This is a genomic window from Nocardioides insulae DSM 17944 (assembly GCF_000422825.1).
Taxonomy (GTDB): Bacteria; Actinomycetota; Actinomycetes; order Propionibacteriales; family Nocardioidaceae; genus Nocardioides; species Nocardioides insulae.
Window position 1 is genome coordinate 1 of record NZ_AUGU01000014.1, and the last position, 56440, is coordinate 56440.

55 protein-coding genes (1 of these 55 cut by a window edge) are annotated in these 56440 nt (G+C 70.2%); 33 read left to right on the forward strand and 22 right to left on the reverse strand.

Translation table 11 applies throughout. The features are described from left to right. Positions 1-31: 31 nt before the first annotated feature. From G515_RS0104335 to G515_RS23730, 6 genes are all read right to left on the reverse strand, one after another. The gene (locus G515_RS0104335; RefSeq protein ID WP_028659164.1) at positions 32-1381 is read right to left on the reverse strand and encodes an MFS transporter; all 1350 of its coding nucleotides are present in this window, start codon (positions 1379-1381) and stop codon (positions 32-34) included. A gap of 91 nt (positions 1382-1472) precedes the next feature. After that, on the reverse strand, positions 1473-2339 hold the full coding sequence (locus G515_RS0104340) for a shikimate dehydrogenase (protein ID WP_028659165.1): 867 nt from the start codon (positions 2337-2339) through the stop codon (positions 1473-1475). Between the two features lie 114 nt (positions 2340-2453). Further along, positions 2454-3095, reverse strand: a complete 642-nt coding sequence (locus G515_RS0104345) for a TetR/AcrR family transcriptional regulator (RefSeq protein ID WP_028659166.1) — start codon at positions 3093-3095, stop codon at positions 2454-2456. Between the two features lie 61 nt (positions 3096-3156). Then, on the reverse strand, positions 3157-4515 hold the full coding sequence (locus G515_RS22480) for a hypothetical protein (protein WP_051217872.1): 1359 nt from the start codon (positions 4513-4515) through the stop codon (positions 3157-3159). Then, positions 4512-5426: an ABC transporter ATP-binding protein gene (locus G515_RS0104355; RefSeq protein ID WP_028659168.1), complete on the reverse strand. Its 915-nt coding sequence runs from the start codon at positions 5424-5426 to the stop codon at positions 4512-4514. Before G515_RS0104355 ends, G515_RS22480 begins: the two co-directional genes overlap by 4 nt. Positions 5427-5467: 41 nt before the next feature. After that, the gene (locus G515_RS23730) at positions 5468-6118 is read right to left on the reverse strand and encodes a TetR/AcrR family transcriptional regulator (protein WP_051217873.1); all 651 of its coding nucleotides are present in this window, start codon (positions 6116-6118) and stop codon (positions 5468-5470) included. Positions 6119-6292: 174 nt separating this feature from the next. On the opposite strand from G515_RS23730, the gene G515_RS0104365 reads away from it, so the two are divergent. The 4 genes from G515_RS0104365 to G515_RS0104380 all read left to right on the forward strand — a co-directional run bounded on the left by G515_RS0104365 (position 6293) and on the right by G515_RS0104380 (position 8755). Beyond that, positions 6293-7033 (forward strand): hypothetical protein, encoded by a 741-nt coding sequence (locus G515_RS0104365; RefSeq protein WP_028659170.1) that lies wholly within the window; start codon positions 6293-6295, stop codon positions 7031-7033. Then, positions 7030-7344: a hypothetical protein gene (locus G515_RS0104370; RefSeq protein WP_028659171.1), complete on the forward strand. Its 315-nt coding sequence runs from the start codon at positions 7030-7032 to the stop codon at positions 7342-7344. The genes G515_RS0104365 and G515_RS0104370 overlap by 4 nt, the downstream gene beginning before the upstream one ends. 14 nt (positions 7345-7358) lie before the next feature. Beyond that, the gene (locus tag G515_RS0104375) at positions 7359-8069 is read left to right on the forward strand and encodes a hypothetical protein (protein WP_028659172.1); all 711 of its coding nucleotides are present in this window, start codon (positions 7359-7361) and stop codon (positions 8067-8069) included. 194 nt (positions 8070-8263) lie between these two features. Then, complete coding sequence (locus tag G515_RS0104380) at positions 8264-8755, forward strand: hypothetical protein (protein ID WP_157571000.1); 492 nt, start codon at positions 8264-8266, stop codon at positions 8753-8755. Here the strand turns inward: G515_RS0104380 and G515_RS0104385 are convergent. The 5 genes from G515_RS0104385 to G515_RS0104405 all read right to left on the reverse strand — a co-directional run bounded on the left by G515_RS0104385 (position 8727) and on the right by G515_RS0104405 (position 12578). Next, positions 8727-9065, reverse strand: a complete 339-nt coding sequence (locus tag G515_RS0104385) for a cupin domain-containing protein (protein WP_028659174.1) — start codon at positions 9063-9065, stop codon at positions 8727-8729. The two genes, G515_RS0104380 and G515_RS0104385, sit on opposite strands and share 29 nt — an antisense overlap. Positions 9066-9186: 121 nt before the next feature. Beyond that, the gene (locus G515_RS0104390) at positions 9187-10062 is read right to left on the reverse strand and encodes an HpcH/HpaI aldolase/citrate lyase family protein (protein ID WP_028659175.1); all 876 of its coding nucleotides are present in this window, start codon (positions 10060-10062) and stop codon (positions 9187-9189) included. Beyond that, entirely contained in the window at positions 10059-11150 is a 1092-nt protein-coding gene (locus tag G515_RS0104395; protein ID WP_028659176.1) for an HpcH/HpaI aldolase/citrate lyase family protein, read from the reverse strand. Before G515_RS0104395 ends, G515_RS0104390 begins: the two co-directional genes overlap by 4 nt. Positions 11151-11261: 111 nt before the next feature. Beyond that, positions 11262-11825: a DnaJ family domain-containing protein gene (locus G515_RS0104400; protein WP_028659177.1), complete on the reverse strand. Its 564-nt coding sequence runs from the start codon at positions 11823-11825 to the stop codon at positions 11262-11264. A 153-nt stretch (positions 11826-11978) separates the two neighbouring features. Next, positions 11979-12578: a nitroreductase family protein gene (locus tag G515_RS0104405; RefSeq protein WP_028659178.1), complete on the reverse strand. Its 600-nt coding sequence runs from the start codon at positions 12576-12578 to the stop codon at positions 11979-11981. A gap of 45 nt (positions 12579-12623) precedes the next feature. On the opposite strand from G515_RS0104405, the gene G515_RS19480 reads away from it, so the two are divergent. From G515_RS19480 to G515_RS0104420, 3 genes are all read left to right on the forward strand, one after another. Then, positions 12624-13013, forward strand: coding sequence for a hypothetical protein (locus G515_RS19480; protein ID WP_157571001.1), 390 nt, complete (start codon positions 12624-12626; stop codon positions 13011-13013). A gap of 320 nt (positions 13014-13333) precedes the next feature. Next, a complete protein-coding gene (locus tag G515_RS19485; RefSeq protein WP_084653098.1) occupies positions 13334-14809 on the forward strand; it encodes a dicarboxylate/amino acid:cation symporter in 1476 nt (491 codons plus the stop codon). 162 nt (positions 14810-14971) lie between these two features. Then, positions 14972-15547, forward strand: a complete 576-nt coding sequence (locus G515_RS0104420) for a hypothetical protein (protein WP_028659179.1) — start codon at positions 14972-14974, stop codon at positions 15545-15547. A gap of 312 nt (positions 15548-15859) precedes the next feature. Here the strand turns inward: G515_RS0104420 and G515_RS0104425 are convergent, their stop codons facing one another. Further along, a complete protein-coding gene (locus G515_RS0104425; protein ID WP_028659180.1) occupies positions 15860-16702 on the reverse strand; it encodes an aldo/keto reductase in 843 nt (280 codons plus the stop codon). A gap of 104 nt (positions 16703-16806) precedes the next feature. Between G515_RS0104425 and G515_RS0104430 the strand changes: the two genes are divergently transcribed. The 14 genes from G515_RS0104430 (at position 16807) to G515_RS0104495 (ending at position 33008) form a co-directional block, all read left to right on the forward strand. Further along, a complete protein-coding gene (locus tag G515_RS0104430; protein WP_028659181.1) occupies positions 16807-17271 on the forward strand; it encodes an NUDIX hydrolase in 465 nt (154 codons plus the stop codon). Positions 17272-17614: 343 nt separating this feature from the next. Continuing rightward, positions 17615-19471, forward strand: a complete 1857-nt coding sequence (gene dnaK, locus G515_RS0104435) for a molecular chaperone DnaK (protein WP_028659182.1) — start codon at positions 17615-17617, stop codon at positions 19469-19471. Beyond that, positions 19468-20046 carry a nucleotide exchange factor GrpE gene (gene grpE / locus G515_RS0104440; protein WP_028659183.1) on the forward strand — a complete coding sequence of 193 codons (579 nt, stop codon included), beginning with the start codon at positions 19468-19470 and terminating at the stop codon, positions 20044-20046. The genes dnaK and grpE overlap by 4 nt, the downstream gene beginning before the upstream one ends. A gap of 155 nt (positions 20047-20201) precedes the next feature. Next, a complete protein-coding gene (gene dnaJ, locus G515_RS0104445) occupies positions 20202-21377 on the forward strand; it encodes a molecular chaperone DnaJ (RefSeq protein WP_028659184.1) in 1176 nt (391 codons plus the stop codon). 2 nt (positions 21378-21379) lie between these two features. Continuing rightward, positions 21380-21805, forward strand: coding sequence for a heat shock protein transcriptional repressor HspR (locus G515_RS0104450; protein ID WP_036554292.1), 426 nt, complete (start codon positions 21380-21382; stop codon positions 21803-21805). 125 nt (positions 21806-21930) lie between these two features. After that, a complete protein-coding gene (gene clpB / locus G515_RS0104455) occupies positions 21931-24528 on the forward strand; it encodes an ATP-dependent chaperone ClpB (RefSeq protein ID WP_028659186.1) in 2598 nt (865 codons plus the stop codon). A gap of 272 nt (positions 24529-24800) precedes the next feature. Further along, positions 24801-26009, forward strand: coding sequence for a hypothetical protein (locus G515_RS0104460; protein ID WP_028659187.1), 1209 nt, complete (start codon positions 24801-24803; stop codon positions 26007-26009). After that, a complete protein-coding gene (locus G515_RS0104465; RefSeq protein ID WP_028659188.1) occupies positions 26006-26512 on the forward strand; it encodes a TRAP transporter small permease in 507 nt (168 codons plus the stop codon). The genes G515_RS0104460 and G515_RS0104465 overlap by 4 nt, the downstream gene beginning before the upstream one ends. Positions 26513-26519: 7 nt before the next feature. After that, positions 26520-27815: a TRAP transporter large permease gene (locus tag G515_RS0104470; RefSeq protein ID WP_028659189.1), complete on the forward strand. Its 1296-nt coding sequence runs from the start codon at positions 26520-26522 to the stop codon at positions 27813-27815. Between the two features lie 53 nt (positions 27816-27868). Beyond that, positions 27869-28891 carry a TRAP transporter substrate-binding protein gene (locus tag G515_RS0104475; protein ID WP_051217874.1) on the forward strand — a complete coding sequence of 341 codons (1023 nt, stop codon included), beginning with the start codon at positions 27869-27871 and terminating at the stop codon, positions 28889-28891. Between the two features lie 57 nt (positions 28892-28948). Further along, on the forward strand, positions 28949-29773 hold the full coding sequence (locus G515_RS0104480) for an NAD-dependent epimerase/dehydratase family protein (RefSeq protein ID WP_028659191.1): 825 nt from the start codon (positions 28949-28951) through the stop codon (positions 29771-29773). Positions 29774-29876: 103 nt separating this feature from the next. Then, on the forward strand, positions 29877-30821 hold the full coding sequence (locus G515_RS19490; protein WP_036554296.1) for a LysR family transcriptional regulator: 945 nt from the start codon (positions 29877-29879) through the stop codon (positions 30819-30821). Between the two features lie 98 nt (positions 30822-30919). After that, positions 30920-31849, forward strand: a complete 930-nt coding sequence (gene kdgD / locus G515_RS0104490) for a 5-dehydro-4-deoxyglucarate dehydratase (RefSeq protein WP_028659192.1) — start codon at positions 30920-30922, stop codon at positions 31847-31849. A gap of 100 nt (positions 31850-31949) precedes the next feature. Beyond that, on the forward strand, positions 31950-33008 hold the full coding sequence (locus G515_RS0104495; protein WP_157571002.1) for a hypothetical protein: 1059 nt from the start codon (positions 31950-31952) through the stop codon (positions 33006-33008). 113 nt (positions 33009-33121) lie between these two features. Here the strand turns inward: G515_RS0104495 and G515_RS0104500 are convergent, their stop codons facing one another. Continuing rightward, on the reverse strand, positions 33122-34279 hold the full coding sequence (locus G515_RS0104500) for a pyridoxal phosphate-dependent aminotransferase (RefSeq protein ID WP_028659194.1): 1158 nt from the start codon (positions 34277-34279) through the stop codon (positions 33122-33124). Positions 34280-34315: 36 nt separating this feature from the next. Here G515_RS0104500 and pyrE point away from each other — a divergent pair, with 36 nt between their 5' ends. Next, entirely contained in the window at positions 34316-34858 is a 543-nt protein-coding gene (gene pyrE, locus G515_RS0104505) for an orotate phosphoribosyltransferase (protein WP_028659195.1), read from the forward strand. After that, positions 34855-35835, forward strand: coding sequence for a DUF368 domain-containing protein (locus tag G515_RS0104510; protein WP_028659196.1), 981 nt, complete (start codon positions 34855-34857; stop codon positions 35833-35835). The genes pyrE and G515_RS0104510 overlap by 4 nt, the downstream gene beginning before the upstream one ends. A gap of 39 nt (positions 35836-35874) precedes the next feature. On the opposite strand, the gene G515_RS0104515 is transcribed toward G515_RS0104510, so the two are convergent. Then, on the reverse strand, positions 35875-36621 hold the full coding sequence (locus tag G515_RS0104515) for a DedA family protein (RefSeq protein WP_245565210.1): 747 nt from the start codon (positions 36619-36621) through the stop codon (positions 35875-35877). Between the two features lie 171 nt (positions 36622-36792). Between G515_RS0104515 and G515_RS0104520 the strand changes: the two genes are divergently transcribed. Further along, a complete protein-coding gene (locus tag G515_RS0104520; RefSeq protein ID WP_036554447.1) occupies positions 36793-37431 on the forward strand; it encodes a TrmH family RNA methyltransferase in 639 nt (212 codons plus the stop codon). Positions 37432-37593: 162 nt separating this feature from the next. Continuing rightward, the gene (gene fbaA / locus G515_RS0104525) at positions 37594-38616 is read left to right on the forward strand and encodes a class II fructose-bisphosphate aldolase (protein WP_028659199.1); all 1023 of its coding nucleotides are present in this window, start codon (positions 37594-37596) and stop codon (positions 38614-38616) included. Between the two features lie 100 nt (positions 38617-38716). Here fbaA and G515_RS0104530 read toward each other — a convergent pair whose 3' ends face one another. Genes G515_RS0104530 through G515_RS19495 form a run of 3 tightly spaced genes read right to left on the reverse strand, consistent with a single transcriptional unit; the run spans position 38717 to position 40889 of the window. Continuing rightward, positions 38717-39988 carry a cytochrome P450 gene (locus G515_RS0104530; protein ID WP_028659200.1) on the reverse strand — a complete coding sequence of 424 codons (1272 nt, stop codon included), beginning with the start codon at positions 39986-39988 and terminating at the stop codon, positions 38717-38719. Next, on the reverse strand, positions 39988-40194 hold the full coding sequence (locus G515_RS0104535; RefSeq protein ID WP_028659201.1) for a ferredoxin: 207 nt from the start codon (positions 40192-40194) through the stop codon (positions 39988-39990). Before G515_RS0104535 ends, G515_RS0104530 begins: the two co-directional genes overlap by 1 nt. Then, positions 40191-40889 (reverse strand): TetR/AcrR family transcriptional regulator, encoded by a 699-nt coding sequence (locus G515_RS19495; protein ID WP_211220947.1) that lies wholly within the window; start codon positions 40887-40889, stop codon positions 40191-40193. The genes G515_RS0104535 and G515_RS19495 overlap by 4 nt, the downstream gene beginning before the upstream one ends. A gap of 156 nt (positions 40890-41045) precedes the next feature. On the opposite strand from G515_RS19495, the gene G515_RS19500 reads away from it, so the two are divergent. After that, the gene (locus G515_RS19500; RefSeq protein WP_051217875.1) at positions 41046-42440 is read left to right on the forward strand and encodes an MFS transporter; all 1395 of its coding nucleotides are present in this window, start codon (positions 41046-41048) and stop codon (positions 42438-42440) included. Here G515_RS19500 and G515_RS19505 read toward each other — a convergent pair. After that, the gene (locus G515_RS19505; RefSeq protein WP_281168279.1) at positions 42376-43920 is read right to left on the reverse strand and encodes a DHA2 family efflux MFS transporter permease subunit; all 1545 of its coding nucleotides are present in this window, start codon (positions 43918-43920) and stop codon (positions 42376-42378) included. The two genes, G515_RS19500 and G515_RS19505, sit on opposite strands and share 65 nt — an antisense overlap. 56 nt (positions 43921-43976) lie before the next feature. On the opposite strand from G515_RS19505, the gene G515_RS0104555 reads away from it, so the two are divergent. Next, positions 43977-44390, forward strand: coding sequence for a DUF3151 domain-containing protein (locus G515_RS0104555; protein ID WP_028659202.1), 414 nt, complete (start codon positions 43977-43979; stop codon positions 44388-44390). A gap of 156 nt (positions 44391-44546) precedes the next feature. Here the strand turns inward: G515_RS0104555 and G515_RS0104560 are convergent, their stop codons facing one another. Both G515_RS0104560 and G515_RS0104565 read right to left on the reverse strand, forming a co-directional pair. Further along, positions 44547-45737 carry an acyl-CoA dehydrogenase family protein gene (locus G515_RS0104560; protein WP_028659203.1) on the reverse strand — a complete coding sequence of 397 codons (1191 nt, stop codon included), beginning with the start codon at positions 45735-45737 and terminating at the stop codon, positions 44547-44549. Positions 45738-45744: 7 nt separating this feature from the next. Continuing rightward, positions 45745-47295: a class I adenylate-forming enzyme family protein gene (locus G515_RS0104565; protein WP_028659204.1), complete on the reverse strand. Its 1551-nt coding sequence runs from the start codon at positions 47293-47295 to the stop codon at positions 45745-45747. Between the two features lie 91 nt (positions 47296-47386). Between G515_RS0104565 and G515_RS0104570 the strand changes: the two genes are divergently transcribed. After that, positions 47387-48001, forward strand: a complete 615-nt coding sequence (locus tag G515_RS0104570; RefSeq protein ID WP_028659205.1) for a TetR/AcrR family transcriptional regulator — start codon at positions 47387-47389, stop codon at positions 47999-48001. Between the two features lie 112 nt (positions 48002-48113). Next, complete coding sequence (locus tag G515_RS0104575; protein WP_245565266.1) at positions 48114-49409, forward strand: MFS transporter; 1296 nt, start codon at positions 48114-48116, stop codon at positions 49407-49409. A 50-nt stretch (positions 49410-49459) separates the two neighbouring features. On the opposite strand, the gene lysS is transcribed toward G515_RS0104575, so the two are convergent. Beyond that, a complete protein-coding gene (gene lysS, locus G515_RS0104580) occupies positions 49460-51160 on the reverse strand; it encodes a lysine--tRNA ligase (protein WP_028659207.1) in 1701 nt (566 codons plus the stop codon). Between the two features lie 293 nt (positions 51161-51453). Between lysS and G515_RS0104585 the strand changes: the two genes are divergently transcribed. Both G515_RS0104585 and G515_RS0104590 read left to right on the forward strand, forming a co-directional pair. Then, complete coding sequence (locus tag G515_RS0104585; protein ID WP_028659208.1) at positions 51454-52443, forward strand: helix-turn-helix transcriptional regulator; 990 nt, start codon at positions 51454-51456, stop codon at positions 52441-52443. A 140-nt stretch (positions 52444-52583) separates the two neighbouring features. After that, the gene (locus G515_RS0104590) at positions 52584-54014 is read left to right on the forward strand and encodes an amino acid permease (RefSeq protein WP_051217876.1); all 1431 of its coding nucleotides are present in this window, start codon (positions 52584-52586) and stop codon (positions 54012-54014) included. A gap of 28 nt (positions 54015-54042) precedes the next feature. On the opposite strand, the gene G515_RS0104595 is transcribed toward G515_RS0104590, so the two are convergent. Further along, the gene (locus G515_RS0104595) at positions 54043-54669 is read right to left on the reverse strand and encodes a hypothetical protein (protein ID WP_028659210.1); all 627 of its coding nucleotides are present in this window, start codon (positions 54667-54669) and stop codon (positions 54043-54045) included. A gap of 189 nt (positions 54670-54858) precedes the next feature. Between G515_RS0104595 and G515_RS0104600 the strand changes: the two genes are divergently transcribed. Then, positions 54859-55392 (forward strand): hypothetical protein, encoded by a 534-nt coding sequence (locus tag G515_RS0104600; RefSeq protein WP_028659211.1) that lies wholly within the window; start codon positions 54859-54861, stop codon positions 55390-55392. Then, positions 55389-56440, forward strand: partial view of a hypothetical protein gene (locus G515_RS0104605; protein ID WP_028659212.1) — the 5' portion only. 271 nt of this gene lie beyond the right edge of the window; 1052 of the gene's 1323 nt are visible here — the first part of the coding sequence; it begins with the start codon at positions 55389-55391; its stop codon lies off the right edge, out of view. Before G515_RS0104600 ends, G515_RS0104605 begins: the two co-directional genes overlap by 4 nt.

The following is a 56440-nucleotide window of genomic DNA, read 5'->3' on the forward strand; positions in this document are numbered from 1 at the left end:
GCCGAAGGGGCAAGGGGTCCGCCCCGTGGTCTCACCCCGAGACCAGCTCCGACTCGCGGTCGGGAGAGGGCCGGTGGCCGAGGTCGGCCGTGGGGACGTCCTTGGTCTCGCGGGCGGTGAGGGCCGACACGGTGGCGATCAGGGCGACCACCGCGGTGAAGCCGGAGATGACCACCCAGCCCCCCTCCTGTACCCCGCCGAGCGCGGTGACGATGGACGGCGCGAAGCCGGCCAGCAGGAAGCCGATCTGGGTGCCGATCGCCATGCCGGAGAAGCGCACCCTGGTGTCGAACATCTCCCCGTAGAAGCATGGCCAGACCGCGTTCGCCGCGGCGTACCCGCCGGCGAAGGTCAGCACCGCGAGGACGAAGATGACCACGACGTTCTCGCCGCTCATCGAGAGCATGTAGAAGGGCATCAGCACCGCGCTGGACAGTGCGCCGTAGATGAAGACCGGCTTGCGACCGATCCGATCGGCCAGGATCCCGAAGAGCGGCTGGGAGAACAGCGCGACGAAGTTGGCTGCGACCACCAGCCACAGGGTGATGCCGCTGTCGAGGTCGACCTCCTCGCCGTAGGCCAGGGCGAGGTTGCCGAAGACGGTGGAGATCGCGGCGATCGAGGCGCAGAAGATCACGCGGAGCACGTCGGCCCAGTGGTCGCGCATCAGGATCGCGAGCGGGAGCTTGGCGATCTCGTTGTTCGCCTTGGCGTCCTCGAACTCGGGGGTCTCGTGCAGGCCACGACGGATGAAGTAGGCCACGATGACCACCAGCGCGCTGCACCAGAAGGGGATCCGCCAGCCGTAGCTGTACTTGATCTCGTCGGGCAGGGCGACGACGGGGATGAAGATGAGCGCGGCCAGGATCTGACCGCCCTGGGTGCCGGTGAGCGTCCAGGAGGTGAAGAAGGCCCGGCGGTCGTCGGGTGCGTGCTCGAGGGTGAGCGAACTGGCGCCGGCCTGCTCGCCGGCCGCGGAGAGCCCCTGCAGCAGCCGGCAGAACACCAGCAGCACCGGGGCGAGCCAGCCGATCGTGTCGTAGGTGGGGAGGCAGCCGATCACGAAGGTGGAGAAGCCCATCATGAGCAGCGTGGCCATCAGGACCCGTTGACGGCCGATCCGGTCGCCGAAGTGGCCCACGAAGAAGGCGCCGATCGGGCGGGCGATGTAGGCGAACCCGAAGGTGGCGAAGGACATCACCAGCGCCGAGGCGTTGTCGTCCGGGAAGAACACGTGCGGGAAGATCAGCGCCGCAGCCGACCCGAAGATGAAGAAGTCGTAGTACTCCACGGCGCTGCCCATGAAGCTGGCCACCGCGGCGCGGACCGGCGTACGCCGGGCGTCCCGGCTGGGGGCTGAGGTGGGGGTGGATCCCGACATGGGTCCTCCTGGGTGGGATGAGCTCGGATGACGGGGACGGGCAGGGTCGTCCCATCGGGTCGGGGTGGCGGGCCGCCCCGGATGGGACCGCTCAGCGAGCGGCCGTGAGTTCGCGCAGGTGGGAGAGGACCCGCTCGGGGTCCGCCTCGAGGCCGGTGATGTGACCGAACGCGTCCGCGGCCTGGTAGGCAGCCATGTGGCCGCCGTGCAGGGTGCGAGCGCCGGCGTCCGCGGCCGCGCGGAGCAGCGCGGTCTCGAAGGGGAAGTAGACGATGTCGGCGACCCACAGGTCGGCGCGCAGCAGGCCGGCGTCCAGCGGGAGGCCGGGGTGTTCGACCATGCCCATGGGGGTGCAGTTGACCACGCCGTCGCTCAGGGTGAGGAGGGTCTCCACCTTGTCGGGGTGGCTGGCCTCGACGACGCTGTTCGGGAACCGTTCGGCGAGCTCGGCCGCGAGCCGTTCGCTGCGGACGGTGTCGAGGTCGACCAGGGTGAGGTGCTCGACCCCGTGGCTGAGCAGCGCGTCGCTGACCGCGGTGCCGGCGCCACCGGCGCCGAGCTGGACCACCCGGCGGGTGGGGACATCGGGGAGGCCGGTACGCAGGGCGCGGGCGAACCCGGTGGTGTCGGTGTTGTAGCCCACCGATTCACCGTCCTCGAAGACCACGGTGTTCACCGCGCCCAACCGGGCGGCGGTGGCGTCGAGCCGGTCGAGGTGCTCGATGACCAGCTGCTTGCCGGGATGGGTGATGTTGAAGGCGTCGTACCCGAGTGCGCGTGCGGTGTGCAGCAGCTCGCCGACCCGGTCGGGGGAGTAGCCCAGCTCGGAGATGTCGAGGGTCCGGTAGACGTAGTCCAGCCCGTGGTGTCGGGCTTCGCGCATGTGCATCGCGGGGGTCAGTGACGGGCCGACGCCGGCGCCGATCAGTCCGACGAGGTAGGAACGGGCGGGTGTCATGCTGGCTTCTCCTAATGAACGAACTGGTACGTTCGCAGTGAAGGGCATCACAGGACGCGACCATCCGTCAACCCGATGAGGGTGACGCCGGTCGCGATTTTGCCCGCGGGTCGGTCAGCGGGTGGCGAGCCAACCGACGACGACGTCGCCGAGGATCCGGCGGTGGCGGGTGCGCACGTCGGGTGCGGTCATGTCGCGGTCGAAGAGGAAGTCGAAGGTCGACCGGTTCGCGACCTGGAAGACGCAGTAGGCGCTGATCAGCATGTGTACGTCGAGCGCGTCCACGTCCTCGCGGATCTGACCCGACTCCCGACCTCGAGCGAGGGTGCGGTCGAGCATCTCGGTCGCCGGAGCGCCCAGGTCTCGCAGGGACTCCACTCGACGCAGGTTCTCGCCTCGCTGGATGTTCTCCGAGGACACCAGCCGGATGAAGGCCGGGTTGTCGTGGTGGTGGTCGAAGGTGAGCTCCGCGATCCGGCGGACGGCGTCCAGCGGCTCGAGATCGTCGGCCTCGATCCGTTGCTCCACCTCTCGGATCCGCCGGTAGGCCGACTCCAGGACGGCGAGGTAGAGCTGCTCCTTGCCGCCGAAGTAGTAATAGATCATCCGCTTGGTGGTGCGGGTGCGTTCGGCGATCTCGTCGACCCGGGCGCCGGCGTACCCCCGCTCGGCGAACACCTCGGTCGCCACCTCGAGCAGGTCGCGCCGGGTGCGCTCGGCGTCGCGTACCCGTTCGACGGGGTCAGAGGTGGCCATGACGGCAGGGTAGTGCGTACTCCACAGTTCGTTCATCCGGTCCCGCGGCCGGCGCCCGGTCTCAACCGGTGACCAGATCGCGACGGCGGAACCGGACCAGCGCCGCGACCACCACGACCACGGCCACGATCACCAGCACCACCAGCGGCGTCGCCGACTGCTCCTCCAAGGGCACGAGGGCGATGCTGCCGAACGGAGAGAGATCGGTGGTCCAGTCGGGCAGGTCGAGCATCGACCCGAGGAATCCGATGACCATGCCGTAGACGGCGACCACCCAGGCGAGATTGAGCCAGCTCGGTCGGACGGCGTACCCCGCCGCGGCGACGGCGAGCACGACCGCGATCGCCGGCAGAAAGACCAGGTGTGCCCCGAGCATCGAGCCGAGGTAGGACCACTCCCCGGTGACCGCGGCCGCGCCCAGCCCCATCCCCAGGCCCGCGCCGAGCAGGGCGGTCGTGGTCGCGAGCAGCGTGGTGAGCAGGGCGGCGCCCATCCACCGCACCCGTGCCACCGATCCGGCCAGCATCACCTCGGTGCGACCGGCGGCCTCCTCGCGGGTGAGCCGATGGGCTGCGGTGAGGGCGTAGCAGGCGACCATGAACGCGTTGAACATCGCGCAGGTGCCCAGATAGCCGTCGACCAGATTGTCCGCGTCGCCGCCCATCGCATCGATCACCAACTGGTTGGACAGGTCGCCCATCGCTCCGGCGATCGAGTCGTCGCCGGCACCCCGGATCACCATCGCCAGCGCCACCATCAACGACGCCGCCCCCGTCGCGGATCGGCTGTGCTCGGTGAGCTGGTTGATCACCGCGGCCAGGCCCGCGAAGACGAGCCCCACCATGGCGATCGAGGCGCCCATCAGCGCCGACCCCGCCGACGGGTAGCCGGCCGCGGAGAGGAGCACCCAGGAGAGCAGGAAGAGGGCGAGGTTCGCGCCGATCGCCAGCGTCGCCGCCACCGCCAGCGGCGCGTGTCGGCCCACCACGTTGGCCCGGACGAGCTCCAGGCGCCCCGCCTCCTCCTCGGCCCGGGTGTGCCGTCCGACCAGCAGGATGTTCAGGAACGCGGCGGCCAGCATCAGCCACACCGCGTAGATCATCGCGAACACGATCGGATAGCTCGGGTCCTCCACGCCGTACCCCGGGCCGCTCATCACCAGCCCGGCAGGCGCCTCCATGAAGCCGGTGATGGCCTCGAGGTCCGACTCCTCGGGGTAGGCGACCTGGATCGCGTTCGCGAAGTAGCCGGTCATCAGGCCGATCCCCAGCACCCACGCGGGCAGGCGGATCCGGTCCCGGCGCAGCGCGAGGCGCAGCAGCGCGGCGTACCCGGCGTACGGGTGTGCGCCGCCGTCCTCGCGGATACGCCGCTGCGAGACCGGCGGCGTCCCGCGGACGGAGGTGGACGTGGTGTTCATCGCGCCGTCTCCGCCCCGGCGTACTGACGAAGGAACATCTCCTCGAGCGAGGGCGGGTTGCTGGTCACCCGGACCAGGTCGAGCTCGGCGAGCGCCTTCATCACCGTGCCGGTGTGCTCACTGTCGAGCGCGAAGCTCACCTGGTTCTCGCTGATCTCGAAGTCGTGGACGCCGGCGATCCCGGCGAGACCGGAGGCGTCCTGCAGGGTCGTGGCGATCACCCGGTTGCGGGTGAGGTGGCGTAGATCGTCCAGCCGCCCGGACTGCACCGCGACGCCGGAGCGGATGATCGTGACGGTGTCGGCGAGCTTCTCGACCTCCGCGAGGATGTGGCTGGAGAGCAGCACGGTGCGGCCCCGTGCGCGCAGCTCGCGGATGCAGTCCTGGAAGACCACCTCCATCAGCGGGTCCAGGCCGGAGGTCGGCTCGTCGAGCACGTACAGCTCGACGTCGGCCGAGAGCGCGGCCACCAGGGCCACCTTCTGCCGGTTGCCCTTGGAGTAGGTGCGCGCCTTCTTGGACGGGTCGAGCTCGAAGCGCTCGATCAGTTCGTCACGGCGGGGGACGTCGATCTGGCCGTGGAGGCGGTGCAGCACGTCGATCGCCTCACCGCCGGTGAGGCCGGGCCAGAGGCTGACGTCGCCCGGCACGTAGACCAGACGGCGATGCAGGGCGACGGCGTCGCGCCACGGGTCCCCGCCGAGCAATCGGACCTCGCCGGCGTCGGCGCGCAGCAGCCCGAGCAGCACCCGGATGGTGGTGGACTTGCCGGCCCCGTTGGGGCCGAGGAACGCGGCGATCTCGCCCGGCGACACGGTCATCTCGAAGTCGTCGAGTGCGCGGACCGGGCCGAAGGTCTTGGTGAGGCCCCGGATCTCGATGACCGGGGCCTCCTCGGAGTTGTTGGTCATGGCGATTCCTCCAGGCGGCGGGACAGGGTGGGAGGTTGCGGTCAGGCGCGCTCCCGGCCCGGCGGGTCCTTCAGATAGTCGAGATAGGCGTCGAGCATGTCGCGGCTGGTGAGCAGCCCCTGGGTGTAGAGCTCCAGGCCGGGCACGGTGGAGCGGTCGGCGTACCGCGCCCAGGTGACCTGGGGGTCCTCGCCGTCGGGAGCCAGCGAGTACTCCAGCAGGAGTCCCCCGATCGAGGCGAGGACGAGCCAGCGGGCCCGGGCCGAGGAGTCGACCGAGGGCTTGATCAGCCCCTGCGCCTCGCCCTTCTCCAGGGCCGTCTCGGCGTCGGTGATCATCCGCTCCAGGAACGTGTGGGCGAGGTCGCCGCCGCTGCGCAGGCCGCGCACGAAGTAGCCGATCAGCGGGGTGATGGCCTCCGCGTTGCGGATGTTCGAGAACATCTGACCGACCGGATCCCCCGTGTCGACCTTGGCCTTCTGCAGGCGCTCGAGCTCGTCGAGGACGTACTGGTCGCAGGCCTCTCGGAGCTCCTGTTTGGAGCCGAAGTGGTGCCGGATCAGGCCCAGGGACACCCCGGCCCGTTCGGCGATGGTGCGCAGCCCGACCCCGAACCCCTCGTCTCCGAAGAGCTCGATCGCCGCCCAACGGATCCGCGCGGTGGTGGTGAGATCGGCTTGCGCTGTACGCACGTACAACAAGCTATACGCGTGTGTAGTCGGAGGACAAGGGGCCGGTCGGCGTCTCTCCCCGCGGTTGTCCACAGATTGCTCGGAGGCGGTTCCGGGTGGCTGTCCCGGAGGGCAGCCTGGGTGGCCAGTCGGCGGAACCACCCGGTGTTCCGTCCCAACCGACTCGGGGTAGCCATGAACGACATCGATGCCATCGCGACTCTGCGGGAGTCGCTCGACGTGGACCAGCAGCGATTCGAGGAGGCGCTGCGTCGCACCGGTCCGATCCGCGCGACCGACCCCACCGCCACGGTCGTGGTCCGGCTCGCGGCCGACGGCCGGGTGGACAGGATCGAGCTGGGCCCGGACTGGGTGCGCCACCACACCGGTGCCGAGCTCGGCGGCGTCGTGGTGGCGACCCATGCGATGGCGGCGGGGGAGCGGATGCGCGCCTATCTCACCGCCTTCGCCGAGAGTGACGGCGTACGCCGCCCGCGGCCCGCCCCCATCGGCGGCGCTCCGCCCACCGCACCGGTCGCGGGCGTGGCCGACCTCGCCGCCATCGACCCCGGCCCGGTGATGGCGGGGATGGGCGCACTGCTCGAGGAGTTGGACGCCTGCCTGACCGAGGCACTCGCCCTCGCACAGCGGCAGCAGACGGCGGCGGTGCTGGGCCGGGGACCGGCGGGGATCGCGACGGCCCGGCTGACGGCGACCGGTGCGCTGGCCGCTCTCGAGCTCGCGGAGAGCAGGCTCGCCGGCGTGCCGGCGAGGATGCTCGGCGGCGAGATCACCGCTGCCGTCCACGAGGCACAGGAGCAGGTCGGCGATCCGGCCGCGGAGATCACCGAGGCCTCCGGCCTCGGCCGACTGCGCAGGCTGGTGCACGATCCGACCGCACTGATCGGCACCCTCGCCGAGGGGGGAGCACGATGACCCTCGCCGTCTCCCTCGACGCGCTCAGTCGCGACGCCGTCCGCTGGGAGGAGACCGCTGCGGCGCTCACCCGGATGCGTCACGTGCTCGCCGGGCTGGCACTGCCCACCGCGGAGTTCTCCTTCGCCGGGGCGAGCCCCGCCGGCGCCTACCAGGATCTCCTCGATCGACTCGATGACCACCTCGCCGACGGCGTGCGCGCGACCGAGGACGCCGCCACCGCGCTGCGGGCGGTCCGGGCCACCTACGAGACCACCGACGGCGCCGTGCGTGAGCGGATGCACGAGCAGTGGCGACCGCTGGCCGGCTGAGAGGAGTGACATCGATGGAGGATCAGTCCGCTTCGGAGATCTGGCAGCGGGTCGTCGACCTGCTCGCCCGCGTCCGCACCGAGATCGAGGAGATCGGCCACCGACTGGCCGCGCTGGTCGAGAGGATCCCCGATCTCCTCCAGGGCTTGGCGAGGGGCTTCCTGGCCGCCTGGGAGGTGGCCAAGGGTCAGGTAGAGGAGTTCTTCGCCTGGTTCCACGGGCCGTTGCGCGCGCCTGGCGACCCGCGGGCGTTGTGGACGAGCGCCGGCGAGTGGAAGTCGGCGATCGGCGACCGTGCCGTGGAGCAGGCGCAGCACATCGACGGTCAGCACGAATTGCTCGCCGACGACACCTGGGTGGGACACGCCGCCACGGTGTATGCGACCGCCGCACCTGCACAGGCGGCTGCGATGCAGGCGCTCGGGCCTACGTCGGGCGACGTCTCGATGGCGCTGCGGAGGGTGGCCGGAGGCATCGCGCTGTTCTGGGCGGGAGTGATCCAGGTCGTGGTCGATGTCGTCGCGGGCACCGTCGTCGCAGCCCTCAGCGCGGCCAGTGTCGTCGCCGCGCCGGCGGTGCCGGCGGAGGTGATCGCCATCTTCGTCACGGCTCTCGCCGCCTCCGGCCTGGCCCTCGGGACGCTGACACTGGGGATGGCCCTCGGCGCCGAGGGCCTGTCCAACCAGGTCCGGTTCATGCCCACCTGGCCGAGGCTGGCGGGCTGATGGGTCGGCTGCGCCGCTGGGCCGCGCTCGGCTGGACCGACCGGTGGGCGGCCAGGCGTGAGCAAGCCGCGTCGGGGCAGGGCGGGCAGGGGTCGCTCGGGGCGGTCAGACGCGGCGCGGGGTCACCTCCGGTCTCGGAGACCCGGCCCACTGTCGATGTCGACGGAATCGTTCGCCGGGCGGAGGTCAGGGCGATGCTGACCTGGGCCTGGTTGGCGATCAGCGTCGCGATCGCGATCGGTGCCCTGCTTCTCGGGCTCCTCGGAGACAGGACCACGTGGTGGATCGTCTCGGTCGTGGTCCTGGGAGCGGGGCTCGCGGCGGGCGGTCTCTGCCTGGCCCTCAACCGCGCCCTCGCGAGGGGGCGGCACGCCACCTCCGGCCAGGTGGGGTGGGCGATCCTGTCGTGCGTGGCTCTCCTCCCGCTGGCCGTCGTGCTGGGCATCACCGTGGCGCGCACCGGGATGGAGCTGATCCTGACCTCGGAGGCCGGGTTCCTGGTCGCGATGGCGGGGCTGGCGGTGTGTGGCAGCGTGCCGGTGCCGTTGATGATGCTGCTCGCGCTCCTCCTCGGCCGGACCGCCGCCGATCTCCACCGAGCGCTCCCGCGCCAGGACGCTCCGCGGGAGCCGTCGGTGGAGGCGGGCGGGGACGTCCCTAACGGACCCCGGACGCGACCACGGTGAGGAGTACGACGGAATCCTCCAGCGCCGCCAGGCTGTGCCGGCGAGGTGGGATGACGACGTACTCGCCGGCAGTGAGCTCGGCGCTCTCCTCACCGGCGTCGAGCCGGACCCTGCCGGTCAGCACCTGGAGGGTCGCCTCGCCCGGGCTCTCGTGCTCGTCGAGGCCCTGGCCGCCGGCCAGCGCGATCACGGTCTGGCGCAGTGGGTGGTCGTGGCCACCGTGGATGGTGTGGGCGCTGCGTCCGCTGGAGGCGGAGCGGGCGCCTTCGAGGTGCTCGGCGGCGAGGCTGGTCAGGGACATCGATTCCATCACGTGCTCCTCCGGCTTGGGGGCGACGGCGCGGTGGCCGGGACGCTCCTACCGTAGCGGCGCACAAGCGCGGCCGCCCCCGACCAAACGCGCGGTCGGGGGCGGCCGGAGGAGACTCACATCATTCGAGGGCGGCGATCGCCTCGCTGATCGCGAGGGTGCGCCGGGCCGACTCGACGTGCAGGTTCTCCACCATCTTGCCCTGGTAGGTCACCACTCCCTTGCCGTCCCCGGCCTCGAAGGCGGCGATCAGGCCCTGCGCGTGCTCGACCGCCTCGGCCGAGGGTGCGAAGGCGGTGTTGGCTCCGTCGACCTGACTGGGGTGGATCAGGGTCTTGCCGTCGAAGCCGAACCGGCGGCCCTGCTCGCACTCGGCGGCGAAGCCCTCGGCATCCTTCACGTCGTTGTAGACGCCGTCGAGGATCACCTTGCCGGTGGCTCGGGCGGCGAGCATCGCCAGCGACAGGCCGGCCTGGATCGGGGCGCGGCCGGGCACGTGCTCGGCGTAAAGCTCCTTGACCAGGTCGTTGGTCCCGATCACCAGGACCGTCAACCGGTCGGAGGCAGCGGCGATCTCCTCGGCATGGAGGATGGCGTAGGGCGACTCGATCATCGCCCACAGCTTGGTGTGCTCGGGGGCGCCGGCACGCTCCAGTGACTCGACCAGGGAGCGCACGGCCTCGGGGCTGTTGACCTTGGGCACCACCACGCCGGCCGGGCCGGCCTTCGCCGCGGCGGCGAGGTCCTCGGCGTGCCACTCGGTGTCGGCGCCGTTGATCCGGATGGTGAGCTCGCGGGCGCCGTACTCACCGCTGGTGACGGCGGCGACGGCGTTGGCCCGGGCAGCGGGCTTGGCGTCGGGGGCGACGGCGTCCTCGAGGTCGAGGATGAGGCCGTCGGCCGGGATGGCCTTCGCCTTCTCCAGGGCCCGCTCGTTGGAGGCGGGCATGTAGAGGACCGAGCGTCGGGGGCGGAACTCCTCGGGCGCGGCGCTCATCGGGCCTCCTCGAGGGTGATCGCGTCGTAGGCCTTCTTCAGCTCAGGGTCGATGGCGGCGAGCTCCTCGGCCAGCTCCACCATCACCAGGCACTGCTTGAGTGAGGCGTCGTCCTCCATCTTGCCGTCGAGCATCACGGCGCCAGTACCGTCACCCATCGCGGCCGCGACCCGGCGTGCGTGCCGGACGTCCTCGACGCTCGGGCTGAAGACCCTGTTGGCGATCGCGATCTGCTTGGGATGCAGGCTCCAGGTGCCGACGCAGCCGAGCAGGAAGGCGTTGCGGAACTGGTCCTCGGCGGCCACCACATCGGTGATGTCGCCGAACGGCCCGTAGTAGGGGTAGATGCCGTGGGTGGCGCAGGCGTCGACCATCTTGGCGATGGTGTAGTGCCACAGGTCCTGCTGGAACACGCTGCGCGGTCCGTCGATCTGGCCGTCGACGGGATCCTGCCGGACCAGGTAGCCGGGGTGGCCGCCACCGACCCGGGTCGTCTTCATCTTCCGGTCGGCGGCCAGGTCCGCCGGGCCGAGGGAGAGACCCTGCATCCGCGGCGAGGCCCCACAGATCTCCTCGACGTTGGCCACGCCGCGGGCGGTCTCCAGGATGGCGTGGATCAGGATCGGGCGCTCCAGACCCGCCTTCGCCTCGAGCTGTGCGAGCAACCTGTCGACGTAGTGGATGTCCTCGGCGCCCTGCACCTTGGGCACCATCACGACGTCGAGCTTGTCGCCGATCGCGGGGATGAGGGTGGTGAGGTCATCTAACGCCCACGGGCTGTCGAGCGAGTTGATCCGCGTCCACAACTGGGTGGGGCCGCTCTGTCCGCCGAGACCGGCGGTCTCCTGGCCGATCTTCACCAGGCCCTCACGGGCGGCCACCTTGTTGTCCGCCTTGACGGCGTCCTCCAGATTGCCCAGGAGTACGTCGACGGTGCCCACCATCTGCGGGACCTTGTCGACCATCTTCGGGTTGCTCGGGTCGAAGAAGTGGATGGCCCGGCTCGGCCGGGCCGGGATCTCGCGCAGCGGGGTCGGCGCGCCGACCGCGAGCGGCGCGAAGAAGTCCTTCGCGGATTTGTGCGTCATGCGCGGGACGCTAGCAGCGGCGGTGCTGCTGACCGCCGGGGTGTGACGTGCCTGACAGGCCGCTGATGGCGCTCTCCGCTCGGCGGGGCAGGTCGACCCAGGTCTACCGGGTCAGCGGCGGCGGAACCATCGATCGCGACGGCGAGGTCGGTCCTCCTCCGCGAGTCGTCGCCGCATCTGGTCCTGGTGGCGGCGACGCTCCTCGCGGCGCACCCGCCAGGCGGTGAGGCTCTCCTCCAGGTCGCGCGGCATGGTGATCAGCGGCGGCCCCTCGGGGAGCCGGTAGCGGGCTGCGATGACGCGCGCGTTGAACTCCTCGACGGTACGCCGGACCTCGTCCTCGGAGGCGAGCCGGTCGAGCTGGTCGTCGAGCTCGGCGTCCTCCTTGCGCAGCTGCACGCTCAGCGGGAGCACGGTGATGTGCTCGCGCTCGACCAGCTGTTTGAGCCACCAATCGGCGTCGTGCTGCGTGCCGAGCCCGGTGATCGGCTTGCCCGCGCCCGGCAGGTCGTCGAACTCGCCCCGCTCGATGGCCTGCTTGACCTGCAGGTCGACCCACTTGGTCTGCTGATTGATCCGGTTGGCCGCGGCCGCACCGCCGGTGCGCGCATCGCGGGCCGGCCCTCGCTGTGGCACCTCGGACTGCCCGCCCGGACGGTCCTCGCTCTCGGGCATGCCCTTCACCGTAGCGCGGCCCTACGCGCCCGCCGCGCCGCAGCTGCGGGCGGGATGGGTACCCCGCACTCAGGTCGCATGCTTCGTGCCGATCCGCCGTCCGGAAGCCGCCGACGGCAGGGGTGTCGGGGGTGCCGTACGGGTGAGGTCGAGCTACCACCGTCCGCGGTGCACCAGCTCCTCCATCGGGGTACGCCGCCGGCGGCTGGGCGAGCCCTGCGCCCCGCCGTCCGCGGGGTGCCCGATGGTGACGGCGCCGATCGGGTCGTAGTGGTCGGGGATGCCGAAGGCGTCGCGCACCGCCCGGTCCGAGTGCGGCGGGATGCCGAAGTACAGCGCGCCGAGACCCTCGTCGACCACGGTCTGGAGGATCAGCAGGGTGGCCATCGCCGCGTCCATGTGCCAGAACGGCATCGGCCAGCGCGCCTCGTCGCGGTCGCCCCAGCCCTTGTCGGGCCGGGCGTAGCGATCCAGGTAGGCGGCCTTGCTGCTGCACGGCAGCACGATCACGGGGGCTCGCATCATCCCGGTCAGCCACTCGTCGGGCTGGTCGATGTCGTCCGCGGTCGCCTCCCAGTAGCGCCGTACGTCGGTGGGTTGGTCGAGCACCAGGAACCCCCAGCCCTGGCTGAACCCGGCGTTGGGAGCACGGACGGCGTTGCGCAGCGCCCGGTCCACGACCGCCGGGTCGACCGGGTCCGTCCGGTAGTTGCGCACCATCTTCCGTCGGGCCACGACGTCCTGGAAGTCCATGTCCGCAGCATGCCGCAGCGTCCCGTGCGCTCGTAGAGTGGGCGCATGGAGGGACCGATGGGGGCGGAGTCGGGGGACGTCCACGGCCGCTGGCGTTTCGACTTCCACGGCGACCCGGCGGCGGCGGACAGTGCCATGGAGGACCGTCACGACCCCACCCTGTCCTGTGCGATGACGGTGCTCGCGGCCGCCAAGCAGGCCCGGCTGCGAGGCATCCGCGCGGCGGTCGGCCGGCTGGAGACCACGCCGGGGGAGCCCGACCGGGTGCCAGCCCGGGCGTCGGCCTGGCTGGACGCGTACGCCGCCGAGGAGGGCGACCTGGCGGCGTACCTCGCCGAGGTGAGCGCGCAGGCCTCGGCCCGCGCCGCCCGGGACGGCACCAGGCTCGACGTCGTCGCGGAGATCGTCCCGCGCTCCGACCGGCCGGGTCCGTGATCTGCCTCTCAATCCCGGGATCGGGCTGATTCGGGGGAACACCTCAGTCTCTTCTAAGGTTCTCGCCATCATGTCCGTCAGCGCTGTGGAGTGCCTCCTCACCGTGCGGCGATCCGTGGACTTCGTCCGGGTCGCCAGCGCGCTGTGTCGCTGACCCCTCTGCGCAGCTGACGCCGGTCCGTTCACGGGCCCGCCTGCCCAGGCCCCGCTCGGCGGGGCGCCGCACGGCCCGACACGCTCGGCCGGCGTTCTCGCGCGCACACGTCGCCTCACCGCCACTCTTCTTCCAGCGGCTTCGCCCGCGCTCGAAAGGTTCTCCCGTGACATCCTCAGCTTCCTCTGCGGCACCGGCCGCGACCGGTCCCGCCGGTACGCCGGCTGCGCGCCGACGGCTGCGCCTGCCGTCCTTCAGCACCCAGGTCGTGCTCGGCCTGGCGGTCGGCGTTCTGCTGGGCTGGCTGGCCAACCGGATGGGTCCGACCACCGCCGGAGACCCGAACTGGCTGACCACCACCCTGGAGACGATCGGCTCGTCCTTCGTGACGCTGCTCAAGACGGTCGTCCCGCCGCTCATCTTCACCGCGATCATCGCCTCCATCGCCAACCTGCGCAGCGTCACGAACGCCGCCCGCCTGGCCGGGCAGACGCTGATCTGGTTCGCCATCACCGCGGCGATCTCGGTGGTCGTGGGGATCGGGCTGGGGCTGCTCTTCCAGCCGGGCAACCGGGCCGGGGTGTCGATCGACGACGCCGCCGAGGTGGGTGCCAGCGGTTCATGGACCGACTTCCTCAGCGGTCTGATCCCCTCCAACTTCCTCGGCATCAGCGCGGACACCACCGTGACTCCGGGCGCTGATGGCACCTTCAGCACCGAGACCAGCATCGGCTTCAACGTGCTGCAGATCCTGGTGATCGCCCTGGCCATCGGCATCGCCGCCCTCAAGTCGGGCAGCAAGGCCGACCCGTTCCTGGCCTTCAACCGCTCGGCGCTGTCGATCATCCAGAAGGTGCTCTGGTGGATCATCCGGCTCGCGCCGCTGGGCACCCTCGGCCTGATCGGCAACGCTGTGGCGACCTACGGCTGGGCCTCGCTGGGCTCGCTCGCCTGGTTTGCCGCGGCTGTCTACGTCGGCCTCGCCGTCGTCCTCTTCGTGGTCTACCCCGTCCTGCTGCGGGCCAACGGGCTGAACATCCTCAGCTACTTCCGCGGCGCCTGGCCGGCGATCCAGTTGGCCTTCGTCTCGCGGTCCTCGGTCGGCACGATGCCGGTGACCGAGCGGGTCGTGGAGCGCAACCTCGGTGTGCCGCGGGAGTACGCCTCCTTCGCCGTACCGCTGGGCTCCACCACCAAGATGGACGGCTGCGCCTCGATCTACCCGGCCATCTCGGCGATCTTCGTCGCGGAGATCTTCGGGATCCACCTGTCCTTCACCGACTACCTGCTGATCGCGTTCGTCTCAGTCGTCGGGTCCGCCGCCACCGCGGGGCTCACCGGCGCGGTGGTCATGTTGACGCTCACCCTCTCGACCCTGGGCCTGCCGCTGGCCGGGGTGGGACTGCTGCTTGCGATCGACCCGATCCTCGACATGGGACGCACCGCCGTGAACGTCGCCGGACAGGCGCTGGTGCCGACCATCGTGGCCAAGCGGGAGGGCATCCTCGACGAGAAGCGGTACGCCGCCGCAGCGGCCGAGGACCTCTTCTCCGACGACTCCGCCGACGGTGTTCTCGCCGGATCCCCGGACGGCTCCGCCCCGCGTGCCGCGGAGACCTCCAGGGTCCCCTCGAACGCCTGAACCGGACGACCGACGCCCGGCTCGCCCCAGGGCGGGCCGGGCGTCGTCGTTCTTCGGCGAACCGATGGGTCACGATCGTGTGTCCGGATTGGTCGCGTTGGGGGGCCTCACACACAATGGGCGTGCGCGGTGCCGGGATGTCGCGCGAGGGAAGGATGAGACGTGGGCAAGGAACAGAGGCATCCGATCATCTCCGGGCTGCTGGCCCTGGTCGGTGTGGGCCTGGTCGTCGGAGTGCTGATCGGCCTGGTCGTGCTCGGAGCCACCCGGATGCTCGGGCTCGGCGGCGGGGATGAGAACGACGGCGGGAAGCAGGCCGCCTCGGACGAGGCGAGCATGGTCGTGCCCAGCCCCCAGCCCACCGACACTCCGACGGGTCCCCTCGTCACCCTCCCCCCTGGGGAGTCCAAGGACGCCTCCGGCAAGGCGGAGACGAAGAAGCAGAAGAAGCAGGAACCGAAGATCCAGTTGCGCAGCGGCCAGGCGAAGGTGAGCCCCATGCAGCGCATCGACCTGGCCGGCACCTACACCCAGGGCGGCGGGGCGATCCTCCAGGTGCAGCGCCAGGTCGGCGGTAGCTGGGAGGACTTCTACAGCGTCGACGCCTCGGTGCAGGACAACGGCTCCTTCGCCACCTACATCGAGACCGGTCGCCCGGGGGTCCAGAGGTTCCGGATGAAGGACACCTCCAACGGGAAGACCTCGAACGTCGTACAGGTGACCGTCACAGGCGGCTGAGGCACGGCACCGAGACGACTTCGCCCCCGTCACGACCGCGATGGTCGTGGCGGGGGCGATGTGCTGTGTGCTCACGCGCGGCGCAGACCGGCTCGCGCGATCAGACCTGCGCGGCAACGGGGCGGGAGCCGGCGTGCCACGCTTGGTTCTTCTGGGACGCCGGCGCAGACCCGCTCGCGCGATCAGACCTGCGCGGCAGCGGGGCGGGAGCCGGCGTGCCACGCTTGGTTCTTCTGGGACGCCGGCGCAGACCCGCTCGCGCGATCAGACCTGCGCGGCAGCGGGGCGGGAGCCGGCGTGCCACGCTTCCGATCAGGCAGGGATCCAGTCGAAGACGTCGGGGTTGGGCCCGGTGCGACCCTGCTCGCCCTGGTCGAGGGTGGCGATCGCGTCCACCTCATCAGGGGAGAGGGCGAAGTCGAAGACGTCCAGGTTCTCGGCCAGCCGCTCGCGGTGGGTCGACTTCGGGAAGATGATGTCGCCGCGGTCGAGGTGCCACCGCAGGGTCACCTGGGCCGGGGACTTGCCGTGCTTGTTCGCGATGGAGGCGATGAGCGGGTCGGCGAAGGCCCCCTTGCCCAGCGGCGACCAGGCCTCGACGCGGGCCCCGTGGCCGATGGTGGCAGCGCGGGCGGCCTCGTTGGTGAAGAAGGGGTGCACCTCGATCTGGTTCACCGCAGGCACAACGCCGGTGGCGCGCACGATGGTGTCGAGGTGGTCGGGCTGGAAGTTGGAGACGCCGATGGAGGTGGTCAGCCCCTGCTCCCGCAGCTCGACCAGCGCCTCCCAGGTGGCGCTGAAGTCGCCGTCGTACTGCGTCGGCAGCGGCCAGTGGATCAGGAACAGGTCCACCCGGTCGAGGCGGAGCTTCTCGAGTGAGCGGGCCAGGGAGTCCTTCGCCCGGGCCGCCTCGTGGAATCCGTTGTTGAGCTTGGTGGTCACGTAGACCTCGTCGCGGCCGAGTCCGGCGGCGGCGAGCGCCGCCCCGACGCCCTCCTCGTTCTGGTACATCTGGGCGGTGTCGATGTGCCGGTAGCCGAGCTCGAGGCCCTGGCTGACAACCGCCTCGGCCTCCGCCGGCGGCACCTGCCACACGCCGAGGCCGAACTGGGGGATCGAGGTCTGGTCGTTGAGTGTGATCGTGGGAACGGTCATGTCCACCCCCAACAGCACGCGCCCCTGGATCATGCCCGCGATGTCGGACCGATCGGAGATTGTGCGTCGTCTCACCCTCTGCTCACACCCGTCACAATGGCCCCATGACTCTGCCCGACTACACCGAGTACGACACCCGCCTCGCGGCGTACGCCGTCATCGTCGAGCCGCGCGACGGTGTCGAGCATCTGCTGCTGGCGCTGTGGAAGGAAGGCAGGGCGCGACGGTGGACCCTGCCCGGCGGCGGCGTGGAGTTGCGGGAGTCGGTAGAGGACGGCGTGATCCGCGAGGTCCGTGAGGAGAGTGGGTACGACGTCGCCTTGGACGGGCTGCTCGGGCTCGACACCCGGGTCTTCGAGCCGGTCCAGCGTCGCAGCGGGTCGGACCGGCACCTCAAGGCGGTGCGGATCCTGTACCGCGCGCACGTGGTCGGCGGTGAGTTGACCCAGGAGATCGACGCCACCACCGAGGAGGCCCGATGGGTGCCCCTCGTCGAGGTGAGGCGGCTGCCGCGGGTCCAACTGGTAGACGTTGCGGTGCGACTGCACCGCAGTGACGCCGGCCGGTGACCCGCGACAGCCGACTCGGCCGCTCCGGCCGGGATCTGGCGGGTTCTCGGCGGAGACGGTGCGGTCGGTCTGACTGCTGCCGGGCCTGTTGGGCTGTCAGCGGACACACCGCGCCGTCGACGTCCGCCGCGTGGTCGAGGGCTTGCTCGCCAAGGGCGTCGAGTTCGAGCACTTCCCGACGATCCGATCCGGGCAGGGAATGGATCCGAGCTCACTCCGGTTGGGTAGAACGAAGGAAAGTTGAGTCGATCAGACTCAGGTAATTTGGATGTCTCGCAGCGGCGAGGCACACTCGTTCCGAAGCACCAATATCGAGCAACAACTCAGCGGAGGTATCTGCAACATGGCACGTGCGGTCGGTATCGACCTGGGCACCACCAACTCAGTGGTGTCCGTCCTCGAGGGTGGCGAGGCCACCGTCATCGCGAACGCGGAGGGCGCGCGCACCACCCCCTCCGTCGTCGCCTTCGCCAAGTCCGGCGAGGTCCTCGTCGGCGAGGTGGCCAAGCGTCAGGCCGTCACCAACGTCGACCGGACCATCCGCTCGGTCAAGCGCCACATGGGCACCGACTGGTCCGTGGCGATCGACGACAAGTCCTTCACCCCCCAGCAGATCAGCGCCTTCGTGCTGCAGAAGCTCAAGCGCGACGCGGAGGCCTACCTGGGCGAGCCCGTGACCGACGCGGTCATCACCGTGCCGGCGTACTTCTCCGACTCCCAGCGCCAGGCCACCAAGGAGGCCGGTGAGATCGCGGGCCTCAACGTCGCCCGGATCGTCAACGAGCCCACCGCGGCCGCGCTGGCCTACGGCCTCGACAAGGGCGAGGACCAGACCATCCTGGTCTTCGACCTCGGCGGCGGCACCTTCGACGTGTCGCTCCTGGAGATCGGCGAGGGTGTCGTGGAGGTCAAGGCGACCTCGGGTGACAACCACCTCGGTGGCGACGACTGGGACAACAAGATCGTCGAGTGGATGGTTGCCAAGTTCAAGGCTTCCAACGGCGTCGACCTGGCCGCCGACAAGATCGCGGCCCAGCGTCTGCAGGAGGCCGCGGAGAAGGCGAAGATCGAGCTCTCCTCCTCCAGCGACACGACCATCCACCTGCCCTACATCACCCACGGCGAGGCCGGCCCGCTGCACTTCGAGGAGCGGCTGACCCGCGCCGAGTTCCAGCGCATCACCTCCGACCTGCTCGACCGCACCAAGAAGCCGTTCCAGGCGGTGCTCAAGGACGCCGGTGTCGCGCTCAAGAACATCGACCACGTCGTCCTGGTCGGCGGTTCCACCCGGATGCCGGCCGTGACCGAGCTGGTCAAGGAGCTGCTGGGCGGCAAGGAGCCCAACAAGGGCGTCAACCCCGACGAGGTCGTCGCCGTCGGCGCCGCCCTCCAGGCCGGTGTGCTCAAGGGTGAGGTCAAGGACGTCCTGCTGCTCGACGTCACCCCGCTCTCCCTGGGCATCGAGACCAAGGGCGGTGTGATGACCACCCTGATCGAGCGCAACACCACGATCCCCACCAAGCGTTCGGAGATCTTCACCACCGCCGACGACAACCAGCCCTCGGTCGAGATCAAGGTCGCCCAGGGCGAGCGTCAGATGTGGGGGCAGAACCAGCCGCTGGGCAACTTCGAGCTGACCGGCCTCCCGCCGGCTCCGCGGGGCATCCCGAAGATCGAGGTCACCTTCGACATCGACGCCAACGGCATCGTGCACGTCTCGGCCAAGGACCAGGCTTCCGGCCGGGAGCAGTCGATGACCATCTCCGGTGGTTCGGCGCTCGGCAAGGACGAGATCGACCGGATGGTCCGCGAGGCCGAGCAGTACGCCGAGGAGGACGCCAAGCGGCGCGAGGCCGTCGAGGTCCGCAACCAGGCCGACTCGCTCGTCTACACCACCGAGAAGTTCCTCTCCGAGAACGCCGACAAGGTGGGCGACGAGGTGAAGGAAGAGGTGCAGACCGACCTCGACGCCCTCAAGAAGGTGCTCGAGGACGAGGCGGCGGACAAGGACACCATCACCGCCGCGGTCACCAAGCTCGGTGAGTCGAGCCAGAAGATGGGTGCGGCCATGTACGCCGCCGCCGAGGCCGACAGCGCCGCGGCCGGCGGTAGCACCGGGGCCACCGGCGAGGCCGACGAGGACGTCGTGGACGCCGAGATCGTCGACGAGCCGGGCGACTCCGGCGAGGAGAACAAGTGACCGACGAGAAGGTCACCCCGGAGGAGGCGTCGGCTCCGGCCGGCGCCTCCCCCGAGGGGGAGCAGTCGGCCGAGGCCGAGGCTCCCGTGGAGACCGCACCGTCCGACGCCGTCGAAGCCGGCGAGGAGGATGCGGTCCAGGACGAGCTCGGCCAGGCCCAGCTCCAGGTCACGGAACTGACCGCCGACCTGCAGCGCCTCCAGGCCGAGTACGTCAACTACAAGCGCCGGGTCGATCGGGACCGTGAGCTGATCAAGGAGAACGCGACCTACGCCGCGCTCGCCCCGATCGTCGATGTCCTCGACAACATCGACCGCGCCCGCGAGCACGGCGAACTGGACGCCGGCTTCAAGGCCGTCGCCGACCAGCTCGAGCGGGTCGTGGCCGGCAGCGGCCTGGTCAAGTTCGGTGCGGTGGGCGAGGTGTTCGACCCCAAGGTCCACGAGGCGCTGTCCCACCTGGGCAGCGACCCGGAGGTCACCGAGACCACCGTCAAGGTGCTCGCCAAGGCCGGCTATCGGATCGGGGAGCGCGTCGTACGAGCGGCCCAGGTGCTGGTCGTCGACCCGGAGTGATCCCGACCGTCGGCACAGATCCCGACGGGCCCAGCCGGTGCGGCCGGCCGGGCCCGTCGGGGCAGGCACACTGAGCGCCACGACCAGCACCACACCGGCACGACCAGCACCACGACCAGCATCAGGATCAGAACCAGGAAGGGAGGCGCGCGCACGTGGCTGAGGAAGGATCCCGTGCCGACTGGGCGCAGAAGGACTTCTACGCCGAGTTGGGGGTGAGCAGTACTGCCACCGCCGAGGAGATCAAGAAGGCCTATCGCAAGCTCGCGCGCGCCAACCACCCCGACTCCAACCCCGACGACACCGCCAAGCACGACCGGTTCAAGAAGGTCGCCGAGGCCTACGACGTCATCGGCGACGCCGAGAAGCGCAAGAAGTACGACGAGATGCGCTCGCTCTACGCGGGCGGCGGGTTCGGCTTCGGCGGCGGTGGTTTCGGCGGACCGGGTGGTGCCGGGGGGACCGGCGGCACGCGCGCCGAGGACGTCTTCGGCGGTGCGGGCCTGGGGGACATGTTCGGCGACCTGTTCGGTGGCGGGTTCCGCCGGCAGCAGTCGCGCCCGCGCCCGCAGAAGGGCGCCGACGCCGAGACCACCGCGACGATCGGCTTCACCGACGCGCTCGACGGGGTCACGGTCTCGCTTCGGCTGAGCTCGGACGCCCCCTGTCAGTCCTGCAACGGTACCGGCGGGAAGCCGGGCACCAAGCCGCACGTGTGCCCCGAGTGCGAAGGATCGGGCTACATCGTCAACTCGGTCGGCGGCGCCTTCTCGCTCAACGAGCCGTGCCCGCGCTGCGGCGGGCGCCAGTTGATCTACGACGAGCCGTGCCCGACCTGCCACGGCAGCGGTCACGGGCTGAGCGCGCGGACCATCCAGGCGCGCATCCCCGCGGGGGTCAAGGACGGGCAGCGGATCAGGCTGCGCGGCAAGGGGTCGGCCGGCCAGAACGGCGGCCCCGCCGGTGACCTCTACGTCACGGTCAAGGTGACTCCGCACCGGGTCTTCGGCCGCCGGGGCGACCATCTCACCGTCGAGGTGCCGATCTCCTTCGACGAGGCGGCCCTGGGGGCCGACGTCAAGGTGCCGGTGCTGGGCGGTGCACCGGTGACCCTCAAGGTCCCCGCCGGCACCCCGACCGGGCGTACCTTCCGAGTCCGGGGCAAGGGAGCCCGGCGCAGCGACGGCACCCGCGGCGACCTCCTCGCCACCGTCGAGGTCCAGGTGCCGGCCGTGCTCAACCCCGAGGCCCGTGAGGCGGTGGAGTCCTACCGCGCCGCCACGGCGGGTTCGGCGCTGCGGGCCAACCTGTTCGAGCAGTCCGAGGTCTGACCGTGACCTTCCCGTCGCCCTCTCCCGATGCCGCCGTGTACGTCATCAGCGTGGCGGCGGAACTCACCGGCCTGCACCCGCAGACCCTGCGCACCTATGAGCGGATGGGGCTGATCACTCCCGGCCGTACCGGCGGCGGTGGGCGGCGCTACAGCCACCGCGACCTCGAGCTGCTGCGCACCATCTCCGAGCTGACGTCGGCCGGGATCGGGATCGAAGGGGTACGCCGGATCCTCGAGCTTCAGCAGGAGATCGACGCGCTGCGTGGCCGCAACGAGGCACTCCAGGCCGAGCTGGAGGTGGCCCGCGACGCCCTGCGCGCGGCGGTCACCGGTCGGCGTACCGCTCAGCAGACGGGCAACAGGCTGCCCGTGCTCCGCTCGCCCGATCCGGATGGCTCGATGGTGGTCTGGCGGCGCCCCCGCTGACTCTCCGCGCGCTGAAAAATAAACAAACTTGAGTGGAACAGACTCAACTCTGGCGACGTTCTGAAGAGTGACGGGCACGAGGGCGCCCGTCGGAGGGCCTTCCCGGAAGGAGAGCAGGAGAGACCATGAGTGCGTTCGGCGCCGACAAGTTCACCACCCGAAGCCGCGAGGCCATCGAGGCCGCGCAGTTGTCCGCCACGACGGCGGGCAACTCCACCACCGAACCCATCCACCTGCTGGTGGCGCTGCTGCTCCAGGAGGGTGGGTCGGCGGCCACGCTCGTGGCCAAGACCGGGGTCGACCCCGCCGAGCTGGTGCGGAGCGCCTCCGCCGCTCGCGACGGGCTGCCCCGGGCGACCGGCTCGACCGTCGCTCAGCCCGCCGCCTCGGCCGCACTGACCCGGGTGTTGGCCGGCGCGATCGACCTGGCTGCCTCGATGAAGGACGACTATGTCGCCTCCGAGCACCTGGTGATCAGTCTGGCGAGGGTGGAGAGTTCTGCGCAGTCGGTGCTCTCCGAGGCCGGGATCACCGCCGAGGGCCTGCAGGAGGGCCTCACCGCCATGCGCGGCAACCGGCGGGTGACCAGCCAGGACGCCGAGGACAGCTACGAGGCGCTGGAGAAGTACTCCGTCGACCTCACCGCCGCGGCCGAGAGCGGGAAGCTCGACCCCGTCATCGGCCGGGACGCCGAGATCCGGCGCGTGATCCAGGTCCTGTCGCGTCGGACCAAGAACAACCCGGTGCTCATCGGCGAGCCCGGCGTCGGCAAGACGGCAGTCGTGGAGGGGCTGGCCCAACGCGTGGTGGCCGGCGACGTGCCCGACTCGCTCAAGGGTCGGCAGGTGCTGAGCCTGGACCTCGCCGCGATGGTGGCCGGGGCGAAGTACCGTGGCGAGTTCGAGGAGCGGCTCAAGGCCGTCCTGGAGGAGATCAAGCAGGCCGAGGGCCGGGTGATCACCTTCATCGACGAGCTCCACACCGTGGTCGGCGCTGGCGCGGGCGGCGACTCCGCGATGGACGCCGGCAACATGCTCAAGCCGATGCTGGCCAGGGGCGAGCTGCACATGATCGGCGCCACCACCCTGGACGAGTACCGCGAGCGGATCGAGAAGGACCCCGCCCTGGAGCGCCGCTTCCAGCAGGTGTTCGTCGGGGAGCCGAGCGTCGAGGACACCATCCAGATCCTGCGCGGCATCCAGGAGAAGTACGAGGCGCACCACGGTGTTCGGATCACCGACGCGGCACTCGTCGCCGCGGCCACCCTCTCCGACCGCTACATCACCGGCCGGCAATTGCCCGACAAGGCGATCGACCTGATAGACGAGGCGGCGTCCCGCCTGCGGATGGAGATCGAGTCCTCGCCGGAGGAGATCGACCAGCTTCGTCGGCAGGTCGACCGGATGAAGATGGAGGAGTTCGCGCTCGAGAAGGAGAGCGACGATGCCTCCGTCGAGCGGCTCGTCGTGCTGCGCAAGGACCTCGCCGATCGCGAGGAGGAGCTGCGCGGTCTCGAGGCGCGCTGGGAGCGGGAGAAGGCCTCCCTGGAGGGTGAGGGTGAGCTGCGCCGTCAGCTCGACGCCCTGCGGATGGAGGCCGAGCGACTGATGCGGGAGGGCAACCTCGCCGGTGCCTCCGAGATCAACTACGGACGCATCCCCGAACTGGAACGGCAGATCGAGGCCGCCGCCGCAGCCGAGGACACGGTCGCACCCGAGGGGGAGAAGCTGGTGGGCGAGGAGGTGGCCGCCCCCCAGGTCGCCGAGGTCGTGGAGGCCTGGACCGGCATCCCCACCGGTCGGCTGCTCCAAGGGGAGCAGGCCAAGCTGCTGGAGATGGAGCAGGTGATCGCCGAGCGGCTGATCGGGCAGCGCGACGCCGTCCGAGCCGTCTCCGATGCAGTCCGCCGTTCGCGGGCCGGCATCGCCGACCCCAACCGGCCGACGGGCTCCTTCCTCTTCCTCGGTCCCACCGGCACCGGCAAGACCGAGTTGGCCAAGTCGCTGGCCGACTTCCTCTTCGACGACGAGCGCGCCATCGTGCGGATCGACATGAGCGAGTACTCCGAGAAGCACTCGGTCGCGCGGCTGGTCGGGGCACCCCCCGGCTACGTCGGGTACGACGAGGGCGGCCAGCTCACCGAGGCGGTCCGGCGCCGTCCGTACTCGGTGGTGCTCCTCGACGAGGTGGAGAAGGCCCACCCGGAGGTCTTCGACATCCTGCTCCAGGTGCTCGACGACGGGCGGTTGACCGACGGCCAGGGCCGTACCGTCGACTTCCGCAACACCCTGCTGATCCTCACCTCCAACCTCGGCTCCAACTTCCTCACCGACCTGACCGCGGATCCGCACGAGCAGCGGGAATCGGTGATGGCGGTGGTGCGCAACTCCTTCAAGCCGGAGTTCCTCAACCGGCTCGACGAGATCGTGGTCTTCGACGCGCTCTCGCTCGAGGACCTCACCCACATCGTCGAGATCCAGCTCGGCCTGCTCGAGAAGCGGCTGGCCGTACGCCGGATCGGGATCGGTGTCACCGATGTGGCCAAGCAGTGGCTGGCCGAGACGGGCTACGACCCGGCGTACGGCGCTCGGCCACTGCGTCGCCTGATCCAGACGGCCATCGGAGACCCGCTGGCGCGGATGCTCATCTCGGGCGAGGTCACAGACGGTGCTCGGGTGAGCGTCGATCGGGACGAGCACGGCCTGGAGCTCACCACCACGTGAGTCGGTGAGATCCCGCATCATACCCCACCAGGATCGAGTCTCCATCGCCCGATGCCCTGAGACTATGAGCAGGTAGGGCCCCAGGGCCCCTGATTCCAGCGCAGCCCCCGTCGATCTCAGACGGGGGCTGCGCTGCGTCGCCATGGGGTGGATGCCGTGAATGCATCGGTCCATGCGTCGCGGGGCTTGGACATGTATCGCCATCTGCTGCCAGCATTCTGTGACCTGCCCCACAGGGGCGTGAAATTCGTCACGGATCACAGGAGACCCCCATGACTGCGACCGAGCCCGCGGCCGGTCCCGACCCCGTCGGAGTCGTCGGCTACGCCTATCCCTGGGACGTCCTCGGCGACCCCGGGTTCCTCGACCGGGTGCATGCCCTCGGCATCACTCGTGTCGCACTGGCGGCGGCCTACCACACCACCCGTGCGGCGACCCCTCTTCATCCGCAGCGTCGACTGGTCGACGCACGGCACGCGGCCCTGTATCGGCCGGTGCGTCCGGAGGCATGGGCGGACCGGCGGCTGGTTCCCGCGCCGGCCGCGTGGGTGGAGGAGGACGACTCCTTCGGGCAGGCGGCCAGGATCCTGCGCGAGGGCGGGATCGAGGTGGCGGCCTGGGTGGTCCTGACGCATTCCTCCCGCCTCGGGTCGGCCCACCCCGAGCACGCGGTGGTCAACTGCTTCGACGAGCCCTACCCCTACGCCCTGTGCCCCCGGTCTCCGGAGGTGCGGGAGTACGCCGCCACCTTGGCCGCCGAAGCGGTGCGCGGGGCCGACGTCGTCGCGATCGTGCTCGAGGCGTGCGGCCAACTCGGCCTGCAACACGGCGGCCACCACGAGAAGACGGACGGCGCCTACGACGAGACCGCCGCCAGGCTGCTCTCGATCTGCTGCTGCCGGTGGTGCCGGGAGGCCTGGCGGGCCGACGGACTCGTGCCGGACGAGGTGGCGGCCTCCCTGCGATCCTGGGTCGAGGAGACCCTCGGCAACGGCGACGGGGGACAGACCGGAGACCCTGCGCGGACCTACGTGCTCAACCGGGTCCTGCGCCTGCGTCACGCGGCCACCGACAGCCTGCGCGCCGGTGTGATCGCAGCGGCCCGGGAGGCTGCTCCCGGGCCCCTCGAGGTCGCCCTGCACGCTCAGCCCGACCCCTGGGTGACGGGTGCGCTTCCCGGCCTGACGCCCAGCGCCCCCGACGACGTCGACGTGGTCGTCGCCCAGTGCTGGGCGACCGGCCAGGGGTCGATCGACAACGCCCGTCGCCTGGTCGAGGGTGTGGCGGACCGGGCGGTCCCGGCGGCGTACGTCACCGTCCTGCCGCCGACCGTGCCCGAGGAGTTCGCTCCCCACCTGGACGCCCTGGAGGCGGTGGGGGTGCGACAGATCCACCTCTACCACCTCGGCCTGACCGGTCCTGCGCGCGCGGAACTGCTCGGTCAGGCCGGGCGGCGTCTCGGGGCGGAGGTCAGCGCATGACCGGTCTGAAGCGGCTCTTCCGGGGCGTGGACCTCGCCTACGAGGCCTGGACCCTGCTGTGTCTGGTGGCGGTCGTCTTCGTCGTCCTGTGGCAGATCTTCGGTCGCGAGTTCCTCGACTCGACCCCGGCGTGGAGCGAGGAGACCGGCCGGGTCCTGCTGGTGTGGATCGGCTTCCTGTCCGCGGGGATCGGATTCCGCGAGGGCGCGCACATCGCGTTGAGCTTCGTGGTGGATCGGATGCCGGCCGTTGTGCGCACCGTCCTGGGTCGATTCGCGCAGCTGCTGATCCTGGGGTTCGGGGCCTACCTGCTGGTCCAGGGTGCCCAGTTCACGATCGACACCCGCGTCGCCACCCTGCCGGGCACCGGACTCCCGCGAAGTGTCCTCTACGTCATGATGCCGGTCGCCGGCTTCATGATCTGTCTCTACACCGTGCTGCAGATCTGCGGAGTGCGTACTCAGCGCTACGTCGACTCGCCTGACGACGCTGACTACGAGTGAGGTTGCCTTGTCCATCGATCCTGTCGCTGTCTCACTCCTGCTCGGATCCTTCGCGGTCCTGGTCCTCATCCGGGTGCCCATCGCCCTGTCACTCGCCATCGCGGCGGTCCTCGAGGCCTTCTACCTCGGCATTCCATTGACCACGGTCGGCCAGCGCATGGTCGCCAGTCTCGACGCGTTCGCCCTGCTGGCCATCCCGTTCTTCATCCTCGGTGGCGAGATCATGGGCGCGGGTGGGATCTCCGCCCGGCTGATCCGGTTCGCCGGCCTCTTCGTCGGGTGGCTGCGCGGCGGCCTCGGCCTGGTCAACATCGGGGCCAGCACCTTCTTCGGCGCGCTCTCCGGGTCGTCGGTGGCCGACGTCTCCGCCGTCGGCTCGGTGACCATCCCGATGATGAAGAAGAAGGGGTACGACACGGACTACGCGGTCAGCCTCACCATCTCCGGGGCGGCGCAGGCCGTGATGATCCCGCCGAGCCACAACCTGGTCATCTACTCGATGGCCGCGGGCGGCGTGTCCATCGGCGCGCTGTTCACCGCCGGCATCCTTCCCGGGCTCATGCTCGGCGGCGCCCTGATGGTGACCGCATTCCTGGTGGCGCTCAAGCGGGGTTATCCCAAGGAGGAGCTGATCCCGATGCGGGAGGTTCCTCGGGTCGTTGCCGACGGATTGCTGAGCCTGCTGATGCCGGTGATCATCCTCGGCGGCATCCTGAGCGGCTTCTTCACCGCGACCGAATCGGCTGCGGTCGCCTGTGTCTACGCCTTCGTGCTGACCTTCTTCGTCTACCGCGACCTCCCGCTCAGGGCAATGATCCCGATCCTGCAGAAGACCACGCGCACCCTCGGCGTGGTGCTGTTCATCATCGCCGCGGCGGGTGCCTTCGGCTACTTCCTGGCGTTCCTCCAGGTGCCGGCCGCGGTCACCGACGCGCTCCTCGGGTTCTCCGACAGCAAGATCGTGATCCTGCTGCTGGTCAACGTGCTCCTGCTGCTCCTGGGAGCGGTGATGGACATGGCGCCGCTGATCCTGATCATGACCCCGATCCTGCTCCCGGTGGCCACCAGCCTCGGGATGGATCCGGTGCAGTTCGGCATCATGCTCCTGCTCAATCTGGCGATCGGGCTGATCACACCGCCGGTCGGCAACGTCCTCTTCGTCGGGTGCGCCATCGGGCGGATCTCGATCGAGAAGGTGACCAAGACTCTGCCGATCTTCCTCGTCCCCATGATCGCGGTCTTGCTGCTCATCACATTCGTGCCGCAGTTCTCGCTGGCACTTCCGGGCTTCTTCGGCCAATGACGAAATCGAAGGGAATTGTGGGTTCAATGGGTAATTGGAATGGTGGCCCGCTGATGGGTCGACGGGGCCTCCTCAAGGCGGGTGCCTTCAGCGCCGCCGCGATGTCCACGCTCTCGCTGGCGGCCTGCGGTGACGGTGGCTCGAGTTCGGGCGGTTCGGGCGGTGCGGAACTCAAGTTCCGTCTCGCCGAGACCCACCCCGAGGACTACCCGACCACCCTGGGCGACAAGAAGTTCGCCGATCTGGTCCGCGAGGCCAGCGACGGGCGCATCGACATCCAGGTCTTCGCCGGAGGCCAGTTGGGCGAGGAGTCGGACGTCATCGAGCAGGTCCAGATGGGGTCGATCGAGATGACCCGGGTCAGCTCCGCGCCGATGACGGAGTTCTCCTCCGGGATGGGCCTGTTCGGGCTCCCCTACATCTTCGACGACGCCGACCACATGTGGCGCTTCCTCGACGACGACTCCGGCCAGCAGCTCCTCGGCTCGATGGAGGACGCGGGCTTCAAGGGGCTGTGCTACTTCGACCCTGGTGCGCGCAGCTTCTACACCCGCGAGAAGGCGATCCTCACCCCGGCGGACGTCAAGGGACAGAAGTTCCGGGTCCAGGAGTCCGAGGTCATCATCGACTTCATCAAGGCGCTGGGTGGATCGCCCACCCCGATGGACTACGGCGAGGTGTACAGCTCTTTGCAGAGCGGCCTGATCGACGGCGCGGAGAACAACGAGCCGAGCTACTACTCGGCCACCCACTACGAGGTCGCACCCAACTTCACCCGCGATGAGCACATGCGGGTGGCCGAGATCCTGGTGATGAACCAGGACTCCTGGAACGGCCTCAGCGACGAGGACAAGGACATCATCCAGCAGGCCGCCACCGACGCGATCCCCTTCCAGAGGGAGAAGTGGGATGCGCAGGTCGAGAGCGACATGGCCAAGCTGAAGGAGGCCGGCGTCAAGATCACCGAGGTCGACGACATCACTCCGTGGCGTGAGGCGGCCCAGCCGGTCCTCGACAAGTACGGCGAGGAGTTCGCCGAATATCTCGACAAGATCGACGAGCTGCGCCAGGCGTGATGCGGACCGACCCCCTACCGGGCCGCACGCCCACCCAATGACGACGGAAGGACGGACATGACCGAGACCGTGCTCATCACGGGCGCGAACGGGGGTCTCGGGCGGCTGATGCGCCCGAGGCTGGCACAGCCGGGGCGCACCCTGCGCCTGCTCGACCTGGTGCAGCCGGAGCCGGGAGGGCCCGGCGAGGACGTCGAGGTGATCGAGGCCTCGGTGACCGACGAGGCCGCGATGCGGACGGCCTGCGCAGGAGCGGACGCGGTGATCCATCTCGGCGGGATCAGCGTCGAGTCCCCCTGGGCAGGCATCCTGGCCAACAACATCGACGGGACCAGGGTCGTCATGGAGGCGGCCCGCGATGCCGGCGTACGCCGGGTGGTGCTGGCCTCGAGCAACCACGCCGTGGGCTTCTACGAGATGGCCGAGGCGCCCGAGGGTGGCCTCCCGGCCGACCTGTTCCCCCGTCCCGACACCTACTACGGCGTGAGCAAGGTGGCGGTGGAGGCGTTGGGCAGCCTGTTCCACGAGCGTTACGGCATCGACGTCAGCTGCCTGCGGATCGGGTCCTGCTTCGAGAAGCCGTGGGACCCGCGGTCGCTGTGGACCTGGATGTCACCCGACGACGGCGCTCGCCTGTTCGAGGCCTGCCTGGCCACCTCCGAGCCCGGCTTCCGGACCATCTGGGGCATCTCCCGTAACACCCGCAACTGGTGGTCGCTGGAGGCAGGGGAGGCGATCGGCTATCACCCGAAGGACGACTCCGAGGTCTTCGCGGCCGAGATCCTGGAGGGCTGGACCGAGGTCGACCTCGCCGTACCCGAGCAGCGCCTCGTCGGCGGCAAGTTCTGCACCGGCCCCCTGGGCCGTGACCAGAACAGCTGATCGAGCGGCCGGTTGTCCGACTGTGATGAGCACCGGGGTGAACGGATCGAGGGCGATGATGCATACCTCAGATGAGAGGGTCGCTGAAGGATACTCTCGAGGTATGCAGTCGCCTGCGCTGACGCTTGATCAGCTCCGGTGCTTCATCGCCGTGGCCGAGGAGCTCCACTTCGGGCGCGCCGCCGAGCGACTGACCATGACGCAGCCCCCGTTGAGTCGTCAGATCCAGAAGTTGGAGAGGGCGGTCGGCGCGGTCCTGATGGAGCGCAGCAACCGGGGAGTGACGCTGACTCCCGCGGGCGCGGAGTTCCTCGATCACGCCTACCGCGTCACCAAGGTGCTCGAGCAGGGGGTGGAGCATGCCCGTCGGGTGGATGCCGGGATGTCGGGCACGATCGACCTCGGCTTCACCGCGGTGTCGGCGATCCGGTTGCTCGGACCTCTGCTGATCCGGCTCGCAGAGGAGTTGCCCGAGGTCGAGGTGGTCCTGCACGAGGGGGTCACCGGCAGCCAGGTCAACGGCATCCGTCGCGGGGAGCTCGCCCTCGGGCTCGCCCGTCCGCCCTTCGACGGGTCGCTCATCGCCTCCCGGGTGGTGGCCCGGGAGCCGCTGTACGCCGTACTGCCGGTGGGGCATCCGCTCACCGCGGTGTCCGGGGCGCTGGCGCCGCAGGACTTCGACGGTACGGCGATGATCAGCTACCACCCGGATCAGGCGCGCTACTTCCACGACCTGACGGTCCGCTTCCTGGTCAACGGGCATGCCCGGATCGTGCAGCGGGTCCAGCAGATCCTCACCGCGGTCCTGCTGGCCTCCACCGGCGAGGGGGTGGCGCTGGTGCCGGCCAGCGCGACCGCGCTGGGCGTCGAGGGCGTGGTCTACAAGCCGCTGCACGACGTCGAGGGCGGTCATCCGGACAGCGATCCGGCGCGGCCGGTCGAACTCCACGCCATCTGGGCGCGTGGTGGCATGACTCCCCTGCGACGCCGGGTGCTGCGCGTCGTGGAGGAGGTCAGCGCCGGATTGAGCCATGCTCCGACAGCATGACTGAATGCTCAAACGGCGCTGGACGAGCATCGTAAGCCTTCCTAGGTTGAAGGCGGTGGCGAGGGTCGCCACGGGTTGACGAGTCGAAGGGTTTACTGGTGTCTTCTGTCTCTCCCGCTGAGCTGGCGGCCGGTCTGGGCCGTGGCCTGCTGTCCTTCCCGGTCACGCATTTCACGGCCGACCTCGAGTTCGACGAGGCCGGTTACCGAGACCACGTGGCCTGGCTCGGTGAGCACCCCGTGGCCGGACTGTTCGCCGCCGGTGGCACGGGGGAGGGGTTCTCCCTCACCTTCGAGGAGACCGACCGAGTCGTACGGGCGGCCGTCGCCGCCGCGGATGGCGCCGTCCCGGTGATCGCGCCGGCCACCGGGTCCACGGCGAACGCGGTGGCCCAGGCCCGTGCCGCGCAGGCCGCAGGTGCCCAGGGCATCCTGCTGATGCCGCACTACCTCACCGAGGCGCCCCAGGCCGGCATAGTGGCGCGCATCCGGGCGGTGTGCGAGGCGACCTCGCTCGGGGTCATCTACTACAGCCGGGCCAACGGCGTGCTGGGTGCGGACGCGCTGGAGCAGGCCAGCGACGCGTGCCCCAACCTGATCGGGTTCAAGGACGGCGTCGGGAGCATCGAGCAGCTGACCCGCATCTGTGCTCGGATGGGTGACCGGCTCGTGTACGTCGGTGGGCTCCCGACCGCCGAGGTCTTCGCGCTGCCGCTGCTGCAACTCGGGGTCACGACGTACTCCTCGGCGATCTTCAACTTCGTGCCGCGTTTCGCCCTCGACTTCTACGACGCCGTCCGGCGGCACGACCTCACCGAGGTCTACGCGCGGCTGAGCGACTTCGTCATCCCCTACACCCAGATCCGCGACCGGAAGAACGGGTACGCCGTCTCGATCGTCAAGGCCGGGCTGCGGGTCGTCGGTGGCGCCCCGGGACCGGTGCGGCCCCCGCTCACCGACCTGGACGCGGAGGAGACGGACCTGCTGACCGAGCTGGTGAAGAAGGCGGAGGCGACCTGGTGCGCCTGAGTCCGGATCGAGGCTGAGCCGTCCGGGTCGGGAGGGACCCGGGCAGGGTGAGGGACGGCCGCCCGCGGCTCGGGTTGGTGCGACCTGTTGAAATGACCCCATGGCGGAACAAGCACGACCCTCGCAGGTGACCCTGGCCGGCTGGTCGATCGTGGTCGGCTCGGTACTGGTGGTGCTCACCGCCTACGACACCATCTCTGGTCTCACCAGCCTGGAGACCCGGGAGTCGGTCCAGGAGATGCTGACCGAGGCACCCGACTCCTTCGGAGTCACCGTCGACCAGATGCTCGAGGTCATGCGCTGGAGCACGATGGTGGCCGCCGCCGCGGCCGCGGCCAGCGCCGTGCTCGGATGGTCCGCCATGCGACAGCGCTCCAAGAGCGCCCGGATCGCGCTGACCGTGCTGGCCGTGCCGCTCTTCGTGGGCGGGATGAGCGGCGGAGGGTTCTTCGTCGGCCTGGTCGCCGCGGGCGTGTTGCTGTTGTGGTTGCAGCCCTCCCGGGACTGGTTCGACGGCACCTACCGGCCGGCCGCCGAGCGGTCGGCGCGGGAGACGTCCTCGGCCCGGGCCTCATCCCCTTCCGGTGAGACGCCGGGGCCGGTGCCTCCGCACTCATCAGGTGTCGCCGGAGGTCAGCCGGGGTCGACGGCGCCGGCGCCCACGACCCTCCCGGTACAGCCGCACGCTCCGGCGTACCCGGTCCGCCGTCCGTCGGCGGTGATGACCGCCGCGGTGCTCACCTGGGTGTTCTGCGCGCTCAGCGTGATCGTGGTGGGGCTGGCGCTGATCGTGGCACTGGGCGACATGGACGGCGTGACCGCCGAGATGGAGCGGACCTACCCCGGCCTGATGGACGACACCGGCTACACCGAGGGGATGCTTCAGGCCGCCGTGATCCTGACCTGCGCGATGCTGATCGGGTGGGCGCTGGGGGCGTGCCTGGTGGCCTGGCTGGCGCTGCGGGGGCACGACTGGGCCCGGATCCTGGTGATCGTCTCCGCCGCCACCGCCGGAGTGTTCATGGTGATCGGCACGTTCTCCATGCCGGTGCTCCTGATCCCGCTGCTCGCCTGCGGCGCGACAGCCTGGCTGCTGCTCCGCCCCGAGGTCGGGGCGTGGTACGCCGAGAAGCGGCGCGAGGCGATCATCCGGCGGTGACCGAATCTCCGATCGGTGCCGCCCGCTGCGCGCGGTGAGGCACGCGCGCGGCCGAGTCGGCTCGATCGGTGCTCTGCCAGAGCGCTTCGTGTGGCTCGCGCCGACGGCCTCGATCAGTGCTTCCTGAGATCGGCCTTGCCCAGCCGGGCCAGCGCCTCCTCCAGCACGGCCGGCTGCTTGCAGAAGGTCCAGCGGACCAGGTGCCGACCGGCGTCGGAGTCGTAGAACCCCTGCGTCGGGATGGCGACGACGCCCGCGCGCTCGGGGAGGGCCAGCGCGAACTCGTGCCCGTCCGCCCAGCCCAGTGAGCCGATGTCGGTGATCGCGAAGTAGCTGCCCTCGGGGTGGTTGACCGCCAGCCCGAGCGCGGCCAACCCCTCGCAGAGCAGGTCGCGGCGGGCCGCGAGGTCGGCCGCCAGTTCGGCCGGGAAGCCGCCCGCCTCATCCAGGGCGTACGCCGCCGCAGGCTGCAGGGGAGCGCCCGAGGTGTAGGTGAGCCACTGCTTGGCCGAGACCAGGGCGCCGACCAGGTCCGCGGGGCCGGTGGCCCAGCCGATCTTCCACCCGGTGAGCGAGTAGGACTTGCCCAGGCTGGACAGGGTGAGCGTCCGCTCCCACATCCCCGGTAGGGTCGCCAGCGGGACGTGCGGGACGCCGAAGGTGAGGTGCTCGTAGACCTCGTCGGTGATCACGATCAGGTCGTGCTCGATCGCCAGCCGGGCGACGTCCTCCAGTTCGGCGCGGGTCAGCACGGTGCCGGTGGGGTTGTGCGGGGTGTTGAGCAGGAGGAACCTGGTGCCTGGAGTGATCGCAGCTCGCAGGGCGGCCGGGTCGAGTCGGAAGTCGGGCGCGTGCAGAGTCACCGGCCGGCGTACTCCTCCGGCCATCTGGATCATCGCGACGTAGGAGTCGTAGTAGGGCTCGAGCACCACGATCTCATCGCCCGGCTCGACCAGTCCGAGCAGCGCGGCGGCGATCGCCTCGGTGCAGCCGGTGGTCACGGCCACCTCGGTGTCGGGGTCGGGCGAGAGCCCGTAGTGACGCTGCTGGTGGCGGGCGATCGCCTCGCGCAGGACGGGCAGGCCGGCGCCGGGGGCGTACTGGTTGTGTCCCTCACTCAGGGCGGCACCGGCCCGCGCGATCACCTCGGCGGGCCCATCCACATCCGGGAAGCCCTGGCCCAGGTTGACCGATCCCGTGCGTACGGCGAGGGCCGACATGGTGGCGAAGATCGTGGGTGGGATACCGGCCAACCGGGAGACGGTGCGCATGTGCCTCACCGTACGTGCCCCGGCTACCGTGGGCGCGTGACCCAGCACCATGACCCCGCTCTCGCTGCCGACATCGATGCCGCCTGCCGGCTGACCGGCGAGTTCACCCTGCGCTCGGGCCAGCAGGCCACCGAGTACTTCGACAAGTACCTCTTCGAGGCCCAGCCCGCTCTGCTGGATCGGGTCGCCACGGCGATGGTCGGCCTCCTGCCCGGTGGCACCGAACTGCTCGGCGGCCTCGAGCTGGGCGGGGTGCCGATCGCGACCATGGTGAGCGCCAAGACCGGTCTGCCGACCCTCTTCGTGCGGAAGAAGGCCAAGGAGTACGGCACCTGCAAGCTCGCCGAGGGCCCCGAGGTCGCCGGCCGCACGATCACCCTGATCGAGGACGTCATCACCACCGGAGGGGCGGTGCGTGACGCGACCAAGGCCCTCCGGGACGCCGGCGCGATCGTCCGGACCGTGGTGTGCGCCATCGACCGCAGCCCCGCCGATGTCAACCCGCTCGCCGATGTCGACCTGGAGGTGCGACCGGTGCTCACCAAGGCCCAGCTCGACGCGGCGCGCGACCAGGCATGAGTGACCCCCTCGGCGAGGCCGCGGCGGCGGCGACGTCGAGCGAGGCGCCTCCGGCTCCGCGCTCCAAGCTGTTGCTGCCGCTGGATCTCCTCCGGGGATTCCTGATCGGGCTGGCCGAGCTCGTCCCCGGGGTCTCCGGTGGCACGGTCGCCCTGGTGACCGGCGTGTACGACGCCCTGATCGACTCGGCGGGCCATGTGCTCAGCGCCGGCCGACGGCTACTCACCGGGCCGGACCGCTGGCACGCCGCCGCCCGCGAGCTGCGGCGTACCGACTGGTGGCTGGTCGTGCCGGTCCTGCTCGGCATGGCGACCGCGGTCCTCACCGTCGCCGGCGCGATGAGCGCCTTCGTCACCGACTATCCGGAGGAGGCCCGCGGCCTCTTCCTCGGCCTGGTGCTGGCGAGCGTGGCGGTGCCGTTGCGGATGCTCCCGGACGAGCGTCGGAGCAAGGTGTACGACGTCGCGCTGGTCGTGGTCGCCGCCGCGGCGGCGTTCTGGCTGGTGGGCCTGGCCGGTGGGAGCGTGAACTCCGACCCCGAGCTCTACCTGGTCTTCCTCGCGGCCGCGGTCGCGGTGTGTGCCCTGGTGGTGCCTGGGATCTCGGGCTCGTTCTTCCTGCTCGCGGTGGGTCTGTACGCCCCCACGCTGGACGCGGTGCACGACCGGGACCTCGGCTACATGGCGGTCTTCGCGGCAGGTGCCGTAGTCGGTCTGGGGTCCTTCGTGGTGGTGCTGCGCTACCTGCTCCACCATCGTCGCCGGACCACGCTGCTCGTGATGGCCGGGCTGATGATCGGGTCGCTGCGGGCGCTCTGGCCCTGGCAGTCGGTGCCCGATCCCGAGGCGGACGGCTACCCGGGTAGCCCGGTCGCGCCCTACGACCCGGTCCTGGTGCCGGTGCTGCTGGCGCTGGTGGGGATCGCGGTGGTGGTGGTGCTCATCGTGGTCGAGGAACGGCGTACCCGTCGCGGCTGACGGGCGGCTCGTCGAGGACCCGGCGAGGACAGCGAGGACTCAGCGCTCGGGCTCGCGGGGTACGTCGGCGCCGGTGATGTCGCGGTCGGGCCGACCGTCGTGGTCACGGTCCTCGGCCTCGGGTGCGCTGGTACGCCGATGCCGACGTACCTCCCACAGCATCGGCACGGCACCGACGATCAGGATCGCCATGATCACGTAGTCGATGTTGCTGCCCAGCCAGGGGACGGCCTGGCCCAGGAAGTAGCCGAGCACGGTGATGCTGAGGACCCACAGCACGGCGCCGACGAGGCTCCACACGAAGAAGCGGCGTCGATCCATCCTGGTGACACCGGCGACCACGGTGATGTAGGTGCGCACGAAGGCGACGAAGCGCCCGATCACCAGGGCCTTGTTGCCGTGCCGGTCGAAGAACACCTCGGTCTGATCGAAGTACTTCTTCTTCAGCACCCGGCCCTCGCGTGCGTAGAGCGAGGGCCCGAGTTTTCGTCCGATCTCGTAGCCGACGACGTTGCCCGCGAAGCCGGCGGCGACGCACAGTGCCATGATCGAGACCAGTTCGACCCATCGCGGCCCCGGCATCAGGTCGAGCTGCCCGGTGGCCACGAAGATCCCCAGCGCGAACAGCAGGGTGTCACCGGGCAGGAACGGGAAGAACAGACCGCACTCGACGAAGATGATCAGCAGGCTGATCCAGACGAACTCAGTGCCGAACTGAGCCAGCAGCCACTGCGGGTCGAGCCATTCAAGCCCCAGGAAGAGCGGAGTCAACGGCTCCGGGGTCACGCCGCCCCCCGGTGAGACGGGGCGAGGCAACGCATGAGCATTGCCTCAGCCTACCCGGGGGGCACGCGCCCGCCGCGGGCGGTGGTTAGGCTTCGCTCGGTGAGCGATCAGACGACCGCGGGCAGCGGGTACGCCGACGCGGCGGAGGACCCGCGGGCGCCCTACGACCCGATGCCGCACGGGCAGCCGCAGGTCGGCGTCGGACCGTGGCAGGGGGAGTGGCCGCAGGACCCGCGGCTGGATCCCGAACTGCTGGTGAACGGCGACCGGCGCAACGTCGTGGACCGCTACCGCTACTGGACCATGGAGGCGATCGTCGCCGACCTGGACACCAGACGGCACGGGTTCCACGTCGCGATCGAGAACTGGCAGCACGACTTCAACATCGGCACCATCGTGCGCACCGCCAACGCCTTCCTCGCTGCCGAGGTCCACATCGTCGGCAACCGCCGCTGGAACCGGCGCGGTGCGATGGTCACCGACCGCTATCAGCACTTGCGACACCACGCCACCGTCCCGGACCTCGCGGACTACCTGCACGAGCGCGGGGTGCGCCTGCTTGGCATCGACAACCTGCCGGGGTCCCTCCACCTGGAGACGATGGCGGTGCCGCGGGAGGTCTGCTTCCTCTTCGGGCAGGAGGGACCGGGGCTCTCCGAGCAGGCCCGCGACGCGTGCGACGGCACCTTCTCCATCGCCCAGTTCGGCTCCACCCGCTCGATCAACGCCTCCTCCGCCGCGGCGATCGCGATGCACGCCTGGGTCCGCGAGCACGCCGACCTCGGTTCCGCGGACGCCTGGCGGGGGTGACCTGGCGGTTTCGCCGGGCGGCCGTGCGCGGGTACGTCGCTTGATCGATCCAACAACGGCGGTGCACGCAGGGCGCTTCCGGGCGCACTAGGGTGGCCGGACGAGCAGGCGCCTCCGGCGTACCTGCTCGCCGACCCGACCGTCGTCACAGGAGTCCTCCGGATGCCCATCGCCACCCCCGAGAAGTACGCCGAGATGCTCGCGACCGCCAAGGAGAACGAGTTCGCCTTCCCGGCGATCAACGTCTCCTCCTCGCAGACCCTCAACGCCGCGCTGGCCGGGTTCGCCGAGGCCGGCTCCGACGGGATCATCCAGATCTCGACCGGAGGCGCGGAGTACCTCTCCGGCCCGACGGTCAAGGACATGGTCACCGGGTCGCTGGCGTTCGCGGCCTACGCGCGCGAGGTCGCCAGGTCCTACGACGTGCAGATCGCCCTGCACACCGACCACTGCCCCAAGGACAAGCTGGACGGATTCGTCCGGCCGCTGCTCGCGATCTCCGCGGAGCGGGTGCAGCGCGGCGAGGAGCCGCTGTTCCAGAGCCACATGTGGGACGGCTCGGCGGTGCCGCTGGCGGAGAACCTCCAGATCGCCGAGGAGCTGCTGGCCGCCGCCAAGGCCGCCCGGATCGTGCTCGAGATCGAGGTCGGTGTGGTCGGCGGCGAGGAGGACGGCATCGTCGGCGCCATCGACGAGAAGCTCTACTCCACCCCCGAGGACGCCATCGCCACCGCCGAGGCGCTGGGCACCGAGGGCTACCTCACCGCGCTCACCTTCGGCAACGTGCACGGCGTCTACAAGCCGGGCAACGTCAGGCTCCGGCCGGAGATCCTCCAGCAGGCGCAGGCCGCGGTCGCCGACAAGCTCGGCCTCGCCTCCGGCAGCAAGCCGTTCGACCTGGTCTTCCACGGCGGGTCCGGCTCCTCCGCCGAGGAGATCGCGGCCGCGGTGTCCTACGGCGTGGTGAAGATGAACGTGGACACCGACACCCAGTACGCCTTCACCCGGCCCGTCGCCGCGCACATGTTCGGCAACTACGACGGTGTGCTCAAGGTCGACGGCGAGGTGGGCAACAAGAAGCAGTACGACCCGCGCGCTTGGGGCAAGGCCGCGGAGGCCGGCATGGCCGCGCGCGTGGTCGAGGCCTGCCAGCACCTCAGCTCCGCGGGGCAGTCCATCCACTGATCCTCAGCCGCGACGTGGTGGATCGGCGTACCCGGTACGCCGACCCACCACGGATCCGGCATCGGGACGGCGTACCAGGTACGCCGCCCCGATCCAGGAATCAGCCCAGCCTGAGCGGCAGGGCGCGGGGTCCACGGATCTGACCCGTGGACCAGGCGACACCCTCGGGGCAGGCGAGGGTGAACTCGGGGATGCGCTCCATCCAGACCTCCAGGGCGACCTTGAGTTCCATCCGGGCGAGGTGCGAGCCGACGCAGCGGTGGATGCCGAGCCCGAAGGCTGCGTGCCGGTTGACCTCGCGGTCGATGATGACCTCGTCGGCCTGCTCGAAGTGCTCCGGATCCCGGTTGGCGGCCGGGAAGGGCAGCAACACCCAGTCGTCGGCCTTCATCTTCACTCCGGCGAACTCCATGTCGTCCTTGACCAGACGCGCCATGGTGACCGGGGCATAGGCCCGGAGGAACTCCTCCATCGCGGTCTTCATCAGCTCCGGCTCCGCGGCCAGGCGGGCGCGGTCCGACGGTGTCTGGGCGAGGTGCCACAGGGAGGCGCCGATCGCGCTCCAGGTGGTGTCGATGCCGGCGATGAGGAGGAGCACCATCGTGCCCGCGACGTGCATGGGCTCGAGCTTCTGCCCGTACAACTCCGCGTTGATCAGGTGCGTCGTGAGGTCGTCGCGCGGGTTGGCGACATGGTCGCGGATCTGCTCGAAGATGTAGTCGAACAGGTCATCGCTCTGCACCTCCCGGTCGTCGTGGTCGTCGTTGATCCCTTCGAGGGTGTTCTTGACGAAGCGGGTGAACTCCGGGCCGTCCTCGGGCGGGAAGCCGAGCATGTCCGCGATCACCCGGATCGGGATGTGCTGGGCGTATTCGGCGGCCGCGTCGACCACCTCACGGTCGCCGAAGTCGTCGATCAGCCCGTGGCAGAACGCTCGGGTGGCGTCCTCCAGCTTGGCCGTCTTGGTCTTGGTGAAAGCCGGCAGCAGCAGCTTGCGCGCGTCGTGGTGGAACGGCGGGTCGGAGGAGATCGGCGGGGAGCCCCCGATCGGCGCGGTCGTCTTCGGTGGCCGGAAGTTGCTGGCGATGATCGCGCGGGAGGTGAACCGGTCGGTGTCGTAGGCGATCGCGGCGACGTCCTCGTAGCGGGTCGGCAGCCAGGCGCCACCGAAACGCTCGGTGTGCGCGACCGGGCAGCGTCCGCGGAGGTCGTCCCAGATCTCCGGGGCACGCTCGGCGTACTCAGGCTCGGTGTGGGAGAAGTCGGTGGTCCAGTCCTCGACCGGACCGGTGATCACCTCGCTGCGCACGACGTCGTCCGGGTCGACCCGGAGGTCCCGGTGGTCCTGGGTGAAGCGGTCGTCGACGGTCATCATTCCTCCTTGAAGGTGATCGCGGACTCGGGACAGTTCTCCGCGGCGAGACGCGCCTTGGCGGCGTACTCCGGAGGCACCTCGCCGTCCTTGGTGAGTTCGGTGAAGGTGGAGTAACCCTCCTCGTCCTCACCGAACAGCTCGGGGGCGAGGTCGTAGCAGCGGCCGTGACCGTGGCAGAGGGTCTCGTCGATGCGCAGCGTCATGCGGTGGTCCCTTCGGTTGGAGCATCGGGGGTGCCACGGCTCCGAGACGTGGAGGCCGGGGCGGGGCGGGAGACCGGGACGTCGGCCGCAGCGGTCGCGGTCGGGTCGCGGTCGGGGACGATCGAACTCACCAGGCGGGCCAGTAGGCCGGTCCACGCCTCGTCGTCGACGTCATGGAGCTCGGGGTTCAGCAGGGCGGTGCCGAAGCCGAGCGCGAGGCAGAAGTGCGCGACCGTGTCGGGGGACAGGTCGGGGTCGAGCTGGCCGCGGGCCTGGCCCTCGCGCACCAGGGTGGCCAGGGTCTCGGCCCGGTCATGGACGTAGTCGCGCACCGGTTCGACCAGCTCCGGCTCCCGGCGGGCGGCGGCCAGCGCCTCGATCACCAGGTAGCCGTCGGCGTCCCGCCGCCGGCGGAGCTCGCGACCGGTGGACAGCAGGAGGTCCGTGATCGGCCTGGCCGGCTCGTCGGCGACCAGCTCGGCCAGCCGATTGGGACCGTGCGCTCGGAGCGCCCCCTTGAGCAGATCGACCTTGGACCCGAAGTAGGCGTACATCGCGGAGTTGCTCAATCCGGCGCGGCGGGCGATGTCGGCCACCCTGGCGCCGTCGTAGCCGCGGGCAGCGAAAACATCGGCGGCCGCCCGCAGCAGTCTCCGCCGGGTGACCGTCGCATCGGCTCCTGCAGTGCGACCCACGTCACAAATTGAAAGGGTCTTCAATTCGCCCGTCAAGGGTCTTGACAAAAGTTTTAGAGCGGGGCTCTAGTTAGCCAGGATCGGGAGTGTGGCCTGGGTCACATGCCCGATCCGCTGTTGCGGTGGGGGACACCGACGTCACCTCGAGGAGGGCCGATGGCCTGGGACTACGTACGAACGCTCGACACCTACCCGACCGGCGGACGCCGGCGGAGGATCCTGGCCGCCGCCGTGCTGGCCTGCCTGATCTGCTCCTACGAGGGCGCGATCGCGCCGATCGTGCCCCTGCTGCGCGACGACCTGGGCATGAGCTTGACGACGTACGGCGCGGTCTCCGCGGTCGCGGCCGTGATGGGCGCGATCTCGGGCCTGATCGGTGGCAAGTTCACCGACACGGTCGGCCGGGTCCGGCTGCTCATCCCGCTGATGATGGTCTGCGCCTTCCTCTGCTTCGCCACCGCTCTGGTCAACAACCCCACCGAGTTCTTCGTGGCGCGGATGGTCCTGTCCTTCGCCGACGGCATGGCCCTGGCGACGACGGCGCCGCTGGTGCGTGACTTCTCGCCGCGGATGGGTCGGGCCACGGCGTTCTCCTTCTGGACCTGGGGCCCGGTGGGTGCGAACTTCCTGGCCGCCTTCATCGCAGGTATCACCCTGACGGCGTTCAACAACGCCTGGCAGTCGCAGATGATCATCCAGGGGTGCATCTCGCTGGTCGTCTCGATCGCGGTGATGATGACGGTGGCCGACCTGTCGCCCGAACTGCGGGCCAGCGTCCAGCACAGCGAGCAGGCCTCACTCGGCAAGAGCGTCACCGACGAACCGCCCAGGGCCGCCACGCTGTTCCGCCGCCCGCAGATGTGGGCGCACATGATCGGCATCGCCCTGTGGCTGATCATCTACATGACGTTGTCCCTCTACGGTCAGACGCTGCTGGTGGACACCTTCGGCTACAGCGCCGCCCGGGCCTCCCAGATGATGATGCTCTACTGGGTGTGCAACATCGGCACGCTGGTGCTCGCCGGCTGGATCTCCGACCGGCTCCAGCTGCGCCGGGTCTTCTCGCTCTGCGGCACCTTCGTCGCGATGATCGGGTGTGCCTGGCTGGCGGTGGTGATGGCCACGCCGGACTCGGCGTCCATCGGTGCCGTGGCCGCCTCCGGGCTGCTGGTCGGGGTCGGCCTCGCGGTCGGTTACGCCCCCTGGATGGCCAACTACTCCGAGAACACCGAGGACATCGACGCCCGACTCCAGGGGCTGGCCTGGGGCATGTTCTCCTTCATCACCCGGGGGATCGGGGTCGTCGTCCTCGTGGCGGCTCCGCTCGTCGTCGATGCGGGCAGTTGGCGCTCCTGGATCCTCGTGAGCATCGGCGGCCTGGTCGCCTTCCTGGTCGCCTCGTTCTTCTTCGAGGGCCCGGTGCTTCGCCGGCCCGGGGTGGAGGTGCCCGAGCAGCGGGCCGCCGGCGTGCCGGACGCCGCCGTGGTCAGTGCCGAGGGCGGGACCCCGGCTCCGGACCAGATGGCTCCGCGGGCCCCGATCCAGGACTGATCGGCGCGTCGTCGGATTCGTGGGGCCCCGTCACCGTCTTGGCGAAGTGGCGGGGCGCCACGAAGAACAGCACCGAGACGAATCCAACCACCAGGACAGCGGCGGGCAGGAGCGTCGTCTGCGACATGGCGGTGCTGAATCCGTCGTACAGCTGGGCCGGCAGGCTCGCGCCGGGGGTCTCCGCGCTGCCTTCGAAGGTGATGCCCTGGGCGATCAGCCGGGCGTCCATGAGGGCCGCGATGGCGGCGGACCCGATCACCGAACCGACCAATCGGGTGGCGTTGTAGACCCCGGAGCCCGCTCCCGCCTGGTGCATCGGGAGGTTGCGGGTCGCGGTGGCAGCGAGCGGGGACCAGATGAACGCCGAGCCGAGACCGAACACGGCCATCGGCAACAGCAGCTCGATGACCGGTGTGTCGGGGCCGAGCTCGAGAGCTAGCCAGAACAGCGCGATCGCCGAGACCCCGAACCCGAAGGCGGTCAGCGGTCGCGGGTGGACCCGGTCGATGAGCCGCCCGACCACCGGCGCCAGGACCAGCGAGACGATCGCCATCGGCGCCATCAACAAGGACGCCTCTGTCGCGCTGTAGCCGAGCACCAACTGCGCATAGAGCATCAGCGGGAATCCCATCGCGGTGGCCGTCAGCCCCATGCAGGCGATCGCGAAGCTGGAGACGGCGAAGTTTCGGTCACCGAACAGGGACAGGGGGAGGAGCGGCTCGCGCTGGTTGCGGGCCTGCCAGACCACGAAGGCCACCAGCACCAGCAGCCCGCCTGCGATCAGCCCCCAGGTGACCGCGTCCCAGCCGCGCTGCTCGCCGTTCTGGATCCCGAAGATCAGGGCGAGCAGGCCGATTCCGCTGAGGGCGACCCCGAGCCAGTCGAAGGTGTGCGGATGGGTCGGGAGGTCGGGCACCCACCGCCACGCCGCGATCAGGCCCACGACGCCCACGGGCACATTGACGAAGAAGATCCACTCCCAGCCCAGTCCGTCGACCAGGACGCCGCCGAGGATCGGCCCGACGAGGGTCGCCACACCGGCAGTGGCGCCCCACAGGGCCATCGCCTGGCCTCGGGACTCGGCGGGGAAGATCCGGGTGATCACGGCCATCGTCTGCGGGTTGAGCATGGCCGCGCCCAGCCCCTGGACGACGCGGGCGGTGATCAGCATCTCGATGCTGCCGGAGAGCCCGCACCACAGTGAGGCCAGGGTGAAGACCGCGAGGCCGATCAGGTAGAGCCGCTTCGGACCGAACCGGTCGCCCAGCCGGCCTGTGATGAGCACCGGCGTGGCGTAGGCGAGCAGATAGGCGCTGGTGACCCACAGGACGGCGTTCTGGTCGGCGTCCAGATCCTGCATCAGGTGCGGGGTCGCGACCGTCACGATCGTGACGTCGACCAGGATCATGAAGAAACCGAGACAGAGCGCCGCGAGGGCGGCCCAGGCTCGGACATCGGTGGACTCGCGGGGTTGGCTCACCGGCTTAGTCAACACCCTGGGTACGACAGCGTCGCGAGCACGGCGACAATGTGGTCATGAGCTTCCCTGACCTGATGGCCGGCCCGCCGCCCACCCACCTGCCCGAGGACCCCGCCGGCGACGAGCTCGCCGACGGCGCCAGGCCGATCGACGTCGTCCGCGGACACCCGGCTTCGCCGGCCGCGTGGGCGGCCCTGGCGAGCGAGGCACGGGAGGAAGGCGCCGACGAGGTGACCGTCTACGCCTACGCCCGCGTCGGCTACCACCGCAGCCTGGACATGCTCCGCCGCAACGGCTGGAAGGGCCACGGTCCGGTGCCGTGGGAGCACCTGCCCAACCGTGGGTTCCTCACCTGCCTGGCGCTCCTGGCCACTGCCGCCCGCGACATCGGCGAGACCGAGGAGTGGGAGCGCTGCTCCACCTTCCTGCGGGACAGCTCGGAGTCGGCGTACGACGCCCTGCTCGGCTGACCTGCACGGCGACGGGGCCGGCGCGTCGGTGGGTGCCTCCGGGGCACCCCTGTCACGGCGGTGGTCCGGTCGGCAGCCGGGGATCAGCGGTGGGCGGTTTGCGGTGGGCGGTGGCGCACGGGCTACCCGCCCCCGAGCGCAGGATGCCGAGGCAGGTCAGTCCAGCTCGCCGAGGTGCGTGACCAGCTCGCGCACGATGCCGTTGCGCTGGATCTCCGAGGCGCCGGTGAGGACGCGGAACATCCGCAGACCGTGCCAGATCCGCTCGACCTCGGCGCCGAGCACCATCCCTGCCTTGCCGTGCAGCTGCATCGCCGTGTCGGCGATGCGGAAGGCACTCTCCCCGACGAACAGCTTGGCCATGAACGACTCGATCCGGGGTCGCTCGCCGGCGTCCAGGGCGCGCAGGCCGTCGTAAGTCAGCGTTCGGGCTGCCTGGAACTCAGTCACCATGTCGGCCAGCATGTGTTGAACGGCCTGCTTCTCCAGGAGCAGACCGCCGCTGACCGGGCGCTGGGCAGCGTGGCGCAGGGTCAGCGCGATCACCCGCCGGGCGCTGCCGAGCGCTGTGGGGCAGTGCAGTAGCCGGTTGGCGGTGACCCTGCCGAGCGCGATCCGCAGGCCTTGGCCCTCCTCGCCCAGCAGGTTCTCCGCGGGGACGAAACAGTCGTCGAGGACGACGTCGCTCTCGATGTTCTGGCCGGTCAGCGGCAGGGCGCCGTCCTCGACCCGGACGCCGGGGCGGTCCAAGTCCACCAGGAAGGCGGAGTAGGCCTCCTCCTGGCCGGCCATTCGGGCCACCACCAGTGCGAAGTCGGCGAAGGTGCCGGCTGTGCTGAACACCTTCTTCCCGGTGATCCGGTAGCCGCCCTCCACCCGGGTCGCCGTGGTGGTCATCCGGCGTACGTCGGAGCCCGCGTCGTCCTCGGTCATCGAGAAGCAGCAGGCCCGCTCCGCCTCGACCACGGGACGCAGGTAGGTCTCGATCTGTGCGGGGGTGGCGATGTCGAAGAGAGAGCCGACCCGCAGCGGTCCGCCCATGTCGCCGAGCACGCTGGTCGACAGGACCCGCCCGGACGCACCAACCTCCTCCTTGAGCGCGCCCAGCGCGGTGTAGGAGAGCCCGGCCCCACCGAGCGCCTCGGGCAGGTGGATGCCGTAGAAGCCGAGCTCGCGGCTGCGCCGCCACACCGGCTCCAGGAGGTCGCGGGTGAGGACGGAGCGGTGGGTCAGGCCGTGCTCGTGCTCATAGTCGGCCAGTTCGCCGTGCAGGTATTCGCGCAGCCGCTTGACCAGCACGGCGAGCTCGGGGTCCTCGCCGTATTCGGGCCGCAGTGAGAAGCTCATCGCCGTCTCACCCGACCCGTCGCTCGGCGCCGGCCCAGTCGCGCTCGCGCAGGGCCCGGCGGTCGATCTTGCCGTTCCGATTGCGTGGGAGTGAGTCGAGGAACTCGATGATCCGGGGCAGCTTCACCCGGGAGAGACGCGCGGCGCAGAACTCGACCAGGTCGTCCTCGCTCACATCCGCGCCCGGCTGCCGCACCAGGCAGGCCTTCACGGTCTCGCCCCACTGCTCGGACGGGACGCCGAAGACGCAGGCCTCGTAGACCGCGGGGTGGTCATAGAGGACGGCTTCGACCTCGGAGCAATAGACGTTGTAGCCACCGGACACGATCATGTCCTTCTTCCGGTCCACCAGGAACAGGAAGCCGTCTTCGCGGAACCTCCCCAGGTCGCCGGTTCGGACCCAGCCGTCCTTGAACGTCTCCGCAGTGGCCTCGGGGGCGTGGAAGTACTCGCGCACGCAGTCCGGGCCGCGGGCGACCACCTCGCCGACCTCGCCGACCGACAGGGGGGTGCCCTCGTCGTCGACGACGCGCACCTCGGTGTCGTAGACGGGTCGGCCGCAGGAGAGCAGCAGCTCGGGGTCGGAGTCGATCCCCCGGACGATGTCCTCGGGGTGCAGGAAGGTGATCGCGCTGGTGGTCTCGCCCTGGCCGTAGCCCTGGGCCACGATCGGACCGAACAGCTCGACGGCGTCGCGCAGCCGGGCCGGGCTGATAGGGGCGCCTCCGATGGTGACCGAGTGCAGGCTGCTCAGGTCGGTGGTGCGAGCGGACGGCGCGGCGAGCACCAGGTTGAGCAGCACCGGCACCAGGAAGGTGGTCGTGACCCGCTCCCGCTCGATCGTCGCCAGGTAGGAGTCCGGGTCGAAGGAGGGCAGTACCACCACGGTCGAGCCGCGGAAGAAGCAGGACAAGATGCCCATCCCGCTGGCGTGCGTGATCGGGCCCGGAGCCAGGTACACGTCCTGCCCGGGAGCGCCGCCCCGGGAGTTCATCGCGACCTTGCGCATGTTGGCCAGTCGGTTGCCGACGGTCTGTACCGCGGCCTTGAGGGAGCCGGTCGAACCGGAGGTGAAGTTGAGCACCGCCGGGGCATCCAGGGATACTTCGACCGCGACCGGATCGGGGCGACCGGTGGAGATCACCCCGGCGAGGGCTTCCTCACCTTCGCCCTGGAGCCGCACCAACCGACACCCGGAGACCGGGCCGCCCAGCAGTCTTTCGGCGATCTCCAGGTTGCGGTCGTCGACCAGGAGCACCCGGCTGGAGGAATCCCGCAGCACGTGCTCGATCTCGGCCGGGGCCAGCCGCTCGCTGATCGGCACCCGGAGCATCCCCGCCTTGCACAGCGCCATCTCGACGACGACGAGCTCGCCGAGGTTCCCTGCCAAGGTGGCCACGGCGTCGCCGGGACGGAGTTCGCTGTCGAGCAGCGCGGAGGCGAGCTGATTGGACTGCTCCTCCAGCTCCGCGTAGCTCCACCGACGGTCGGCGCACACGAGCGCGGTCGTCTCCGGCTGATAGGCCGCGGTGCGGCTGAGGTACTGGCCCAGGTTCACTTCGTTCTCCAGGTCTAGATCTACTCCGTGCAAGTTTCTGGACGCTATGTCTAGTAATGGTCACGGGTCAAGACTCTGCTACAAACTCCCCATGCCACAGGTCGACGATCGCCGCACCCGCCGTACCCGCAGTGCGCTCCGGCGCGCGCTCGTGGAGCTGAGTCTGGAACGGGGGTACGCCAACCTCCGGGTCGACGAGATCAGCGAACGTGCCGACGTTGGCCGGGCCACCTTCTACGCACACTTCCGGGACAAGCAGGCGCTTTACGACGACGTCGTGGCCGCTCTGCTCGCCGAACTCAAGGAGCGACTGACTCCCGAGGTGCGCGAGACCGGTGGGTTCACCGGTCGCCCACTGGTGGCACTGTTCCAGCATGCCCTCGACAACCGGGACGCCTATCGGGTCGTCTTGCGCGGGGATGGCGATGGTCGCGCCCTGACTCGGCTGCGCGACGACTTGAGCGAAGCGACGCTGCGCACCTTCGAGAGGAGGGTCGAGGAGCAGGGGCTCGAGCCCAGGCTGGATCTCCGGGTGGTGGCACGCGCCTGGGTGGGGGAGCAGGTCGCCGTCCTCACCTGGTGGCTGGAGGAGGAGGCGGCGCCGATCCCACTCGAGGAGGTGGCCGGGATGTTGGCGGACCTGAGTCGCTTCGGTCGGATGTGGGCGACCGGCGTCGACCCGACGGGCGCGTCATCCTCGGAGTAGGCCTCGGGCAGGGGGCTTGTGTGATCGGGCGCACTCGACATACGTTTCGGGACATCGAGTTCAGAAATGGATCATGTGTCCCACTAGGAGTGTCATGCTGCCCCATCGTCGCGTGTTGACGGAGTACCCCACCGGGGCGCGCCGTCGGCGGCTGCTCGCCGTCGTCGTCCTCGCCATGTTCATCACGGCCTACGAGGGGCAGCTGGCGCCGATCCTGTCGCTGCTGCTGGACGACCTGGGGATGAGCCTGAAGGTCTACAGCCTCATCACGGCGGCCTCGCTGATGGTGGGCGCGGTGGCGGGCTACTACGGCGGGCGGCTGGTGGACCGGTTCGGACGGGTCCGTCTGCTGGTGCCGTTCCTGTTCCTGTCCGGCATCGCCTGCTTCGCCATGGCCGCCTCGGAGAACGTCATCCAGTTCACCGGTGCCCGCATCCTGCTCGCCTTCGTCGAGGCGATCGCGACCGCCGGCACCGCACCGCTGGTTCGCGACTTCACCCCGCGGATCGGTCGGGCGCAGGCCTTCGCCTTCTGGTCCTGGGGGCCGGTGGGTGCCAACTTCGTCGCGGCCGGCGTCGCGGCGGCCACCTTGTCGTGGTTCGCTCACGCGTGGCAGTCGCAGCTGCTGATCATGGGCGGCGTCTCCATCGTGGGGTCGATCGTCGTGGCGCTGTGCCTGCGTGACCTCTCGCCGGCGGTACGCCGCGAGATCCGGCTCAGCGACCAGCAGGCACGCCGTGAGCACGCGCCGTTGCAGGATCCGGGCGTCCGCCGGCTCTTGCGCCACTCGGTGATCTGGAAGCACGTGCTGGCGATGTCACTGCTCTACCTTCTGCTCGGCACCATGAACGCCTACGGTCAGGTCATCACCGAGCAGGCCTTCGGCCTCGACGTGCGGACGGCGTCCCTGGTGATCATGGCCTTCTGGTTCGCCAACCTGATCAGCAGCCTGGTGGCCGCGCGGTGGTCGGATCAGCAGCAGGCTCGCGCCCGGTTCATGGTGGGTGCCGGCGTCGGCGCCTCCGTCATGCTGGTCGCACTGGTCGTGCTGTTGCGCCAGGGCCCCGGTGTGGCACCCGTGTTGGTGGCCGGCGTGCTGCTCGGGGTCGGGATCTTCCTGGGTGCCGCGTTCGGTCCATGGATGGCCAGCTTCTCCCAGCACGCCGAGGAGATCCATCCCGATCTTCAGGGCACCGCCTGGGGGTTCAACCACCTGCTCACCCGGCTGTTCGTCTTCGCATCGGTGCTGCTGGCGCCGCGGATCGCCGATCACACCAGCTGGACCGCCTGGACCCTGGTCCTGCTCGTCGCCGTGCTCGGCTTCACCCTGCTGGTCAGCCGGATCAGGGACGTGCGTGCCCCGTCCGCCGCGGTCGCTCCTGCGCCCGAGCCGGTCGTGGGTGGCTGACCCCGGTTCCCGGGTCCCGGTGCCACGGCCCGTGGCGCCCGGCCGGCCGCTCAGGCGGGGGTGAGCAGCGGTCGCACCCGGTCCGCCCCGAGGGCCAGGAACAGAGTGGGTAGCCGCGGACCGCGGTCGGCGTCGACGAGCAGCCGGTAGAGCAGGTTGAAGAAGGCCTTCTGATCGGCCTTCACCTCCTCGGTCGGCTTGTCCTCGAGGGTGAGCCCGTGCGCCAGCTTCGGGACGCCGTAGATGAGTGCCGTGGTGGCGTCGAGCTCGAGATGGTCGGGCAGGTGCTCCAGGAGGAGCGAGAGCCATCGGGCCTCGTCCGCGGTGAGCTCGGCGAGGCGGGCCGAGGGATCGGAGCGCACGGTGGTGCGCTCCTCGGCGGGGACGTACTCCGACATCCAGGTCATCGCGCGGGTCAACCGTGGTTCGAGGTCGGCGACCGCCTCGTGGGGGTGACCGGCGTCCCCGACGATCCGGCTGATCAGCTCGGCCGACCCGGCGGTGACATCGGCGACCGAGGACAGCAGCCGGAAGGGTACGACGCTGGAGGGCGTCGGCAGCGTGCCGGCCGAGGAGGTCGCCATGGCGCGCTCGAAGGCGAGCACCTGGGCGTCGCGCTTGGCGGGGTCTGCGGCCTTGCGGGTCAGGGCGTCCCACTCGTCGTAGAGCCGCACGACCTCGGGGCCGAAGTCGATGGTGAAGGCCTGCCTCGGCTGGCGACGTACGTAGAGCCAGCGCAGGATCGGCGCCTCCAGGACCTGGAGCGCGTCCGCCGGGGTCGGAACGCCGCCGCTGGAGGAACTCATCTTCTGCATGCCGGCGAACCCGACGAACGCGTAGGCCACGTAGGAGGGCGCGGTGCCGCCGAAGATCTCCTTCACCAGCTCCTTGCCGACGGTGTACGACGAGCCGGGAGTGGAGTGGTCGAGCCCGCCGGGCTCGAAGTCGACTCCCTCGACCGACCAGCGCATCGGCCAGTCGACCTTCCACACCAGCTTGCCCTCGCTCTGCGTGGTCAGGTTGGTGACGCCCTCGAACCCGCAGGCGTCGCAGGTGTAGCCGAGGTCGGTCGAGTCGTCGTCGTAGGACGTGATCGTGGTGGTGTCGCGACCACACTCGCGGCAGTAGGGCTTGAACGGGAACCGGGCCAGGTCGCCCTCGCCCGCGGTGGCCTCGTCCTCGGCGAGCACCGACTCGGCCAGGGCGGCGGCCTCCTGCGCGTCCTCGCTGCTCGCCGCCGGCTTGGTGCGGTAGGTCGCCAGCACGGACTCGATCCGGTCGCGGTGGCGGACCGCGTGCAGGATCTGCTCGCGGTAGGCACCGGCGCGGTAGCGCTCGGTCTGGGAGATCTCCTCCATCTCCACGCCCATCTCCGCGAGCGCGGCCTGCAGCGGCGCCTTGAAGTGGGTGGACCAGGAGTCGTGGCAGCCCCACGGGTCGGGAACCCCGGTCAGCGGCTTGCCGATGTGCTCGGACCAGGACGGATCCACCCCGGCCGGGACCTTGCGGAACCGGTCGTAGTCGTCCCAGCTGTGCAGGTGGCGTACGGCGTGCCCGCGCCGGCGCAGCTCCTCGGCGACGAAGTGCGGGGTGATGAACTCGCGCAGGTTGCCGAGGTGGATCGGGCCGGAGGGAGAGGCGCCCGAGGCGCAGGTGATCACGTCACCGGAGCCGAACCGCTCGTGGTGCCGGATCACGTCGTCGGCCGCCCGGGTCACCCAGTCGAGGGCCTCGCCCTTGCCTCGTGGCATCTTCTCTGCTCCTGCTCGCTGCTTGGCCGTGCGGGCCGGAGCGGTCTCAGGATGAGGCGACGCTCCGAGCGGTCACAGTATCGGAGCCGGCCGTGGGGAGAGGAGTGCGGGCGCCGGGATCGTCCCCTGTCACGACCCGGCGCCCGCCATGGCCGGAACCCCGCCCCCCGAGACGGCGGCTCCTGCCGGTGAGCATCCTTCCAAGGAAGTCGCGCGCGGGCACGAGAACGACATGCCAATGGCAGCAAGCGGCCACCATCTGCTTGCGGGCAGCCATTCCCTAGGCTGGCCGCATGACGCGTGCCGGCGAGTCCCTGATGACCGCGCTCGGGTTCTCCGTGGAGACCGGCCGCCTCTACGAGCGGCTCCTTCCGGAGTCCGGTCTGAACCTGACCGACCTCAGCCTGGCGCTGAACCTGGACCCCGAGGACCTGCGCCGGCAATTGGAGCCCCTCCTCGAGCGCAACGTCGTCCGGTACGACGGCACCCGGGTGCGGGTGGCGGTGCCCGCGGAGGTGGTCGGCCGGCTGCTGAGCGACACCGCGGCCGATGCCGCGGCGGCCCATCACCGGATCCAGGAGGTGGCCCGGGCCATGCCCTACCTCGCCGGTGCCAGCGCCCGGCCCTTCGCCGGCCTGGTCAGCGACGTGGAGCCGCTCGACGGGGAGGTGACCAAGGACGGGCCGCTTCCCAGCATCGTGGATCGGCTGGTGACCCACAGCCCCGGCGACCTGATGTGGCTGCGCCCCGACCAGTGGCAGCAGCCGTGGGAGATCGACATGCTCGAACTCATGGCCGGTGCCGTGGAGGCGGGACGGCGATCCCGGGCCCTCTACCCGGTGCGGATCCTGACCGAGGCCCCGGGGGTGCTGGCGGCGAGGGTCGAGGCCGGTGAGGAGGTGAGGATCCTGCCGGAGCTGCCGACCCGGATGCTCATCATCGGCACCTCCCACGCGGTGATCCCCGAGCCCCTGGGCTACGCCGACAGTGCCCGCTGCATCATCCGCCAGCGCGGCATCGTCGAGGCATTGACGATGCTCTTCGAGCAGTACTGGTCCCGGGCGGCGCCGGTCGCACAACTGGAGCGGGCCGACGGCCGTCCCGACGTCCGCCGGTTCCTGCTCGAACAGTTGGCCGAGGGCGCTCAGGACGAGCAGATCGCCCGGCGCCTCGGGGTGAGCCTGCGGACCGTGCGACGCCGGGTCGCCGAGCTGATGAGCGAGCTGGGTGCCGAGTCCCGATTCCAGGCCGGCTGCGAGGCGGTGCGCCGCGGCTGGCTCTGACCGCTCCGGCACGCTGGTCCGCACATCCGCCCGGTGGCGGCGGGAAGATCGTGGTCGGCCGGGCGAGACCCCGGGTGTGATGCTCGCCATAGGTGCGCGCGTGCGGTGCTGACCTGCCCGGTTGATTAGCGTGATCGGTCGTGAAGACACCACAAGGCCCCGCGACGGTCACCGGCGGGGCACTGTCCGACGAGTCGCTCGCGCACGGGCTCAAGCCGCGGCACCTCACCCTGATGGGGCTCGGGTCCGCGATCGGCGCCGGACTGTTCCTGGGGTCGGGTCAGGCGATCGGCACGGCCGGCCCCGCCGTTCTGGTCAGCTACGCCATCGCCGGTGCGATCGTCGTACTGGTGATGCGGATGCTGGCCGAGATGGCCTCCGCGATCCCCGCCTCGGGCTCCTTCTCCACCTATGCCGAGGTGGCGCTCGGCCGATGGGCCGGGTTCCTGCTGGGCTGGCTGTACTGGTTCATGCTGATCATGGTGCTCGGCGTCGAGGTCACCGGAGTGGCCGCGATCGTGTCCGGCTGGTGGCCGGCTGTCCCGCAGTGGGTCGTCGCCGCGGTGGTCGTGGCGGTGCTCGGGGGGGTCAACCTGATCGGCGTCCGGCAGTTCGGCGAGGCGGAGTTCTGGTTCGCCATGATCAAGGTCGCAGCGATCGTGGCCTTCCTGGTGGTGGGTGTCCTGATCATCCTCGGCGTGATCCCCGTGAGCGGCAGCGTGCTCGGTGACTGGGCCGCACACGGTGGGTTCGCGCCGGAGGGCTGGTCCGGGATCGCGGCGGGTCTGCTCGCCGTGGCCTTCGCCTTCGGTGGCATCGAGATCGTCGCCATCGCGGCTGCCGAAGCCAGGGACCCGCGGGACGCCGTCGCGCGCGCCACCCGCACGATCCTGTGGCGCATCCTCTTCTTCTACCTGGGCTCGGTCGCGATCATCGTGGCCCTGGTGCCCTGGGATGACAGCGAGGCGCTGGCCTCGCCGTTCGTCTCCGTGCTCGAGCTCGCCGGCCTCGACGGCGCCGCCCGCCTGATGGAGGTCGTGGTCGCGCTCGCGCTGCTCAGCTCCTTCAACGCGCAGCTGTACGGCACCTCACGGATGCTCTTCTCGCTGGGGAAGCGACACGACGCGCCCGCCCCGACCACCGCGGTGTCCTCCCGGGGCGTGCCGTGGGTCGCGGTGCTGGTCTCGGTCGCCTTCGGCGTGGTCGCGGTGGTGCTGAACTGGCGCCTGCCCGAGTCGCTCCTCTCGATCCTGCTCAACGCCGTCGGGTCCGCGCTGTTCGTGGTCTGGTTGCTCATCACCGTCTCCCAGCTGCGCCTGCGGCCCCGCCTGGAGGCGGAGGCGGCCGCCCGCGGGGAGTCGATGCGGTTGCGGATGTGGGGCTATCCGGGACTCACCTGGCTGACCCTGGCCGCGCTGGTCGGCCTCGCCGGGCTGATGCTCACCGACCCCGCCGCCCGGGATCAGCTCCTCGCGACCGCGGGCGTGTCCGTGTTCATCCTGCTCTGCTACGCGGTGATGCGAGCGGTGCAGCGACGAGGCGGTGAGCGGGAGCGTTCCCCGCTCGGCTGAGGGTCGTTCGAGGCCGGCCATCACCCGGTCAGGGTGTGAAGCCCTTCCAGCGGATGGTGGCGAAGATGCTCTGCCTGAGCTGCTCGCGCTCGGCCTCGGACGTGGCGTCCTTGGTCCAGTAGAACAAGAACATCACCATCTGCCCGTTGGGCAGTTGGGCGCCGTACTCCTCACCGTCGTAGACGTCCAGACCGGGATCGCCGCGGAAGGTGATGTGGTACATCGGTACGCCGGCGACGGTGACCGGGTCGAGCACCCGCATGCCCCCTGTGTAGGAGGGAACCTTCTTCAGGCGCCGGGTCGCCGTGCGGGTCTGCTTCGGAAGGGGCTCGGGGTCGCCCCAGTACGGAGGGAAGCCGACGCTGAGCCGGTCCCGCGTGGCTGGATCCGTGCCGGACTGGTTCAGGGTGGGCACGATGGTGGACTTCCTCCACCCCCGGGGCAGGCGGACGGTGAGGGCGCGGCTGTCGATCACCGGGCCGGCGGCGGGCTGGACGCTCGGCGTGGGACTGCTGCTCGGGCTCGACGCGGTGGACGACGCGGCGGGCTCCGGGGAGGACGTCGGCTCGCTGTCGTCGCAGGCGGCGGTGGTGAGCAGCAGCGCCCCGACGAGCACGAGCGGGGCCAGCCGACGGGCGGCGGAGGGGTGGAGCACCGAGATCTCCTCGAGCGTGGAGCCGGGATGTGGACGCGGGGAGCGTAGCCCAGCGGGTCGTTGGGGCGAGCAGCCTCCCACCGGCCCGGGAACCCCGTATCAGAGGGGGAGAAGGGCAGGTTTGAGACGGTTCGGCACGGGTAGAAACGGCGCTGGACGATTCGACGAACCCTGGACTGCGAGGCACCGATGGTTTTCGCCAGCGATATCAGCGCGATCAAGACCGGCTTGGCCGGTCCTGTCGTCAACATGGACGAAGACGAGGTCGACAGGTTCGTCGCGGCGATCTTGGACCTGGCCGGCGCCGTCGACGGTGGTTCGAGTAAGGGTGAGACCCTCATCCGGGAGATCTACTCCAACCAGGTCGGGGGGTCGGAGGCCGGCACGTCCTTCGCCTTCCATCAGTCGCTGGCGCGGGCCAAGACCCTGGAGATGGTCTCCATGTTGGCCGACACGCTGCGCCAGGTGGGGGCGACCACCGAGCGCTATCGCGATGACGTGAAGGTGACCGACGAGACGGCGCAGCAGGATCTTGCGCGCATCCAGAAGATGGAAGCGTCGCTCACCAATCCGGACTACGGCTTCGACGACGAGTACCCGGACGGCGTTCCGGGCCAGAACCCGCCGCCCACCGACCCCGCCGCGCCGGGTGGGGACGGGACCCCGACCGGCAACGGAGCTCCCGCGACCACCACCGACTCCGGTGAGGAGACCCAGGCATGAGTGAGACCCCCGAGCGTCAGCGACTCACCAACTACCTCAACGGTGCCGACACGGACCGATTCTCCGGCGCGAGTGGCGACTGGGAGAACCTCGCCACCGCCAGCGACCCCGTGCCCGCGGCGCTGCGCAAGGCGGCCAAAGACATCCCCGTGGGTGACAAGGTGGCCGAGCCCGCCGCGGAACTCCTGCGCAAGACCGCGCAGGAGATGGAGGAGCACATCCGCAGCCTGAACAAGGGCGCTCAGGCCATCCAGATCTCTCTGCATGCCATCCGGCGAGCGCGTACGACGCGCGACGGGTTGGGTGCCATCCCGGCCAGTTCGCCCGAGCCGAGCATGAACTCCCAGGAGAAGGACGACCCGGACGCGTTCCACCGGCGCCACCTGGCGTGGCAGCGCGGCAACGACTCCCGGAACGCGGCGATCGCCTCGCAGGAGGAGAAGGCGCGCCAGGCCAACCTGATGCTCACCGAGAACTATCAGGAGAGCGAGCGGCTGATGAAGGAGATCCACGGGATCCCGGATGCCGAGGTGAAGGTGCCCGGGTACACGGGGAACGGCGGCGGACCGGGCTCGCCGACCCCGAACCTGCCGACCCCGAGTCATCCCTCGCCGAACCAGCCGACTCCGAGCCAGCCGACCCCGAGTCACCCCTCGCCCAACCAGCCGACCCCGAGCCAGCCGACGCCGAACCAGCCGACCTCCCCGGGGCCGTGGGCGCCGAATCCGCCGGTGGACCCGACGCCGCCGCCCAGTGGGGGAGTCCCGCAGGGCCCGGGCCCAGGCACGCCCCAGGCCCCTCCGTCCCCCTCGCCGACCCCGCCGGTGGCCCCTTCGTCTCCCTCGGTGCCCTCGCCGGGCACTCCTCCGCTCGGGGGTGCGCCGGGTTCGCCGGCGGCACTGCCGCCCCCGGTCATCGGCGGTCCCGGCGCCGTTCCCACGGCAGGTGGATCGGCCGGTCCGTTGCCGGCGCGTGCGCTCGGCGCGAGCGGACGCGCGGGTGGGCCGGGCGTGGTCGGGTCCGGGAGCCAGGCCCGACCGGGTGCTGC

Excerpts from the sequence above, each read along its gene's own strand:
- G515_RS0104480 (WP_028659191.1), top strand. The coding sequence starts at position 28,949 with ATGACCGAGACCGTGCTCATCACGGGCGCGAACGGGGGTCTCGGGCGG.
- G515_RS0104370 (WP_028659171.1), top strand. The coding sequence starts at position 7,030 with ATGACCCTCGCCGTCTCCCTCGACGCGCTCAGTCGCGACGCCGTCCGC.
- G515_RS0104530 (WP_028659200.1), bottom strand. The coding sequence starts at position 39,988 with ATGACCGTCGACGACCGCTTCACCCAGGACCACCGGGACCTCCGGGTC.
- G515_RS0104510 (WP_028659196.1), top strand. The coding sequence starts at position 34,855 with ATGAGTGACCCCCTCGGCGAGGCCGCGGCGGCGGCGACGTCGAGCGAG.
- G515_RS19480 (WP_157571001.1), top strand. The coding sequence starts at position 12,624 with ATGGAGGGACCGATGGGGGCGGAGTCGGGGGACGTCCACGGCCGCTGG.
- fbaA (WP_028659199.1), top strand. The coding sequence starts at position 37,594 with ATGCCCATCGCCACCCCCGAGAAGTACGCCGAGATGCTCGCGACCGCC.
- G515_RS0104335 (WP_028659164.1), bottom strand. The coding sequence starts at position 1,381 with ATGTCGGGATCCACCCCCACCTCAGCCCCCAGCCGGGACGCCCGGCGT.
- G515_RS19490 (WP_036554296.1), top strand. The coding sequence starts at position 29,877 with ATGCAGTCGCCTGCGCTGACGCTTGATCAGCTCCGGTGCTTCATCGCC.
- G515_RS0104355 (WP_028659168.1), bottom strand. The coding sequence starts at position 5,426 with ATGACCAACAACTCCGAGGAGGCCCCGGTCATCGAGATCCGGGGCCTC.
- G515_RS0104535 (WP_028659201.1), bottom strand. The coding sequence starts at position 40,194 with ATGACGCTGCGCATCGACGAGACCCTCTGCCACGGTCACGGCCGCTGC.
- G515_RS0104555 (WP_028659202.1), top strand. The coding sequence starts at position 43,977 with ATGAGCTTCCCTGACCTGATGGCCGGCCCGCCGCCCACCCACCTGCCC.
- G515_RS0104460 (WP_028659187.1), top strand. The coding sequence starts at position 24,801 with ATGACTGCGACCGAGCCCGCGGCCGGTCCCGACCCCGTCGGAGTCGTC.
- G515_RS22480 (WP_051217872.1), bottom strand. The coding sequence starts at position 4,515 with ATGAACACCACGTCCACCTCCGTCCGCGGGACGCCGCCGGTCTCGCAG.
- G515_RS0104375 (WP_028659172.1), top strand. The coding sequence starts at position 7,359 with ATGGAGGATCAGTCCGCTTCGGAGATCTGGCAGCGGGTCGTCGACCTG.
- G515_RS0104570 (WP_028659205.1), top strand. The coding sequence starts at position 47,387 with ATGCCACAGGTCGACGATCGCCGCACCCGCCGTACCCGCAGTGCGCTC.
- G515_RS0104500 (WP_028659194.1), bottom strand. The coding sequence starts at position 34,279 with ATGCGCACCGTCTCCCGGTTGGCCGGTATCCCACCCACGATCTTCGCC.
- G515_RS0104390 (WP_028659175.1), bottom strand. The coding sequence starts at position 10,062 with ATGAGCGCCGCGCCCGAGGAGTTCCGCCCCCGACGCTCGGTCCTCTAC.
- G515_RS0104380 (WP_157571000.1), top strand. The coding sequence starts at position 8,264 with ATGCTGACCTGGGCCTGGTTGGCGATCAGCGTCGCGATCGCGATCGGT.
- G515_RS0104345 (WP_028659166.1), bottom strand. The coding sequence starts at position 3,095 with ATGGCCACCTCTGACCCCGTCGAACGGGTACGCGACGCCGAGCGCACC.
- G515_RS0104560 (WP_028659203.1), bottom strand. The coding sequence starts at position 45,737 with ATGAGCTTCTCACTGCGGCCCGAATACGGCGAGGACCCCGAGCTCGCC.
- G515_RS0104430 (WP_028659181.1), top strand. The coding sequence starts at position 16,807 with ATGACTCTGCCCGACTACACCGAGTACGACACCCGCCTCGCGGCGTAC.
- G515_RS0104465 (WP_028659188.1), top strand. The coding sequence starts at position 26,006 with ATGACCGGTCTGAAGCGGCTCTTCCGGGGCGTGGACCTCGCCTACGAG.
- G515_RS0104400 (WP_028659177.1), bottom strand. The coding sequence starts at position 11,825 with ATGCCCGAGAGCGAGGACCGTCCGGGCGGGCAGTCCGAGGTGCCACAG.
- G515_RS0104365 (WP_028659170.1), top strand. The coding sequence starts at position 6,293 with ATGAACGACATCGATGCCATCGCGACTCTGCGGGAGTCGCTCGACGTG.
- G515_RS0104405 (WP_028659178.1), bottom strand. The coding sequence starts at position 12,578 with ATGGACTTCCAGGACGTCGTGGCCCGACGGAAGATGGTGCGCAACTAC.
- clpB (WP_028659186.1), top strand. The coding sequence starts at position 21,931 with ATGAGTGCGTTCGGCGCCGACAAGTTCACCACCCGAAGCCGCGAGGCC.
- G515_RS0104385 (WP_028659174.1), bottom strand. The coding sequence starts at position 9,065 with ATGGAATCGATGTCCCTGACCAGCCTCGCCGCCGAGCACCTCGAAGGC.
- G515_RS0104475 (WP_051217874.1), top strand. The coding sequence starts at position 27,869 with ATGGGTCGACGGGGCCTCCTCAAGGCGGGTGCCTTCAGCGCCGCCGCG.
- G515_RS19500 (WP_051217875.1), top strand. The coding sequence starts at position 41,046 with ATGGCCTGGGACTACGTACGAACGCTCGACACCTACCCGACCGGCGGA.
- lysS (WP_028659207.1), bottom strand. The coding sequence starts at position 51,160 with ATGCCACGAGGCAAGGGCGAGGCCCTCGACTGGGTGACCCGGGCGGCC.
- G515_RS0104600 (WP_028659211.1), top strand. The coding sequence starts at position 54,859 with ATGGTTTTCGCCAGCGATATCAGCGCGATCAAGACCGGCTTGGCCGGT.
- G515_RS0104395 (WP_028659176.1), bottom strand. The coding sequence starts at position 11,150 with ATGACGCACAAATCCGCGAAGGACTTCTTCGCGCCGCTCGCGGTCGGC.
- G515_RS0104495 (WP_157571002.1), top strand. The coding sequence starts at position 31,950 with ATGGCGGAACAAGCACGACCCTCGCAGGTGACCCTGGCCGGCTGGTCG.
- G515_RS0104520 (WP_036554447.1), top strand. The coding sequence starts at position 36,793 with ATGCCGCACGGGCAGCCGCAGGTCGGCGTCGGACCGTGGCAGGGGGAG.
- G515_RS0104585 (WP_028659208.1), top strand. The coding sequence starts at position 51,454 with ATGACGCGTGCCGGCGAGTCCCTGATGACCGCGCTCGGGTTCTCCGTG.
- G515_RS0104425 (WP_028659180.1), bottom strand. The coding sequence starts at position 16,702 with ATGACCGTTCCCACGATCACACTCAACGACCAGACCTCGATCCCCCAG.
- G515_RS0104340 (WP_028659165.1), bottom strand. The coding sequence starts at position 2,339 with ATGACACCCGCCCGTTCCTACCTCGTCGGACTGATCGGCGCCGGCGTC.
- dnaK (WP_028659182.1), top strand. The coding sequence starts at position 17,615 with ATGGCACGTGCGGTCGGTATCGACCTGGGCACCACCAACTCAGTGGTG.